The 57,671-nt window shown below is 42.4% G+C and carries 47 protein-coding genes and 2 tRNA genes (1 of these 49 running past the window's edge); 25 read left to right on the top strand and 24 right to left on the bottom strand.

Annotated features, from left to right (window positions below):
* Window positions 1-280, bottom strand: the 5' portion of a protein-coding gene (gene ald, locus V7K53_RS11985; protein ID WP_335197732.1) for an alanine dehydrogenase. The gene continues 812 nt to the left of window position 1, outside the view; 280 of the gene's 1,092 nt are visible here — the first part of the coding sequence; its start codon is at window positions 278-280; its stop codon lies beyond the left edge, outside the window.
* Between the two features lie 480 nt (window positions 281-760).
* Between ald and V7K53_RS11980 the strand changes: the two genes are divergently transcribed.
* The 6 genes from V7K53_RS11980 to V7K53_RS11955 all read left to right on the top strand — a co-directional run bounded on the left by V7K53_RS11980 (window position 761) and on the right by V7K53_RS11955 (window position 6,866).
* Window positions 761-931 carry a hypothetical protein gene (locus tag V7K53_RS11980; RefSeq protein ID WP_099099534.1) on the top strand — a complete coding sequence of 57 codons (171 nt, stop codon included), beginning with the start codon at window positions 761-763 and terminating at the stop codon, window positions 929-931.
* A 365-nt stretch (window positions 932-1,296) separates the two neighbouring features.
* Entirely contained in the window at window positions 1,297-1,590 is a 294-nt protein-coding gene (locus tag V7K53_RS11975) for a hypothetical protein (protein WP_094349593.1), read from the top strand.
* Window positions 1,591-1,727: 137 nt separating this feature from the next.
* Window positions 1,728-2,738, top strand: coding sequence for a WD40 repeat domain-containing protein (locus V7K53_RS11970; protein WP_442940484.1), 1,011 nt, complete (start codon window positions 1,728-1,730; stop codon window positions 2,736-2,738).
* A gap of 682 nt (window positions 2,739-3,420) precedes the next feature.
* Window positions 3,421-4,473 carry a permease gene (locus V7K53_RS11965; RefSeq protein ID WP_334836113.1) on the top strand — a complete coding sequence of 351 codons (1,053 nt, stop codon included), beginning with the start codon at window positions 3,421-3,423 and terminating at the stop codon, window positions 4,471-4,473.
* 70 nt (window positions 4,474-4,543) lie between these two features.
* Window positions 4,544-5,317, top strand: a complete 774-nt coding sequence (locus V7K53_RS11960) for a TIGR03943 family putative permease subunit (RefSeq protein ID WP_335197730.1) — start codon at window positions 4,544-4,546, stop codon at window positions 5,315-5,317.
* Window positions 5,318-5,369: 52 nt separating this feature from the next.
* Entirely contained in the window at window positions 5,370-6,866 is a 1,497-nt protein-coding gene (locus V7K53_RS11955) for an Ig-like domain-containing protein (RefSeq protein WP_335197729.1), read from the top strand.
* 66 nt (window positions 6,867-6,932) lie between these two features.
* Here the strand turns inward: V7K53_RS11955 and V7K53_RS11950 are convergent, their stop codons facing one another.
* The 4 genes from V7K53_RS11950 to V7K53_RS11935 all read right to left on the bottom strand — a co-directional run bounded on the left by V7K53_RS11950 (window position 6,933) and on the right by V7K53_RS11935 (window position 11,902).
* Window positions 6,933-7,925, bottom strand: coding sequence for an RNA ligase (ATP) (locus tag V7K53_RS11950; RefSeq protein WP_335197727.1), 993 nt, complete (start codon window positions 7,923-7,925; stop codon window positions 6,933-6,935).
* Between the two features lie 295 nt (window positions 7,926-8,220).
* Window positions 8,221-9,012: a sulfite exporter TauE/SafE family protein gene (locus V7K53_RS11945; RefSeq protein ID WP_335197726.1), complete on the bottom strand. Its 792-nt coding sequence runs from the start codon at window positions 9,010-9,012 to the stop codon at window positions 8,221-8,223.
* 36 nt (window positions 9,013-9,048) lie between these two features.
* Window positions 9,049-10,335 (bottom strand): sulfite oxidase, encoded by a 1,287-nt coding sequence (locus V7K53_RS11940; protein WP_335197725.1) that lies wholly within the window; start codon window positions 10,333-10,335, stop codon window positions 9,049-9,051.
* Window positions 10,336-10,447: 112 nt separating this feature from the next.
* Window positions 10,448-11,902, bottom strand: a complete 1,455-nt coding sequence (locus tag V7K53_RS11935) for an aminotransferase class V-fold PLP-dependent enzyme (protein WP_335197724.1) — start codon at window positions 11,900-11,902, stop codon at window positions 10,448-10,450.
* A gap of 1,015 nt (window positions 11,903-12,917) precedes the next feature.
* Between V7K53_RS11935 and V7K53_RS11930 the strand changes: the two genes are divergently transcribed.
* Window positions 12,918-14,444: a hypothetical protein gene (locus V7K53_RS11930; RefSeq protein WP_335197734.1), complete on the top strand. Its 1,527-nt coding sequence runs from the start codon at window positions 12,918-12,920 to the stop codon at window positions 14,442-14,444.
* A gap of 140 nt (window positions 14,445-14,584) precedes the next feature.
* Here the strand turns inward: V7K53_RS11930 and V7K53_RS11925 are convergent, their stop codons facing one another.
* The gene (locus V7K53_RS11925; protein WP_335197723.1) at window positions 14,585-16,759 is read right to left on the bottom strand and encodes an NAD(P)/FAD-dependent oxidoreductase; all 2,175 of its coding nucleotides are present in this window, start codon (window positions 16,757-16,759) and stop codon (window positions 14,585-14,587) included.
* Window positions 16,760-16,919: 160 nt separating this feature from the next.
* Between V7K53_RS11925 and V7K53_RS11920 the strand changes: the two genes are divergently transcribed.
* The 6 genes from V7K53_RS11920 (at window position 16,920) to V7K53_RS11895 (ending at window position 20,831) form a co-directional block, all read left to right on the top strand.
* A complete protein-coding gene (locus tag V7K53_RS11920; protein ID WP_335197722.1) occupies window positions 16,920-17,153 on the top strand; it encodes a hypothetical protein in 234 nt (77 codons plus the stop codon).
* 466 nt (window positions 17,154-17,619) lie between these two features.
* Window positions 17,620-18,759 (top strand): alpha-hydroxy acid oxidase, encoded by a 1,140-nt coding sequence (locus tag V7K53_RS11915; protein ID WP_335197721.1) that lies wholly within the window; start codon window positions 17,620-17,622, stop codon window positions 18,757-18,759.
* Between the two features lie 92 nt (window positions 18,760-18,851).
* Window positions 18,852-18,935, top strand: a tRNA-Leu gene (locus tag V7K53_RS11910).
* 33 nt (window positions 18,936-18,968) lie between these two features.
* A complete protein-coding gene (locus tag V7K53_RS11905) occupies window positions 18,969-19,220 on the top strand; it encodes a hypothetical protein (protein ID WP_335197720.1) in 252 nt (83 codons plus the stop codon).
* 493 nt (window positions 19,221-19,713) lie between these two features.
* Window positions 19,714-20,511 carry a WecB/TagA/CpsF family glycosyltransferase gene (locus V7K53_RS11900; RefSeq protein WP_335197718.1) on the top strand — a complete coding sequence of 266 codons (798 nt, stop codon included), beginning with the start codon at window positions 19,714-19,716 and terminating at the stop codon, window positions 20,509-20,511.
* Between the two features lie 248 nt (window positions 20,512-20,759).
* Window positions 20,760-20,831: transfer RNA gene (locus V7K53_RS11895), tRNA-Gln, on the top strand.
* 89 nt (window positions 20,832-20,920) lie between these two features.
* Here V7K53_RS11895 and V7K53_RS11890 read toward each other — a convergent pair.
* The gene (locus tag V7K53_RS11890) at window positions 20,921-21,400 is read right to left on the bottom strand and encodes a hypothetical protein (protein ID WP_335197717.1); all 480 of its coding nucleotides are present in this window, start codon (window positions 21,398-21,400) and stop codon (window positions 20,921-20,923) included.
* A 216-nt stretch (window positions 21,401-21,616) separates the two neighbouring features.
* On the opposite strand from V7K53_RS11890, the gene V7K53_RS11885 reads away from it, so the two are divergent.
* On the top strand, window positions 21,617-22,915 hold the full coding sequence (locus V7K53_RS11885; RefSeq protein WP_335197716.1) for a hypothetical protein: 1,299 nt from the start codon (window positions 21,617-21,619) through the stop codon (window positions 22,913-22,915).
* A gap of 82 nt (window positions 22,916-22,997) precedes the next feature.
* Here the strand turns inward: V7K53_RS11885 and V7K53_RS11880 are convergent, their stop codons facing one another.
* From V7K53_RS11880 to cobU, 5 genes are all read right to left on the bottom strand, one after another.
* Window positions 22,998-24,143 carry a SpoIID/LytB domain-containing protein gene (locus V7K53_RS11880; protein WP_335197715.1) on the bottom strand — a complete coding sequence of 382 codons (1,146 nt, stop codon included), beginning with the start codon at window positions 24,141-24,143 and terminating at the stop codon, window positions 22,998-23,000.
* A gap of 206 nt (window positions 24,144-24,349) precedes the next feature.
* Complete coding sequence (locus V7K53_RS11875; RefSeq protein WP_335197714.1) at window positions 24,350-26,542, bottom strand: GumC family protein; 2,193 nt, start codon at window positions 26,540-26,542, stop codon at window positions 24,350-24,352.
* 634 nt (window positions 26,543-27,176) lie between these two features.
* Window positions 27,177-28,136 (bottom strand): ribonuclease Z, encoded by a 960-nt coding sequence (locus V7K53_RS11870; protein ID WP_335197713.1) that lies wholly within the window; start codon window positions 28,134-28,136, stop codon window positions 27,177-27,179.
* 246 nt (window positions 28,137-28,382) lie between these two features.
* Entirely contained in the window at window positions 28,383-28,802 is a 420-nt protein-coding gene (locus tag V7K53_RS11865; RefSeq protein ID WP_335197712.1) for a hypothetical protein, read from the bottom strand.
* Between the two features lie 52 nt (window positions 28,803-28,854).
* On the bottom strand, window positions 28,855-29,430 hold the full coding sequence (gene cobU / locus V7K53_RS11860; RefSeq protein ID WP_335197711.1) for a bifunctional adenosylcobinamide kinase/adenosylcobinamide-phosphate guanylyltransferase: 576 nt from the start codon (window positions 29,428-29,430) through the stop codon (window positions 28,855-28,857).
* Window positions 29,431-29,973: 543 nt separating this feature from the next.
* Between cobU and V7K53_RS11855 the strand changes: the two genes are divergently transcribed.
* The 5 genes from V7K53_RS11855 (at window position 29,974) to V7K53_RS11830 (ending at window position 34,378) form a co-directional block, all read left to right on the top strand.
* The gene (locus tag V7K53_RS11855) at window positions 29,974-30,801 is read left to right on the top strand and encodes a hypothetical protein (protein ID WP_335197710.1); all 828 of its coding nucleotides are present in this window, start codon (window positions 29,974-29,976) and stop codon (window positions 30,799-30,801) included.
* Window positions 30,802-30,969: 168 nt separating this feature from the next.
* Entirely contained in the window at window positions 30,970-31,902 is a 933-nt protein-coding gene (locus tag V7K53_RS11850) for a glycosyltransferase (RefSeq protein WP_335197708.1), read from the top strand.
* Between the two features lie 24 nt (window positions 31,903-31,926).
* Complete coding sequence (locus V7K53_RS11845) at window positions 31,927-32,883, top strand: glycosyltransferase family 2 protein (protein ID WP_335197707.1); 957 nt, start codon at window positions 31,927-31,929, stop codon at window positions 32,881-32,883.
* A gap of 2 nt (window positions 32,884-32,885) precedes the next feature.
* A complete protein-coding gene (gene hpsU / locus V7K53_RS11840) occupies window positions 32,886-33,467 on the top strand; it encodes a hormogonium polysaccharide biosynthesis acetyltransferase HpsU (RefSeq protein WP_335197705.1) in 582 nt (193 codons plus the stop codon).
* 434 nt (window positions 33,468-33,901) lie between these two features.
* On the top strand, window positions 33,902-34,378 hold the full coding sequence (locus V7K53_RS11830) for a hypothetical protein (protein ID WP_335197704.1): 477 nt from the start codon (window positions 33,902-33,904) through the stop codon (window positions 34,376-34,378).
* Window positions 34,379-34,414: 36 nt separating this feature from the next.
* Here the strand turns inward: V7K53_RS11830 and V7K53_RS11825 are convergent, their stop codons facing one another.
* From V7K53_RS11825 to V7K53_RS11800, 5 genes are all read right to left on the bottom strand, one after another.
* The gene (locus tag V7K53_RS11825; protein WP_099102708.1) at window positions 34,415-34,813 is read right to left on the bottom strand and encodes a nuclear transport factor 2 family protein; all 399 of its coding nucleotides are present in this window, start codon (window positions 34,811-34,813) and stop codon (window positions 34,415-34,417) included.
* Between the two features lie 242 nt (window positions 34,814-35,055).
* On the bottom strand, window positions 35,056-35,355 hold the full coding sequence (locus V7K53_RS11815; protein ID WP_335197703.1) for a protealysin inhibitor emfourin: 300 nt from the start codon (window positions 35,353-35,355) through the stop codon (window positions 35,056-35,058).
* A gap of 175 nt (window positions 35,356-35,530) precedes the next feature.
* Window positions 35,531-36,610: a M4 family metallopeptidase gene (locus V7K53_RS11810; RefSeq protein WP_335197701.1), complete on the bottom strand. Its 1,080-nt coding sequence runs from the start codon at window positions 36,608-36,610 to the stop codon at window positions 35,531-35,533.
* Window positions 36,611-37,022: 412 nt separating this feature from the next.
* The gene (locus V7K53_RS11805; protein ID WP_335197700.1) at window positions 37,023-37,739 is read right to left on the bottom strand and encodes a class I SAM-dependent methyltransferase; all 717 of its coding nucleotides are present in this window, start codon (window positions 37,737-37,739) and stop codon (window positions 37,023-37,025) included.
* Window positions 37,740-38,416: 677 nt separating this feature from the next.
* Window positions 38,417-40,687, bottom strand: coding sequence for a RelA/SpoT family protein (locus tag V7K53_RS11800; RefSeq protein WP_335197699.1), 2,271 nt, complete (start codon window positions 40,685-40,687; stop codon window positions 38,417-38,419).
* 323 nt (window positions 40,688-41,010) lie between these two features.
* Here V7K53_RS11800 and patD point away from each other — a divergent pair, with 323 nt between their 5' ends.
* Window positions 41,011-41,364 carry a heterocyst frequency control protein PatD gene (gene patD, locus V7K53_RS11795; RefSeq protein ID WP_335197698.1) on the top strand — a complete coding sequence of 118 codons (354 nt, stop codon included), beginning with the start codon at window positions 41,011-41,013 and terminating at the stop codon, window positions 41,362-41,364.
* Window positions 41,365-41,569: 205 nt separating this feature from the next.
* On the opposite strand, the gene V7K53_RS11790 is transcribed toward patD, so the two are convergent.
* Complete coding sequence (locus tag V7K53_RS11790) at window positions 41,570-42,172, bottom strand: TetR/AcrR family transcriptional regulator (RefSeq protein WP_335197697.1); 603 nt, start codon at window positions 42,170-42,172, stop codon at window positions 41,570-41,572.
* A 277-nt stretch (window positions 42,173-42,449) separates the two neighbouring features.
* Between V7K53_RS11790 and V7K53_RS11785 the strand changes: the two genes are divergently transcribed.
* From V7K53_RS11785 to V7K53_RS11765, 5 genes are all read left to right on the top strand, one after another.
* Window positions 42,450-44,039, top strand: coding sequence for a DHA2 family efflux MFS transporter permease subunit (locus tag V7K53_RS11785; protein WP_335197696.1), 1,590 nt, complete (start codon window positions 42,450-42,452; stop codon window positions 44,037-44,039).
* Between the two features lie 623 nt (window positions 44,040-44,662).
* Window positions 44,663-45,388 carry a phosphoadenosine phosphosulfate reductase gene (gene cysH / locus V7K53_RS11780; protein WP_335197695.1) on the top strand — a complete coding sequence of 242 codons (726 nt, stop codon included), beginning with the start codon at window positions 44,663-44,665 and terminating at the stop codon, window positions 45,386-45,388.
* On the top strand, window positions 45,370-45,558 hold the full coding sequence (locus tag V7K53_RS11775) for a hypothetical protein (RefSeq protein WP_335197693.1): 189 nt from the start codon (window positions 45,370-45,372) through the stop codon (window positions 45,556-45,558). Before cysH ends, V7K53_RS11775 begins: the two co-directional genes overlap by 19 nt.
* A gap of 15 nt (window positions 45,559-45,573) precedes the next feature.
* Window positions 45,574-46,827, top strand: coding sequence for an exonuclease SbcCD subunit D (locus V7K53_RS11770; protein ID WP_335197692.1), 1,254 nt, complete (start codon window positions 45,574-45,576; stop codon window positions 46,825-46,827).
* A 176-nt stretch (window positions 46,828-47,003) separates the two neighbouring features.
* Entirely contained in the window at window positions 47,004-50,537 is a 3,534-nt protein-coding gene (locus V7K53_RS11765; protein WP_335197690.1) for an NB-ARC domain-containing protein, read from the top strand.
* A 127-nt stretch (window positions 50,538-50,664) separates the two neighbouring features.
* Here V7K53_RS11765 and hemL read toward each other — a convergent pair whose 3' ends face one another.
* The 6 genes from hemL to hemF form a co-directional block, all read right to left on the bottom strand.
* Window positions 50,665-51,963, bottom strand: coding sequence for a glutamate-1-semialdehyde 2,1-aminomutase (gene hemL / locus V7K53_RS11760; protein WP_442940483.1), 1,299 nt, complete (start codon window positions 51,961-51,963; stop codon window positions 50,665-50,667).
* A 198-nt stretch (window positions 51,964-52,161) separates the two neighbouring features.
* Window positions 52,162-52,743: an SOUL family heme-binding protein gene (locus V7K53_RS11755; RefSeq protein ID WP_335197689.1), complete on the bottom strand. Its 582-nt coding sequence runs from the start codon at window positions 52,741-52,743 to the stop codon at window positions 52,162-52,164.
* A gap of 60 nt (window positions 52,744-52,803) precedes the next feature.
* Complete coding sequence (locus V7K53_RS11750) at window positions 52,804-53,559, bottom strand: DevA family ABC transporter ATP-binding protein (RefSeq protein ID WP_335197687.1); 756 nt, start codon at window positions 53,557-53,559, stop codon at window positions 52,804-52,806.
* Window positions 53,560-53,664: 105 nt separating this feature from the next.
* The gene (gene devC / locus V7K53_RS11745) at window positions 53,665-54,852 is read right to left on the bottom strand and encodes an ABC transporter permease DevC (RefSeq protein ID WP_335197686.1); all 1,188 of its coding nucleotides are present in this window, start codon (window positions 54,850-54,852) and stop codon (window positions 53,665-53,667) included.
* Window positions 54,853-55,000: 148 nt separating this feature from the next.
* Window positions 55,001-56,206 (bottom strand): ABC exporter membrane fusion protein, encoded by a 1,206-nt coding sequence (locus V7K53_RS11740; protein ID WP_335197685.1) that lies wholly within the window; start codon window positions 56,204-56,206, stop codon window positions 55,001-55,003.
* A gap of 70 nt (window positions 56,207-56,276) precedes the next feature.
* Window positions 56,277-57,314 (bottom strand): oxygen-dependent coproporphyrinogen oxidase, encoded by a 1,038-nt coding sequence (gene hemF / locus V7K53_RS11735; RefSeq protein WP_099103267.1) that lies wholly within the window; start codon window positions 57,312-57,314, stop codon window positions 56,277-56,279.
* Window positions 57,315-57,671 lie beyond the last annotated feature (357 nt).

Raw genomic sequence — 57,671 nt, 5'->3', positions numbered from 1 at the left:
AATAAGTAAATAATACCTGCCCTTTTTGCAAAAACTTATACTCTGATGTCAGCGGCTCTTTAACTTTAACAACCAATTCCCGATTCCAAGCTTTTTCTGATGTGGGGACAATTTCGGCTCCAGCACTTTTATAGTCATCATCGGAGAATCCAGCACCATTACCTGCTTGCATCTCGACGAAGATGCTATGACCATTTTCTCGCAGCACCCGCACACTAGAAGGACTTAACCCTACCCGAAATTCTTGATCCTTATTTTCCTTGGGAACACCGATTTCCATATATCGCCTCTGATAATTTTTTTGTTTAACTGTAGTCTGGCAATCTTAAGCTTGCTACTTCCGTCTTGCTAGTTCCGTATTAGAGATAGCTGGATTAGAGATACCTCATCTCTGTTCTAACTTTCTTAATTCAATCTGAGTAGCCCAAACTCTTACCCTTGACTATTGCCCCAGTATTTATACAATATATAAAGAATAGTAACAATTTATTAAAAGAGCGATTGTATAGCTCCCTACTAGGAAGCTCTTGCTGAATTTCTCAAGTAATCTTGGCATTCCAGCACTGCAATCAGCTTTTAAGTTAACCTGACTTTTCAACATCATCTGAAAATTTCAAAGTCTCTCTCTTAAAAGGAGAGAGATTTAGAGAGAGGTTTTCCAGATACCATGAAAAGTAAGTAGCGATTATCCCCATTTTCCGCGACTTCTAACAGAAGTCTGATATCAAGTCCCGTTTGCCAAAAAAAGGTTTCTTAAAAAATGACACAAACACAACCAACAATTACACCTAAACTAGAAGAGCCTAAGTTTGGCTTTAACGAATATGCCGAACGCTTGAATGGTCGAGCTGCAATGATTGGCTTTGGTTTGATGCTGGTGATTGAATATGTCACTAATCAAGGGGTGCTATCATGGCTGGGTCTGAAGTAGTGCCATCAACAAGCACAATCTTGAAGTTGTAAGCTAGTAATTAAAAGAGTTTCAACCAGCTGGAACAACCAGTTGGTTTTGACTTCTATAATTAATAGCGGAGTACTTCGCCCTAGATAGATTAATTATACTTATTCATAAATAACTGCCCTAGAATGTAAGCAAGAGAGGAATCGAAATACCTATTAACGATTGAAATATCATAGACTTGCAACTAATATGTGCAAGGCGATTAATGAGTAAATTTCCTCCCCCTACTAAATAAATCATAACTTAGTGTCTGTCTTGAATGAGAAAGACAAATTATGGGTGAGGTATTCTTGGTAAATATACACAAAAGGTGAACTGGAACCAACCAAGCTGTGATGAATGCTGTATTACCTCGTTTTTTGAAGTCAACCTACCGAAAAGAGCCACTAATCAGTGTATTGATGACGATGGGTGTTATGGATGCCCTGATTGGCGGATTGAATGATAGCTGGTCGTTGTTTGCTTTTGGTTTGGGAACGGCAGGGATAGCGCTAGGCTTTAAGTTGTGGCGTTTTCAGCAGCGTCGTCCTTTACCAGAGGAGCCTGTAGTGCAACATTATTTGCCCTCTCGTTCTTCTAGTGCGCCTTTACCAATGTTAAGCGTTTCTAAGAAAAAACCACCTCTTTAGGATGTGCAGAGTTATGACTTAAATAACTCTGCAAAATTTATTGGGTTTAACTGTATCTATAAAAGTGAGGAAAAAGAGTGAGTAGTGAGGGAAGAGGTGGCGGTAATTTTCTGCGGCCGTATATTATCCTGGCATTTATGGCAGCTGTTGCCCTTCCAGTGACTACCTGGCAAGGGTTTTATATTCATCAAGCTCATGCTGCCATTGAAGAAGTAACGCCAAACTCCCCAGCTAAAACTAACTTTGCTAATGCTCAACTAATTTACACACTCAAAGGACATAACGGAACCATTAAATCCCTTGCTTTTAGTCCAGATAGCAGAATTCTTGTGAGTGGAGGTGCAGAAAATGAGGGTGTAATTCGTCTGTGGAATTCAGTAAACGGCAAAAAGTTGGCGACTATTAACAAAGCACACAAAGCCGCCGTAGAATCTTTAGTGATTTCACCAGATGGGCAAACCCTCGCTAGCTGTAGCGATGACAATACGATTAACCTCTGGAGTCTGAAAAATTTAAAATTTACCCGCTCTTTTGTCGGACATACTAGTAACGTCTTATCTTTAGCCGTGTCTCCTGATAGTAAAGTTCTCGTCAGTGGAGCTTTAGATGGGATTCGTATGTGGGATTTGCTACAGCAGCGTCCTCTAGGAACTATAGTACGCTTTGATAATTTGATTTATACTCTCGCTATTAGTCCTGATGGACAGACCTTAGCTAGTGGTGATAATAAGGGTGTAATCAAGCTGTGGGATTTGAGTACTGGTAAATTAATCAGTGAATTGGCAGCTCATTCTAGTGCTGTTAGCGCTGTCATCTTTACACCAGATGGACAAACATTAGTTAGTGCTAGCCACGATCGCACCATAAAATTGTGGAATATTAATACTGGAGAATTAGTCCGCACCTTTACAGGACATAATAACTGGGTAAATGCGATCGCTCTTAATCCCGATGGACAAACCCTTGCTAGTGCCGGTAGAGATGGAATTAAATTGTGGGATTTAACTACAGGTGAGTTAATAAATACACTGAATGGACATACAGACTGGGTAAGTGCGATCGCTTTTAGTCCAAATGGTAAAATTCTTGCCAGTGGTGGATTCGATCGACAAATCAAGATTTGGGGCATTCCAACAAAACGAAAGTAACAGCGATCGGACAAAATAATCGTCAAATAATAAACTATATCCCCGACTTCTTAAAAGAAATCGGGGATATCATTTTGACGCTCCTTTCAAGGCTTTGTGACTTGCCATAGCTCAAATTCTCACTTCATATAGAAAGTCAGGCTATCGCTAACGCCGAAAAATTCCCCAATCATTTCCCGTATCTGCTAAACTTTGGTCTTGCCTTTTTAGAGTTTTTGTAGTAAAAAATCAACCAAAGCTCAGATCGAATTTTGCTATAACTAGTCAAAATCAATGATGGTAACAACCAATAGCGATGTCTACGATGGGCTACGCCTACCAAAATCTTGAAGAACTGTGAATACTTGATGAAAATACAGCCGAACTAATATCTTATCCAGCAAATTACTGTAAGTATAAACATAGGTAATTTCAAATTATCTGTGCAGTTACTTGCCCTCTAGATCGGAACAATTTCTGAAATTAGACAATCTTAGAAATGGTCATCGTCAGTAAATGCACTCAGTTAAAAGTCACGAACTCGTGTGAAGCCAAGGTTTGTAGTGCTTAACCGCTATTTTGAAGATAGGATAACTTGCTACTTAAATGATGTTTAATTTTCCCGAACTGCTTTTGATCCCCATTTCGATAGAATGACTAGGCAGAACCCTAAAACTAAAAACCGCTTTTGACTGCGACGCACATGAATCAACTGAACAATGGTTTTACGCTATTTTTAAGTCTGCTAGTCGAGGCGATGCCTTTTTTGCTTCTTGGGGTTTTATTCTCCAGTTTGCTGCTGTTTTTTGTTGATGAGCGCAAACTAGTAGAAAAAATGCCCAAAAATCCGCTGTTGGGTGCTTTAGTTGGCAGTGCGATCGGCTTTTTGTTTCCGGTGTGTGAGTGCGGGAATGTACCGGTAGCGCGGCGATTCCTGATTCAAGGAGTACCCACACCAGTCGCAATTGGTTTTTTGCTAGCAGCACCAACAATTAACCCAGTTGTAATTTGGGCCACTTGGACAGCATTTCGAGATCAGCCAGAAATAGTAGTCTTACGAGTCGTATTTTCCCTAACAATTGCCACGATTATCGGGTATGTTTTCAGTTTTCAAAAGGACTTAAATCCCATAGTCCAACCTGCGATCGCTCGTTATATGAAGTTTAATCCAGCCGCGCAGCCCGAAACCAAACGCCGTGGTAAGCCTTACCAAGGACAACAGGAAGAAACAGTACCGAATCTGTTGCAATCCGGGACTTATATCTTAGGAGGAAAAGCAGGTATACCTCTAAGGATAGATCCTAATTTAGTATTGCCGACCTCAGTCTCTACTGCTGATAAACCGCTAGCAGCCAAACTGCGCCTAGTTGTGGATAATAGCATCCAAGAATTGCGGGAATTGGGCGGAGTGATGATTTTAGGAAGTGCGATCGCTGCTGCTATTCAAGTCCTAGCTCCCCGTGAATTAGTTCTCAGTTTGGGTGCTGGGCCCATTACCTCAATTGTGGTCATGCTGATATTAGCTGTAATAGTATCAATTTGCTCTACAGTCGATTCTTTCTTCGCTCTATCTTTTGCCTCAACCTTTAGCAGCGGTTCATTGCTGGCATTTCTAGTGTTTGGGCCAATGATTGACATCAAAAGTGTTGGTTTGATGTTATCCATTTTTAAACCCAAGACCATCTTTTACTTATTTGCTTTAGCAGCACAATTGACATTTGTCTTCACTCTTTTCCTGAACTTGCACGTCTTTTAAGAAAATATTTGTCATGAGTCATTTGTCATTTGTTAATGATTAATGACCAATGACTAATTACTAATGACTAATGGCTAACAAAAATCCCAAATCTAAAATCCCAAATCTGTTACTCCCTTGGCTGGATGCTCTAGCAATTACTGCTTGGGGCATTTTGATGTTGAGATATTGGCTAACTAATAAGTTGAATCTGTTGATTCATCCAAATTACTTTTGGTTAGTGATTGTGACTGGTATCAGCTTCATCATTATTGGTTTGTTCAAGATGCAGGAACTTTGGCAACGGCGTCGCCGTGATGTTACGCCAAACACCCAGCATATTAGTTTATTTCCCCCTGGTTGGGGCAGTGGTTTATTGTTGACTACAGCAATTCTAGGTTTTATCGTTACACCGCAAGTTTTTGCTAGTGACAAAGCGCTCCAAAGGGGGGTGACGACTGATTTATTGGGAAGCACACGCGTCAAACCCCAAGCTTTTCGCGCTACTGTTCGTCCAGAGGAGCGATCGCTTGTAGACTGGGTACGCACCGTCAATGTCTATCCTGAACCAGATACATATGCAGGACAAAAAGTCAAGGTGCAGGGATTTGTGATTCACCCGCCCGATATAGGAAAAGAATATTTGTTTTTAGCACGATTTGTCTTAAGTTGTTGTGCAGCAGATGCTTACCCTGTGGGATTGCCCGTCAAGCTACAAAATAATCAAGAGCTTTACTCTGCTGATACATGGCTGGAAGTAGAAGGACAAATGGTGACAGAAAATTTGGCAGGTAAACGCCAACTTACCATTGCCGCTAACTCTCTGAAAAAGATTCCTCAACCTCAGAATCCTTATAGTTATTAGTTATTTGTTGATGACAAATGACAAATGACAAATGACAAATGACAAATAACCAATGACTAAATCTAAAGCATTCCAACCACTGGATCGTATAGCGATCGCACTAATGTTACTGCTGAGTGTGCTGATTGGGTTAATCATCTTGCAAGGTGATGTGGTAACTGCTCGTGTCCGGGAATTTACTTGGCAAAATCAACAAATTGGGGCAGAAGATAATTCCTTCACCCTCACCTTCAGCCGCCCAATGGAAACAAAAAGCGTCGAGGATAACTTGAAAATCGAGCCACCCCTAGCAGGTAAATTCAGTTGGGCAGGGCGGCGGATGGTTTATACACTGGTGACACCAGCACCTTATGGCACAAATTATAAAGTGCAGTTACAAGGAGCTAAAGATAAGTTTGCCCAGCAAGAGGGCAAAAATCGGCTGATACAGCCCTTTACAGGTAGCTTTCGTACACGCGATCGCGTCATCCTTTATATCGGAACCGACAAAGAAGAACAGGGACGGTTAGTTCTTTATAACTTAACCCAAGAGCAAAAAAGGATACTTACCCCCAAAGACTTGATAGTAATCGACTTTGAGTCATTTCCTGATGGGGAGAAAATTTTATTTTCTGCTCGCGCCGCAAACAATCAAGATTTACTTTCAGCCCAACTGTATACAGTAACAACAGGTGTTTCTGCTAAATCTGGACAAAAAGCAGAACCAGAAGGCAAAGTTGACCTGACTTTAGATAGTAAAGATTATCAAAACCTGAAATTTGACTTATCACCTGATGGGCAAACTATTGTCATCCAGCGAGGAAATAAAACTAATCCTGGTGACTTTGGACTATGGTTTATGCCAGCAATCAGTGATGGTTCCGCAGAAAAACCCACCCCGAAACGTCTAAAAAGCCAGCCGGGAGGAGACTTTATGGTGACACCAGATAGTAAAGCCGTAGCGGTTGCTCAAGGACAGGGAGCAGCGATTTTACCACTGCAAGGTGATGCCAGTAAACCTTTGGATTTTCTGCCGCAGTTTGGTTTGGTACAGGCTTTCTCCAAAGACGGCTCTCAAGCAGCGATGGTAAAGTTTAATACAGATTACACGCGGGATTTATTTTTGGTAACAAACCAAGGTGTGCAGAAACAGCTATTAAAAACAACAGGTTCAATTCTCAGTTGCCAATTTGACATTGCCTCACCCACCCTCTATTGCTTGCTAACACAGCTAGTATCCAAGGAACAATACATAGAACAGCCCTATGTGGTGGCAATTGATTTGAAAACCGGGCAACAGAAACCATTGTTAGTACTGCCTCCCGCTCAACGGAATGTGCAAATGAGTTTATCTGCTGACGGTTTGGGCTTGTTATTTGACCAAGTAGTACCGCAGACAAATCCCCCAGCATCATTACCCACAAACACTTTAAAAACTGATGATGGAGATACGATCGCTACCAGTAGCCTGTGGTTAATGCCTCTGTTGCCCATCGCTGATGCTACGACTGTTGAAATTAAACCAGAACAACTCCCCTTAGCCGGATTTCATCCCCGATGGCTACCTTGAGAGAATAATTGCTAAGTCGATTTCGGAAGGTTAGTTAAGGTGTCGCCAACAAAAATCAAGTTGAACCTAATGGAGTTCAGTTCCATCCTTACGGAGCAGATAGCGATCGCTAATCAACTTCAAGACGATTCTACCTATTTCTGGATGCGTTTTCTCAATCACTGGTTGCACAATAACGCCTTCCATAATGCAATTGGGACTGACTACACTATTGGCATTATTGAACTGAGACACCGCTTCCCAAGTGTAAGCACCGATATAAAGTACAGGTACTCTCGGCAAAGCAAATTCCTCGCAAAAAGTGACAAAATCGCTGTAATTGAGAAAATAGCTACCGCGACGCACAGCAAATAGAGCAATTCCAATATTGCCATTATTCAAGCCATATTTGATATCTTGCACGCCGTAGATTTCACCAAAAATCTGAGTTCCTGGCGGAAGTTTCTGGAAAGCTTCGTTTTCGTTGTAAGCACGAACATAAACTAATTTTTTGTTGACTTCGCTGTTTTTCCAGAAATAATTATGGCTGCCAATTTTAGTTGTGCCATCAGCATCAACTAAGACAGTGAAGTTAGTTCCGTGCAACTTTTCTGTGACAACAACTTCTTCACCTTCCATTAGAATGTTTTTGTAACGTTTCAGGTTTTCTGGACTGGGGAATTTGTAATATCCAATAAAACTCTCTACTTCCCCGCTCATTCCTTGAGGAATTGGATATTCGTACTTTGTTACACCAAAATACTCCGTGTAGTCATCTCCGACATTTCCCGTAAAGTTTTGACCAACAGGAATAAGCAAACCCTCAGAAAAAATTCCGCGAAGTTTTGCAGCACGCAGTTTTTTCGAGTAGTAGTTACGAATACCAAACTCATCTAAAAATTTTTCTGGAATAACACTATCAATAGGAAAGTAAAAAGCTAAATCTCCAGGGTTCAAGTTACCTTTGACTATAATTACCTGATACCCCATATCTTCAATAGAGGCAATATCTAGTCGATCGGCATTGGGATGAGGATTAATACTATTGATTTTGACAACTTCAACTTTAAAAATGCTCATAGCTCATCTCTTTTCAAAAAAATCTATTTTAGAAAAACTCTAAATTTATTACAAAGTATGTGCGCGTACCTAGCTGTGCATACTTGTCAAATTAAAGCTGAAACCTTTGAAAACCTAGACTTTGACTCTTTTGTAGTAGTGTGGCAAGGCTAAAATAGTTTTTGAAGCTAAAGGCTCATAGTCGTCTTTAGCTTCAAAAATAAAGCATAAATCTAATGTCTTGCCACGCTACTAGGGTGCATTAGCCTGGGTCTTGGGGTTTAATTAAGTAATCATGCAAACCTGATATTACGAATTATGAATTAGTAATTATTTGTTGATAATTTATCCAAGCTTCCCAAAAAATATAAATTGATAGTATTCCTAAGAAGATGCGAAGTACTAAGCTCACAGTATAATCTGGTAGTTTTGGCAATGTGCGAGTACTCATTTGAACGCCTAAGAGACCTCCACATCCCAAAACCATACCTTGAGCAAACAGAATATTTCCCTCTAATGTATGTCCTGTACAGGCAGCTAAAGCAGTGATGACAATCACACCCAAACTAGTTTGAATTGCTACTTTAATTTCTTCTCCCAGTAATAACATTTGCAGTGGCACCATAATCGTACCGCCACCTAAGCCGAATAAACCTGCTAAAATTCCTGCTGCTCCACCAGTGCCAATTTTAGAAACTAATAGGTTAAATACTGGGGCTGTATCCTGTTTTTCCTGGAAGGATAGTTGCTTGCGAAGCTCAATCAGATAGATATTAGCAAGTAGTATGATGCCAAATGTAAATAGTATTATATAAGATGGAATTTTATTGGCGAAATATACGCCTATTCCAGTAGTTAGAAAAGCTGGAATTCCTAAATAAATTACTCGTTTCAAGTCAAAGTAGCCCATCCACCAGTTTTGCAAACTTCCAGAAATTGAAGTAATTACAATAGCAAGGCTACTAGTAGCGATCGCCTGAACGGGAGTATAACCTAGTGTGACTAAAAGAGGAATCGTAATAATACCGCCACCTATTCCTAAAAGTCCAGCTATAACTCCAGATATTAAACCCCCACTCACTAAAATCAACCAACTAAAATCAATCATAAATAATTCTTTTTCTAGAGAACTGACTTGGTGTGATTAACCTTGTACTGTCACCGGATGGCTAACAACACCTCCGTAGAGCAATCCAGAGTCATTCCACGGAACCGTACTCGGTTGTGTGTTACCTAAATTGTCAGTAGCACGAGCTTGGAGAAAATATTCCCCAGGAATTGGGTTCCATTCAATGTCCCAGCGTACCCATGCAAATGGAAAATTTGGTTCTCTCAGTCGTGCAAATTGCCAAGTTTTACCACCATCCAGGCTGACTTCTACACGGACAATCTTTCCTTTCCCAGACCAAGAACGCCCACGTAGTAAGTGGGTTTTCGCAGAAAGAGTAGCTGGCCAAGCCAACTCAAAAGCGCTCTTAACATTTTGATAGGTAATCAGCTTACCTTTATACGGAGCGATCGCTGGGTAGTCTGCACCAACTAGCACCATTTGCTCCGTTACCCACTGGGTATATATCGGTGTTTCAGAAACCTCAATCCGCTCAATCCATTTAACGTTGGCGTTTCCTCCCCAACCAGGGAATAAGACACGGCATGGCTGACCATGATCTGGAGGTAATGGTTCTCCGTTCATTGCGTAGACGACAAGAGAGTTATCTGCTAATGCTTTGTTAATTGGAACTACACTGCTGAACTTGGATTTATTTGTCTTCTTTGAATCTAGCGAATCTACATCTGCACCCTCAACGAGTACATCTTTTGCTGTGGATTTCAGTCCAGCTCGCTCTAATAACATACCAAGTGGTACACCAGTCCACTCAGCCACACCAATAGCCCCAAGTCTCCACCGTGTTCCAGGGAGTGGTGTGTTGTAAGCTTCTTCAAAGAAGCGCCGACCGTTAGCAGCACACTCAATGGCACAAGTGATTGAGATGGATGGCATGGCGATGATTTCATCGTAGGTAAACTCACAGGGAGCAAAAACGCCAGTTCCATGAATTTGCAAACGCCATATAGATGGGTCAAAGGGAGGTGGTGCGCTGCGGTTGTGAACATAGAACCAATCATTTGGTACTAAATAGCCACGCCCATACATCGCTTCCCAGTTCATCTCTAATGTGCCTTTGCTATGAGAGATATACCCTGGTGGCAATGGCTTAAGTATTTTGCTGCCTTTAGTTTTAATAGCTGCCTGACTCTGAGCAAGCGCAGGTTTAGCTAACCCCTCAATGGCTGTGGCGCCAACCATAGTAGCTAGTATTTTCAGAAAGCGCTGGCGCGAAATACCTGCATCTGTACTTTTTTGCCAGATGCACTGTTCAACCCGTGCCTGTAAATAATCCTCCTGGTCAAAGAGGTTTTCATCGCTCAAGCTGTTACCCCCTTGTAATTTGTAATTCGTAATTAAGAAACAGAGAATGAAGGAGTAGGGGAGAAGTTGCAGTAAGTCTTTCCCCTTTGCTTCTTCCAATGCCCTGAAAAAACTAGCTGTCTATCGCTGTCCAAACACCAGTTATCCGATCTTGTGTGTAGTTGGGCAAATAGTGAGCCAATCCGTTTTTAGCTATTTGAGCGATCGCATGAATAAAGCGATCGCAATCTTCTAATGTATTATATACAGCAAAGCTGGCTCGGATAATACTAGGAATATTACGTGTAATTCCTCTATCTACTTCCTCAGCAATCTCACAGTCTTGCTCGTCTGAAACATTCTTGAGTTTGCGAATGTATTCATAAGTGCAGAAAGCCCCAGCCCGAACTCCAATACCGTATTCTTGTGCCAAAATTTCTGCTACTAAGCGTCCGTCAAATCCATCAATATCAAAGGGAATAACATGGGCTAAATTATCTCCGGGAATATGTATTTTGACACCAGTAATCAGCCCAAGCCGTGTATATGTAAATTCAACTAGAGAGTGTTCATACTGAGCAATGCGATCGCGCCCTACTGCTTCGATAATTTCAATCGCCTTGGCAATAGCGATCGCACCCATTGCGTTTGGTGTTCCGGGGTCATGGGCCCGTTCTGTATAAAAACGCTTAATCTCTAGTTTTCTAGTGATATAAGGCAGGTTTCCACCCCCAATTTGATAAGGGTAGGAGCTATCAAAAAATTCCTTTGGCCCCAGCAAAACCCCGGTTCCATAAGGGGCGTACATCTTGTGTCCAGAGAAAGCCACAAAATCTAAATGACATGGGTCATCATCAGCACGCATATCAACTCGTTCATGCTGAATCAACTGACACACGTCGGCAAATATCTTCGCACCATACCGATGTGCTAAAGCTGCAATTTCGTAAATTGGGGGTCTGTAACCTGTAATTGTGGAAGCACCTGTAATAGTTACTAACTTAATTTGCTCGGCTTCGGGGAGATTTTGATGTGCCTTGAAAATATCTTCAATTTCTGCGACATTTACACTTCCATCCGGCTGCGTTCTGTACTGCACAACTTCGTCTCTAGTAACCCAAGGCAGCAGGTTAGATGAATGCTCGATATCAGAAACTAAGATTTTCCCAGGTTTTTTTGCCCAAAGTGTGGCGGCTCCATTAATTGCTTCTGTTGTATTCTTCGCAAAGATTACATAGTTGTCTGAAGATGAGCCAACAAAATCCCGAATAATGTTCCGACTAGCGTCATATTCTCGTGTAGTGATGATCGATTTTTGCCCAGAACCTCGATGTACGCTGCCATAGGTGTCAAGCATTTCGTCCACGTACTGCTTGAGGGTTGCAAAGGGTGTGGTTGTAGCTCCATTATCCAAGTTGACGTATTTGACATAGTTTCCGTTAAGAGTTTTCACCTTGAAAGATAGAGACTCATCTGTAAATAATGGTCTGATTTCTTTGTCCCAAAAGCTGTCCCAATTTTCTACAAGCAGCGGTGATTTAGCAGTCTCTTGCTTGATATTTGCGCCCATTGCAAGTACATCAGTCATCTTTAGCACCCCGATTTTAAATTTTGATTTTTTTGAAAAAGCCTAACTGCCGCAACACTTTATTTCGCGCTGCAACCAAATTAATTGTCAGTAATTATAGTCTTTATAATTACTTTGTTTCTAATAGAAAACGCGGTCATTACAATTATTCTTTAATAAAAGAATTGAAATTAGTATCCGTACTAATGCCCAAATTTAATATTCTTAATGTAAATTAATATACTATGTAAATAATGTTATTAAGTAGTAAAGTATACTTTAAACGATTTTATTCCAGTCATTAAGCAAACTTGACGTATTGAAGATAAGTCGATCGAAAAGTTTATAACCAATAAAACCTGCAATTCCTTACTGGCAATGTATTTATCGAGAAAAAAGCCCTGACTAAGTTGAGATTACTCTTTAAAAAAGTTTTATATTTTACTTAAACGAATTGTTACGTCTTTATTAAGACTTTATAAGTATTTACTCGTATTAATTGGGATCTCTTAACATTGCAGTGATAGCGAAAGCTCTTAGTTGTTTGCTCACATTAAATAGCGATCGCTTCGGATGAGGGAATTATCATTGAAGAGTAGATACTTGTACGGACATCTATATTTAAGTACTCAATAAGGCATTACAAAATGTATTTCAGGAGACAATCATAATTTATTTCTTAAGACAGATGCGATTCTAAAAAATAAAGTATAATCTGAGGCAGTTTTTTCATATAAAAAACTTCATCAGCCAGCGAATACAGTTTAATTTTTAATGTATCGGGTTTCTCCTCTCTCTCGCCTATCCTCAAAGGCGGCCAGAGTTCCCCTTCCACCTCTTCTTGACGGGGCAGAGCATCATAGTGTTATAACGGCATCAGTCTAGATACAAAATGGGGAACACCAATTGATGATTAATTGCTGGTGCTTGGAGAGAGTTAAACTTAGCTTCTAGAGCAAACCCTGATTAGACACAGTTGATAAGCAATGCTAATGCCAGCACTGCTGAATATTTTTAAGCAGGTGAGTCAAGAGTGATGAATGAAGCTGACACCTCAAACAAGGGGGCTGTGATGGAATCCCTAAATTCTGCTAATTCGCCACAATCAGAGCAGGCGAGTTGTCCCTTTTACTCAGTTGTGCCTAATGACAATATGACAGTTAAAGAACTGCCACTCCTCATGCCAGCTGAAGATACACAATTTTTACAAGATACCACCCAGCAGGACTGGGTTGCAGAGCCTGAAAGCGGCAAACAAGCACTTATTGACTCGGAATTTCAGAACCTGCTGGCATTGAACGAAGAATTACGTGCGGCTAACAATAATTTGTATGCACAAGTGGAGCAGCTAAAAGACAACCTAGCTGAGTCAGAAAAGGTTTTGCAGTGGCAGAAAACGCGTTCTAGCGTTAGTGAGTCGATGCTCAACCAACACACTCAGGAATTAGCTGCGGCTCAAGAACAGATAAAATCTTTATTTCAACAATTAGAAACTGCTGTACAAACCGTTCAACGTCAGGAAATTTTCACTGATACTTATAAAGCACAGCTACAAATTAGCCAACAACGCCTGGCCCAGTTAGAGCGAGAATGTACGTTGCTACACACTAATAACAACGAACAATCTCAGCAGTTATTGCAATCAGAAAATGTTTGTCGGGAGTTACGTACAAGACTGATGCGACAACAACGCCAGACGCTGCAATTCAAAGCAGCTTTGGAAAAATGTCTAGATACATCGGTTCCTAGCTATGACTCCTTAGAGGATGCTGCAAAACATCCTAAAGACATCACTAGTAGCCAAGGAAGATTTTCTAGAAAAGCTCGGTCTTTATTTCCTAATGCACAGCCGATTCAACCTTGGTCAGCAGAAGAAGAATCCCTGAGTAACGATCTAGATAATTCTTGGGGTGAACCCTCAGCACCAATCCCATTCCAAAGAAATGAAGCCTCTGCGACGCCGCCATCATCTCCTTGGAACTGGACAGTTAAGAAAGACACGCCAACACCAACACAATCGGCGCCATCTCCAGAAGTTGATGATTCTCCAGATACCACTGAAGCGGTTTCACCTTCGGGTTCGTCAAATTTAGATCAGCAATTAGATAGTTTAATCCAAATGTTTTTCACCTCCCAGCCTGCATCTACATCACCACCACCTGCTGCGAAAACGGATGTTAGTGATGTTCCTATTTGGGAGACTTTAGCAACAATTTTAGAAGACGATGAGGAACTAGAAAATCCACAGGAGGAAGATTTGGAGGCAGAAATTAATCCTGCTGCAACTACCTCTACTTCTTGGACGACGGATTCTGTGCTTTCACCAGCCAATAACTTACTGCTTTCCTCTAATCCATCTCACACCGAAACGCCTGTTGGAGAAACTGAAGACTACTGGTCAGAAGTTTCACAATTGTCAGCAAGTGATTTGTCCTCAGAGTCATTAGGTGATAACACCAGTGATGACAATTCACCTTCACCAGTAGTTTATCCCCAGCGTCCACCCAAAGGGCGTAAGTCATTGGCATCTGTAGAACTGCCGAATTTTCGCCCCAAGAGTTAGGAATTAGTTGTCATTAGTCATTTTTCTAATAAGCTAATCGTCATTCATTTTTCCAGAATGATTCGCTTCTAGTAAGGGCTTCAGCCCTGCTTTTATGCAAGTTAAATGCCGATTAGCTTACTAATGACCAATGCCAATGACTAATTCAGAATCCTTGCTTCTGACTTCGGAATTATGGCTTCTGGGTTGGATTTTGCCACCTGACTGCGCGATCGCGGTTTGCCTGTGGCGATCGCATAATTAATCGCCAACAGCCACAGCCACAAGCCTGGATTCCGGGGTTCTAGCCAAAAACCTACCCGGTTTAAGAAGCGCCCAAACCACGGACTTAGTAAAGCACTAATCAGGGCATGACGACCGAAGGTGAAATAACTACCAAGCCATCGCCCTAAATCTCTAGGCCCAGCCAGTTCCCAAATCCATAAAAGCAAAGCAGGATTTTTCCTAGCGGCTTTGAGTGCTAAACGGTTAAAGGTTAACCAATCACACCGATCTTTGATAAAGTTATCTGCCACCTCTGGCGGTTCATCTGCTAACAGCCCAAAAAAGGTGTTGAGCATGGAGTTAATCCGCTGCGGTGGTAAAAATTTCCCTGTGGGAACCATCATCCCTTTAGAAAATAGCCAAGTCACAGAAACGTTGCTTTGATAGGCACGAATTTGGTTCAAGTGGCGGAAACTCAACAAGTCATGTTTGAGAGCAGTATCCAACAGCGTTGTTAAGCGCTCTAAGTTGCGAACTAGGGAACCAAAACCGGTGAAAACGAGGGGAGATTGAAGTGATGCTGCATCGCCGATCGCAATCAATCGATCGAAGGCAACTGTGCGATCGCGACTTCCCACACTAAAATGCCCTGGTATATACCCAAATGTCGGCTTCTTCCACACCAATTTGTCCATATCGCATCTGCGATACTCTGGCAAAATCGTGAAAAAGTCCTCGTACATCTCCAGCAAAGAACCGGGATTTTCAGCATTGACTTCGTGGTAATGAAATAAATAAATCGTCAGTTCCTCATCTGCTGCGGGAAACAATTCCCAAATCAACTGCCTTCCCCGCGAAATATCCCCATGACTGTAAAGAACGTCCCCATATTGAGAATCCCATACTCCCGGCTCAAATCCGCTCTCAATTGCCGCTCCCACCGTCGGACACACACTATCAAAGGCACGACCACCGTTTAATTGCCAAGCAATGGGTGAGGCAGTTCCCATTGCATCTATTAGCAGTCGTCCACTTACTTGTTTCTCAATTTGACTGGGCAAGTGCTTGACTTGCAAAACTACCTGTGATATATCAATATCTGCACGGATAAATTCTGTTTCATCCCAAATTTCACCGCCTGCCGCTTGCAGTTTTTGCCCACACATTTGGAGCCATTTTTCGGAATCCAAGCCTAAATTTAGGACTGTGGGTGTGTGGAGGACGGGCGATCGCAGTTTGGCTGGATTATTAGCATCAAAAAACTTATTGAATCCGTCTTTGTATTCCCTGGCAATGATGGTTTCTAACTCAGCGGGGGTGACTAAACCCAAGTTAACCAAGCTTTGAATCTCATCGCGCGAAATATTCCATTCTCGGTTCATCCGCCCAAAGGGCATTCGTTCCACTAGCAAGACTTTATATCCGAGTTTTGCCATCAGTGCTGCATGGATTGCGCCTAATGCACCGCCAATGTAGATGATGTCGTACTGGGCATGGGGTACAAGAGGCAGAGGGGAAAGACTTCCTGCAACTTCTCCTCGGTCACTGAGCGTAGCCGAAGTGCTGCTCCCCTGCTCCCCCGCTCCCCCGCTCCCCTGCGAAAACACTACTTGACGCGGCTGCTGCGGATTCCGCACCCCTTCGCGCCATCGTTTTTCCCACCAATAGGCACGAGTTAGGTCATATTCACCGTTGGGCATTTTCTGAAAATACTTGACGGTAAGGGGGTAAGTAGAGCCTAGTGCGGCAAATATTGATTGCTGGGATAAATCAATTGCTGGCGGTTCTGGGTAATGATGCGGGAAACGGCTTCTGATTTCCTTGGTCAAGCGTTGCAGAATTTTTCTTTCACTGGGAAAAGGTTGTTCTGCCCAGCGAAACACTTTCAGATAGGTAGTTCGTTGCACCGACCAGACAAATACCGAAAGTTCTGTAGGCAAGTTTTCGGAAAGGCTCACTCCAGTATGTGCAGTAGCACTGGGTATTTGAAGGCGAAAGCCTTCCGAGGTAAGCACTTTTTCTCCATTTCCAGGTTCAAAATCTGTTTGTAACCAACTACGCACAGTTTCTGTTTCTGGAGTTGGAACTTCTAAATAAAGGATTTCTTTCATGTTTTCCTGACATCTCCCATCAATCTACTCACTAAGACAGATTTTCTTAGGACACAAAGTAAGGTAAACTCCGCCCTATTAGTTTCATAAAGATTCAGTGAAGAAATTTTAAGAGTTTGTCAAATTTATTGTTCATTTTGTATTTCTGTAAACCCACGCCATGAATTATCCCATTCCAGACAGTCCCCAAGAAATTATTGCTCTGCAACAACAGCCGATTGATGAAGAATTAGTTGCCAGTGCGATCGCTGGAGTAATTAAAATTGTCCGCGCTCAGGGTCAATCTTTGGAAGAGTTAACCGCTCAGTTGTTAGCAGACGATCCACTGCTGGATCGGGAACAACGTCGCTGGTTAAGCCAATTAGTTGCCCAATCCTGGGAAAAGTTCTCCTAAAACCTTGTTTATGATGAAGTTTTGGTCGCAGCATGAGATTTCTAGGTCTGTACCTAAATGTTGGCTTGGCGATGCCTACGGCGGGCTGCGCCTACGCATTTTCAGTATAGGAGTAATAATAATGGTCAGTATGGGATTGGCAATTGGGTTGCTATTTTTGCGTTCATGGCACAGAAGCTACTAAATTAACCATATCAGCGTTTTACATTGCTTATGAATTTTACAACGTTCTGAAACGGAAAGACCTCTGCTTTGCGCCAGAGGTCTTTTTTTGGGAGCAATCTTCATGCTGTTTGAACAACGCCTCGACAGATAATTTTGTTGAGCGATCGCTAACTAAGTAAAAATAAATACATTTGAAAGCCTTGACAATGAATAATCGTAGTCAGCGGCTCTAGCCATTTAAAATCTTATCCAGAGCAATAAATCGCTGACTACGAACAAAAGTTTTATTTTAGATTTAATTATGTCTACCGACTTATCCACTAACGATCGCTTTCAACCCATCAACCTTTTTGAGTACGAAAAGCTAGCAAAAGAATATCTATCTCAAACGACACTTGATTACTACAGTAGTGGTGCTTGGGACGAAATCACATTGCGAGATAATCGTGCTGCCTTTGAGCGAGTCAAACTGCGACCTCGGATATTAGTCGATGTGAGCGATCGCAATCTAAGTACCTCCATTTTAGGACAACCCCTGCAACTACCTTTGTTAATTGCACCGATGGCTTTTCAATGTCTAGCCCATCCAGACGGAGAAGTTGCCACAGCCCTAGCTGCTGCATCAGCTGGTGTGGGTATGGTGTTAAGTACAATGGCAACAAAAAGCATTGAAGAAGTGGCGACTGTATGTAATCAGTTTCCAGATTCTCTGCGGTGGTTCCAGCTTTACATCCATAAAGATCGGGAATTAACTCGTGCTTTGGTAGAAAAAGCCTATAAAGCAGGCTACAAAGCACTTTGTCTAACTGTAGATGCACCAGTTCTCGGACAGCGAGAGAGAGATAGACGTAATGAGTTTGCCTTACCCCAAGACTTACATCTGGCTAATCTTGCTAGTATCTCAGGGCTAGATATTTCCCATGAAAAAGGTGAATCTGGATTATTTACCTACTTTGCTCAACAACTAAACCCAGCAGTCACTTGGGACGATTTGGAATGGTTGCAGTCTTTATCTCCATTACCTTTAGTCATCAAAGGAGTTTTACGCCCAGATGATGCTGTGCGGACTGTAGAATATGGAGCCAAAGCAATTGTTGTTTCTAATCATGGTGGCAGACAACTCGATGGTGCGATCGCTTCTTTAGATGCCCTCGCTGAAATAGTAGCGGCAGTGGATGGTAAAGTAGAAGTGGTATTGGATGGCGGCATTCGTAGAGGCACAGACATTCTCAAAGCTCTGGCATTAGGAGCAAAAGCAGTACTAATCGGACGACCTATTTTGTGGGGACTAGCGGTAGCAGGACAAATCGGCGTATCTCATGTAATCTCACTACTACAAGATGAGTTAAATGTGGCAATGGCACTTAGCGGCTGTGCCAAAATACAGGATATTGAGCCTAGTTTATTGACCCTGCAACGCTTTAAGTCGGAGAACTGTTAGAAATGTGATTCAAACAAAACTTTGAGAAATAATTTTCAGACTCGTTACAAAATCGTTTTAATTAGAGTATACTAGTTAAGGTTAGATACAAAGGGCGGGTGGCGGAATTGGTAGACGCACCACACTCAAAATGTGGCGGCCTTACGGTCATAGGAGTTCGATTCTCCTCCTGCCCACTACCAAACAAGTGCTAAAGAGGTGAAAAATTTATGCGCCTGAAAAGATGGGAATCTCCCCGTAAAGAAGGCAGAAATGATAAAGGTAGAGGCGGTTCTGCTAGGAAGCGTCAACTGAAAAAACAAAGGCAAATGTTACGCCAAAGACTTAAAGAAAGTAACAAGCCAGACAATAACAAAAATGAAAGAACAGGGAAAGATAAATTTATCTTTCCCTTATTTTTTGGGCTTTTATTTCAGAAAAAAATAAAATTTAGAGATTTTTCAATACAGACACTAGATTAAATCTGTAATTCTGTAATAAATTTGGAAATCATAAGAAAAAATTATTAGTCATTAAAATATACTAAATTTTAATCAACCTCTTAAGCGCATATTGACGTATAAAACCCGCAGATTAAGTAGTTAGCATTTTACATTTATACTTAAGTGATTAAGTAGTATATACTACTTAATATACAGCTTCTCTCTAGGAATTTATCGCAATTATAATGCTTGGATGAACTAACCAAAAATTAATTATGAAGGAAGTATGAATTTTGTCAAGCAGTGTCTAAAATCCTTAACATAAAACAGTAAGCTAGGACACAGCAGTAAATAATTCTAGTATTACCGATTAAGCCAAAAGTATACTAAAAAGGCAATTGCACCTCCACGTGTTAACTTCCAACAATCACACAAGCCTACAAAAAGTCAGGAGTCATCCAATCCGAATATTAAATCATTGGGATTGGTCTAGGTAATCTATGAATTGTTTTCTTGGATACAGGAGTTATTGATGGTGGCGAGAGTGCTTCTACCTACTAAAAAAGTGCTTGATTTTCCTATTACTGCTTTACGGTTTGACGACCAGATACAAACAATAGTGAAGTGGGCAAGTAGGCGTGAGAGTAAAACTGTATATGTAGCCAATGTACACATGCTCATTGAAGCCCATTGGAATCCAGAGTTTGCCACCATATTGCGAAATGCAGATATAGTTACTCCTGACGGTATGCCTCTGGTATGGATGATGCGAAAAATGGGAGCGCTTTACCAAGACCGTGTGGCAGGGATGGATATTTTTCTCGCATTATGTCAGCTAACTCAAACACAAAATCTGAGCATTTTCTTTGTAGGTTCCCAAACAGAAATTCTGTCTAGGATGCAAAACAGGTTAGAGAAGGAATTTCCGCAGATAAAGATTGCGGCAATGGAACCTCTACCCTTTCGTCCCCTAACTGACATTGAAGACGAAGCTTTGGTTCAAAAGATTAACTCTAGTGGTGCTAGCGCTGTCTTAGTGTCTTTGGGATGTCCCAAACAAGAAAATTGGATAGCTCAACATAAGGGCAAAATACAAGCTGTAATGATTGGACTGGGTGGAGTTTTCCCAGTTTATGCCGGAATTCATAAGCGTGCACCCCGCATAGTTCGAGACTTAGGACTTGAATGGCTGTATCGATGGATTCAAGAACCGCGCCGACTTTGCGGCCGCTATGCTAAAACTATTCCACTATTTATATGGTTGGCTACTAAGCAACTACTATCATCAAGTCGGATTGCAGGGGTCTTTCTTCACGAGACTGGGGATTAAAGAAAAAGAAATAAGGTAAGACAGACTCTAAGCGGTTCATCATCAAGAGAACCAGACTTTAGATGCTAAGGAAAGAATTTTCTGCCTGAAGCACGAAGATTCAAGGGTTCACCTGAAAGTGATGAAAGAAGTCAAGTACAAGGATTTCCATCAATCTCCTGCTGTGAAAACCCATTATCTGAAATCAACTATTAAAGTACTTGACATTGACCCAGGACTAAGTGTTATATTAACCATAGTGAAATTGTTGGGGCGTCGCCAAGTGGTAAGGCAGCGGGTTTTGGTCTCGCCATCCCTGGGTTCGAATCCTAGCGCCCCAGTTAATCTCAAGACAGGCTATTATGCCTGTCTTTTAGAGTATTTAATTGTATTTTTAAGATGTGTCTCAATGCATCTAATTCTGTAAATGTCACTTATCAGGGGATTTAAGAGCTTGATCTAGAGTCTGCCTAGCTAGTTCTGCTTTAGACCGAGCTTCTTGGTAACGCACATTAGCTTGAGCAAAATTTTTGAGAACTTTAAAGCCTTCCTTGAGTCGAGTAATTTCTTCTTCAGTTACTGACTCATCGGTGAACAGAATATCAACAGCTTTGCGAATTTCCAACGCTTCAGATCGTGACTCCTGAACTTTCAGCTTGAGCGTGGCCAGGTTACTCAGAATCTGGACAGCTTGTGTAATACTATCCTCACCACTAGCAGTATCAATAGTTGACTCTTTTACCTCAATTAATTGTTGAGGGCCAAATCCTTCTTCCAGTTCCGTGGGTAGCTTACCTGCATCCATCAGTTCCATTAGCTGATCCATTGCTTTATCACGGGCTTTGGCTGAATCTTTTCCAGAAACAGTAAGGATAATTTCTGGGCTTTGAGCGAGAGTGTATTGAACCATATTTGAGTAGAAAATTTGCTGATTTAACCAAGCTGAGGCAAGTAATTATATCATTTTGCGTGTCCGATCATTTGTTGATTGTCTAGTCAATTAAAGAGTTGAAGACCGAACGTCAACACTTTGAATTTTGAATTGTTACCTCTACCCCTGCTAAGTCGCTCAAAATAAAACTTTATACTTAAGAAAAGGAATAATTTTCAATAGGAGGGGAGAGCAATGGCTCCCAATCCCACCATCATGCAGGCTGTGGAACAACTGGGCTACCGTGTCACCGTTGGTGATGTGGCAATTCAGGCAGGATTGAACGTCGCTGAAGCTAATCAAAGCTTGTTAGCCCTGGCATCTGATGCTGGCGGACATTTACAGGTAGCGGATTCAGGTGATATAGTTTTCCTTTTTCCACAAAATTTTCGAGCAATTTTGCGTAATAAATACTTCCGGCTACGATTGCAGGAATGGTGGAAAAAAGTCTGGAGTGTTCTGTTTTACCTGATTCGCATTTCTTTTGGAATTTTCTTAACTGTTTCCATCGCCCTGATCGCTGTTACCATCTTCATAATCATTACTGCTGCCAATTCAGACCGTAACGGGGACAATCGGGGCAGTAATTCCGGCGGTGGTGGCTTCTTCTATTTTCCAAATTTATTTTGGTATCTTAGCCCAAATTATGACACCCACTACCAGGAACCGCGACGTGGAAGCCAGGAAGAAAGCAATCTGAATTTCTTTGAAGCTGTGTTTTCGTTTTTGTTTGGCGATGGTAATCCGAACGCCAACTTAGAAGAACGTCGTTGGCAAGAAATTGCTACGGTGATTCGGAGTAACCGTGGTGCAGTAGTAGCAGAACAAATTGCCCCATATTTGGATGACATTGGCGAGGGATACACAAGAGAATACGAAGATTATATGCTGCCCGTTCTGACGCGATTTAATGGGCAACCAGGGGTAAGTCCAGAAGGTCAAATTGTTTATTACTTCCCAGAGTTGCAGGTGAGTGCAGTTAAAAAGCGCCGTTATGCAATATCAGATCGCTTGGAAGAATTTCCCTGGCGTTTTAGTGCCGCAAGTTCTGGGCAGATTATGCTGAGTGCTGGGTTAGGGATACTCAATTTTGTTGGTGCTTTAGTACTGGGAAGTTTGTTGAGAGATGGAACTGTTGCCATCCAGTTAGGCGGACTGGTAGCTTTTGTACAAGGCATTTATTGGCTGCTATTGGCTTACGGAGCAGGTTTTTTAGGCATACCGTTATTGCGTTATTTCTGGATTCAGTGGCGTAATCGCAAAATAGGCGATCGCAACCGCGATCGCCTTTCCAGAGCAAGGGTATTGGCAAGCCCTGATGCACTTTTGCAACAAAAAATCAAATATGCTCAACAATTTGCAACAGAAAAAGTCATTGGCAACGAAGATTTAGTGTATTCTAGCGAAACTGACTTACTCGACCAAGAAGTTGAACGTTCTGCAAAAATTGACGCTGAATGGCAGCGGCGCTTAGAACGTGGGAGTGGGGAATAGGGAGCAGAGGGGCAGAGGGGCAGAGGGGCAGGGGGAGAAGAATTTAATAATCAGTCTCCAATGCCCAATGCCCAATCCCTGATTACTTCGCCTGAATTGGTGTTAGAGCTACACCTTGATAATAATGTCCCAAAATTTGCAGGTGGTTTACTCCTTGCCGAGCCAGATTGTACGCCCCCCACTGACTCATACCTAAAGCATGACCGTAGCCAAGCCCTTGCAATACAAAACTACCATCAGCCCCCTTGGTGACGCTAAATTTGGTACTTTTTAACTTGAGGGCTGTTCGCACTTCTTCGCCCTGTAGCACCTTCGTGCCCTTGTTACCAACAATTTTTAAAACTTTAACACTGCGGAAAGGTGAGTATGTCTCTGGAATTATCGCCGTCACACTGCCCACCTCAGGAAATTTAGCGCTAATTTCACTGGGCGAGAAGGTTTTCACCCAATTACACTCGCGGATATTTTGATCGTAGTCTTGAACAGCACGTAGGTAAGGCAGAGTATTTCCCCAAACATCTTCTACGTTTTCAGTGTGTCCCCCAGAACAAGCGTGGAAGACTGAGAGAATAATCCGGTTTTTATAAGTTAGTACCTGCCCTAAAGTAGAATCCACTGCGGTGTAAGTAGCAGGAGATTCACTAATGACACCTTTGTAAATTTGCCAGCGATCGGGGGTATTCCCTAAATCGTAAACGGGATTATTTCGTTGTTTTTCTCGTTCGTAGAGGGCATAAGTGCGGGCTGCGATCGCTTGGGCTTTTAAAGCTTCTTGGGGCCAGCTAGCATCCATTTCCCCACCGAGAACGCTGTAGAGATATTCTTGGTCATCCACCCAGTTAACAGCCGTTAAGCCTTTTTCTGTGGGAACAACCAGAGTTCTGCCTCGATACCAGCGATCGCCAATATAAACAAATCCTTTACCAGTTGGCTCAATCCAAAATAAACCAGACTGCCACTTATCTAAGGCAACTCCGCCAGGAACGGCTTGGGCATAATATGCACTCATCGCTGGTAACTGTCCGAGAGTCCGGCCAGTACTATCCTTAACGATGCCAGTGGTGGAACTACCCACTTTTACCTGATTAACGCCCCTCTCAATTGCCACGCGTAGGATTACAGACGCTTGGGCAGGAGCAACCAAAGCTATCCACAAAAAGATACTTACCCACCAATAACGTACTTTAATCTGAGAAAATAAAGAGCCTAAGTAAAGTTGGAATTTCATACCGATCATCTAATCACACTAGTATCTAATTGACGCTCTGGATTATGGCGTCTACTACTTTAAGATGAGACAGTTCTCCAACGCGGGAGGTTGCCACCTCCTACTAATTATGCATTTTGCTTTAACTATAAGGTAGAAATCAGACATTAGGGAAAGTGAATCGTCCAAATCTGACTGCTGTGGAAGATAAACTTTTATTCTTCGATTTATGATGCCAATACCTTTTGAGAATTGCTCGCTTCATTAGCGATAATTCCAATTAAATTCAACTTACTCAAAATTTCTATTGCTTGAGTCAGTTCAGTTCGAGTCACTTTCCCCATCCGCTCTACCATGACAATACCACTGCAAAAAGATGCCACAATCCTGGCATCAACCGTGCCTAAAATAGATGGAGCATCTATTAGTACTAGGTCATAATTTTGCTCAAACGCCTCTATTAGTTCTTTCATCCGTTGAGAACTGAGCAACTTCACTGTGTCTTCTGGTTCTGGCCCAGCAGTTAAAATATCAATGGAGGGGTGAATGGGCTGGATATAATCTTGAAAATGAGTAGTTGTCTCATCAACTAATAACAGAGAGAGTCCCCAATCATTGGATAGTTCCAGGATTTTGTGCAAGCTAGGATTATGTAAATTAGCGTCAATTACCAATACCCGTCTATGCATTCGGGCAGCGCTAGCTACAAGCCCTAATACTAAGGTTGTCTTTCCTTCCCCTGGTAGTGCTGAAGTAAACATCAGCGATTTGAACGGCAAGGGATATTTTAATATCTGAATATTTTGGTAGATCATGTCCAAAGTTTCATGGACGGGCAATTTATTACTGGCTTCTATTACAGAATAATCTGAGCTTCTTCGGACATTCCAAGGCAGGCCAAGCCGCCGTTTTTTGACACCACGTGACGGTAGTTTTGGTACCGATCCCAATACACGTAGGTTAGTCAGTTTCTTTAAATCTCCGGCACAATAAATAGCGTCATTAAACTTTTCCAAAATCAGGGCTGCTAAAATACCTAAAATCGGCCCAATTACTGCTCCTCCAACCAAAAGTAATAATCTGTTGTTACCCATATAAATACCAGGAGAAGGTTCTGCCAAAACTTGCCAGTTATATCCTTCCTGAGCAATTTTCAGTCCTAATGACTGTTGCGCCTGGATTAGTTGTTCAAGGTTTTTGCGACTAGTTTCTAGCTTTGGCAGCAGACGATTATATTCTGCTATTAAACTTGGATATTTGTTTAGATCGGAGCGTATTTGCTGTTCTGACTCGACTAAATTTTTTTCATTGGCAGTTAGTCCTAAAACACTTGTCTGTACTAAAACAAACTCATCTACTAGGGTTGGATCGACCCCTAATATTTGTCCTTTGAATAAAGGCTTTTCTTTACTAGTATTAGTAATAGTTTTTACCTCTTCTCGTAAGAGAGAAAGTTGACTTTGGCGTTGCTGTTTTAATTTTTGTACCGATGGATAATCATCTGTATAACGGAGCCGCTCCTTAGCCAATGCTAGTTCAGTCTTTTGAATTTCACTTAATAATGCTTGATAGCGGCTTGACTGATTTAAACGAGAAGAAAGTAGTGTATTCTGCTGAGACGAAGATGCTATTAGTTGCTCTAGATTATCATAGCGAGCGTTTACATCTTGAAGGTTGGCACGAGTGGTTTGTAATTGTTGTTGAATATCGGCTAGAGATTCTAGCAGAATTTTGCTTTGGACTTCGGGATCGAGTAATTTATGTTTTTTGCGAAACTGTTCTAAGTTTTTCTCAGCTTGACTTACCTCTTTTTTAATCTCAGGTAGACGAGTATTTACAAAAGCTAATCCCTGATTCAAACGTTCTTTTTGCTGCTGTTTGTTGTAGTTTTGATAGACTTTCTGTAGAGCTTGAAGTACTCTTTGTGCTTTTACTGGATCGTCGTCATGAAAAGAAACTTTAAATGCCTGATTAAAAACTTTATTTGCTCCCATGCCTCCCGCTTCTGGAGTTACTTCTAAAGGTGCTTGTCTGTTATGTTCTTTTTGACCATTGATGTCTTGTAAGGTAATATCAGGATAATCAGAATGTAGTAAATCTACAGCTTTCTGAAGCAACTTAGAACTCAGCATGAGTTTCATCTGAGTAGTGGAATCAACAACTTGAGAATTTGAATCATTAACCTGAGTATTTGACTGTGCCCCTTCAGATAAATTGGAATTCACCAATATCTGCATATTGCTTTGGTAAGTAGATTTGGCATTGATAGCCAAGAGGCTAGCAACTGACATAACTACACAGGAAACCCCAAAGATCAGAAAGCGTCGGCGAAGCAAAATAGTAGATAGTTGTCTGATGTCAACTGCGCCTTGTGCTGAAGTAGTAACCTGTTGCTCTTGATTCAGACTAGTCTTAGCCACTATTAAACTCCTCTAATATCGAAACGCTATATTTATTTGGAAGATTTATGATAAATATGAAATGATTTTTTTACACCTAATAGCTGCGATCGCATACTTAATTCTTCTTCCAACAATGACAAGCTAATTTGGCACAATATTATGCCAACTGGCGCTTTCATGTTCATCAATTCATGCATATAAATTCTTAATCAGTGTTGGAAGGATAAATTTTTAATAAATATTTTATTTAAGGAATAAAAATCTTGACGAAAAATTAATTATTTTTTCTAAGTATTTGAGTATCAAATTATCCGACTCACAATATTACTATATATATTAAAGTTATTTTGATAACTTGTAATATAAAAAACACATTGATAAAAATATTTAAACCATACTATTTGTATATTATTGATACATCTAGTTAACCGTAAATTGTTGGTTAAATAGTTGACTTACTCGGAAAATGAAGCTACTGTTTATTTGCTTGATCTTATGATTGAGACTATTAAAATCTAAGATAGAACCTGGTTAATTTTAGATTAGAAGCATTCAATAGGAAATCTAAAATCTAAAAATCGTTCAACTGAGCGTAGCCGTACTCCTTCCCTACAGTACGCTACGTGTAGCGTACTGTAGGGAAGTCCAAAATTTAAACGCCTACCTTGGTTAACTCTATTTCCCGTCGTCTGGGTACTTCATGAATCATAAAATCGTAAGCCATATCAGTACGGGGAAAAATAGCACGAGCTTCTTTGAGAAGATCCTTTAACTCCAAAGTATTTCCGGGAGCATAGCGGGGACTGAAATGACTCATAATCAGCCGACGTGCCCCAGCAGCTAAAGCTGTTTGCGCTGCCATTGTGGTAGTCGAATGTAACCGCTGAAAAGCCATATCTGCATCTTGATGGGCAAAGGTTGCTTCATGAATTAATACATCTGCATCATGAGCTAATTGCACTGCACCATCACAATAAATTGTGTCTGTACAATAGGCAATCTTTCGACCAATTTCTGTAGGGCCGCACAATTGGGTGCCATCAATTACCCTTCCATCAGCAAGGGTAACTGTTTCACCGCGCTTGAGTTGACCGTAAACCCGACCAGGAGGAATTTGCAACGCCTTGGCTTTTTCCACATCAAAGCGTCCTGCTCGGTCTTTTTCGGCTATGCGGTAGCCGAAAGCTGTAATCCGATGATGCAAATTACCGCAGCTAACGGTGAAGTCATCGTCTTCATAAATTACCCCTGGACGGATGGCGTGAACTTTTATCGGGTAAGAAAAGTGTGTGTAAGAGTAACGCGAAGCGGATTGAATGTAATCATTTAATCCAGGTGGCCCATAGATATCAATTCGTTCCACATTGCCAGCCAAGCCGCAAGTAGCAAGAAGTCCCATCAAGCCAAAGATGTGGTCGCCGTGCATGTGGGTGATAAAAATTCGGGAGAGTTGACTCATTTTGAGTTCACTCCGCATAATTTGATGCTGAGTACCTTCGCCACAGTCAAATAACCAGAGTTCTGCCCTTTGGGGTAATCTCAGAGCGACACTGGAAACATTGCGCGATCGCGTTGGTACACCGGAACTCGTCCCTAAGAATGTTATCTGCACAGTGTTCTTTAGTCTTCCTATTGCTCAATTTGCAGCTCTATTTTCTATAGTGGCACGGTTAATGAGTAAAATATTTAGGATTTTGGGGATTGGGCATAGTTAAGAACCAATAGTTATTTTTCCCTAGCTAGTACAGGTATACAAAAATTCCGTAGTTAGACTCAAGGGCACTACAGGATAAATTAAAATAATCAAATAATTAGAAAATTAGAAAAAAGTTCTCAGATTTCCAAATTTGTTGTTTGTTTATGTAATATTCTTTACAAGCCGATCGCGAATTGTTTGGAGTTGGTCTTGAGTTTTAATTGGCTCTCGCGGTGCTGGCAATTCAGTATTTGGCCAGTTAGGTAAATCATTACAGGGACATAACAACGCCGGCATCCCGACGTTTCGCGCGGCTACTGGCATACTGCATCGGCCACAAGGCAGCATATCCCATGCTGGTGTCAACAATTCAGCAATAGTTTCATATGTACCCTCAAGGTAACAATCACCCGATTCCGGTGAAATAATTCTTTGCCAGCACTCTTCGAATTCTTGACTATAGCGATCGCCATCTAGCACCGATTCAGGCAAAAAGCTTGCCTCGCCGTTGCCCGTAATCACTTTCTTACCCAACTGAAACCAGTAGGCAAGGTATTTTCTAACTTCTTGTTTGGTTGCCATATTACAATTTTAGATTTTAGATTTTAGATTTGGGATTGATTTGAATCAAGAGTTAAGAATCTTGACTTCTGAATGTTCCAGCATCTCCTTTATTTGGCAATGGCGAACCAAGGATGCTGAGATTGAGAACATGGCCGCCAGTCACTAAATAAACAGTTTCGCTAAGTGTTGCTAGCTGGCGTACTAAAGAACCGAGGCGATCGCGGAACGCCCTCCCAAGGGGATAAGCTGGTATCACACCCCAACCCACCTCTTCTGCTACGAACAGCATATCAGCAGCAACTAGTTCCACCGTGTCCAAAAACTCTGCAAGGGTATTTTCCCAGCTAGATTCGTCTTGTTCTAGGAGATTAGCAACCCAAGTTCCTAAAGAATCAACTAAAAGACAGGTATAGGGTTTGGCATCAGCAAGGGTAGCAGACAGTTCCACAGGTACAGATAAAGTTACCCAGTCTTGGGGACGACGTTGTTGGTGTTCTAAAATGCGTTGGTGCCACTCTTGGTCATTTGGGTTATCGGTAGCTGTTGCTATATAAACAACTGCTTTTCCTGACTGCATAGCTAAAGTTTCTGCCCATTCACTTTTACCAGATCGTGCTGGCCCTGTTACTAAGATGATTTTACCCAAAGTTTTTTACTGAGTATTTTAACAAAAGAGGCAGGAGGCAGTGTTTCGACTACGCGGCAGTTGAGCGTAGTCGAAACTCAACAACCGGACAGGAGGCAGAAAGAATATTGCCATAGCCTCCTGCGGTTATTATTACAAGTGAGCTTGCGGTTTCTAGTCCTCCACCAAAATCTACGATTTCGTGACTGTGAATTAAATGGGGTTGAGAGCAACAGATAAATTTTAACTTCCAATCTCCTGCCTCCTGACTTGAAAGTGGTGAGTGATGTTAGCGATAGCGGTGCGTTTAGCCCGTGCTGAGTAATTAGTTAGGAATTATTATTTTCCCTCTGCTCCCCTGCCTCCTCCATAAGTTACAATTCATCACCACATTTTTTTACTTTATGGGTGTTATGGGTGAGATTTTTGGTTTCAAATAACTTTTAAGGGATAAAATTAGCACCAGCATCATTAGATGTTACAACTGGCAAAAGCCAAAAATCCCAACTACCCCATTCTCAAATATTTAATACTATTGGGGACAGCAAACTTTAGGATGTCTTTATGAACGCAGGCTTAAAACGCATTGAAGCAACTCTACACGATTTAGGGAATCGCGGCACTGACTCTACTGCCGAAACGACTGATTCGACAACAAAACGGCCTTTCTCTTTTAGAATCAGCGTCGGAGCTAACGAACCTACAGAAAGTACACAAGTTCCATCCTCTCAGAATGGGGAAGTAAAGTCACAAGGAAAAACAGTTGATTTGAGTGTAAATACTGAGATTGATTATTCTTCTGACCAAAATTTCTTTCCTCATCATGAATCTGTGCAGACCTTTCAAGCAGAAGAGAATGGTAACAGAACACCCAGCCTACCTAAATTGAAAACTCCGACCTTTAGTAGCCATCGCCACGGTGCGAATCCAGCATTGGCGATGAATCTATTGCAAGAAATTCAGGAAACTGTCGGCGGTTGGCAAACAGAATTGCAAAATATTTTGAAACAAATTCAGGATATTTACTTAGAAGGGCCAATTGTGAATGGCTGGTTAGAATCCAATCCCACCGAACCAGAACCAGGAGGAACTGCGACACTGCGCCATGCAGAAGTTGACCGCCTGATGAACTACGTAGAAGAAATTTGTGCCACTGGTGGAAAAGTATCTTATCAATCATCTATTACTGGCTATCGTCTCTGTGGTGTAGACGATACTGGTAAAGTTTGGTCGCGTCCATGTCCACCGGATCAGGTTCCCAATGTTAGTATGGCGATCGCTCGTTATCAAAAGTTACGTCAACTGTTAGGGCGCAAGCAATCTTTGGAAACCCGCCTTAGTCAACTGGCGCAAACTCTTGTAGTTTTACACAGTCATATTCAACAAACGTAAAGTTTTAAAGATTATTTCCGAAGAAACTCGGTTGGTAGGTCGGTAACTTTTGGTTTAGATTAACTCTCAGCAGTTATAGCGTTGGATTTAAGATTTTAATCTAAAATCGTTCGACTGAGCGTAGCGTTCCGTAGGAAAGCCCCAAATCTCAAATCCAAAATTAAATCTATGCCAGACACTCAAATCTCTGCCATTATCTGTACTCACAATCGAGATACCTATTTAGGGGCTGCAATTGATAGTCTTTTAGCGCAGGATTTTGCTGCGGACTTTGAAATTGTGGTAGTTGATAATGGATCTAGCGATCGCACTCGTGAGGTTGTAGAAGAAAGGGCCCACAATCCGCGCCTGAAGTATGTTTTTGAACCCACCATTGGTTTATCTGTCGCCCGCAACACGGGTGCAAAGGTAGCCAGTGGTGATATTCTTGCTTATCTAGATGACGATGCTGTTGCCAGTCAGGGCTGGCTACAAGTTTTATATTCTGCCTATTACAATAATTCTAAGCTAGCGATCGCAGGTGGCAAAGTCACTCTCCTGTGGCCCCCAGGAATTCAACAACCACGGTGGCTATCTCCGGGGCTAGCTGCAAATCTGGGTGCATACGACTTAGGTGACAGTAACATTTACATTGAACAACCTGGCTCAACACCCAGAGGCTTAAATTATTCCATCCGCCGCAGTTTCCTAGAAGAAATTGGCGGTTTCGATCCTCATCTCGGTCGAGTGGGGAAAAATTTATTATCTAACGAAGAACTGCAAATGACCGAATTCGCCCTACAGCGTGGTTGGCAAGTCGCTTATCTTCCCGAAGCACTCGTCGCTCACAATGTAGCCCCAGAGCGCCTCCAACGCTCTTGGTTTTTAAACCGAGGCTGGTGGCAAGGTATCAGTGAATGCTATCGAGAACAACTCGCTGGTAAAGCTGGGATCGCTCAATTACAGCGAGGTGGCGAACGTTTTGTGCGAGGCTTGTATAAAGCATTACAATATTTCTCCGATCCAGCAGAACGGTTTGACAAACTGGTGTATGCTTACGGTCAGATTGGTTACTTAAATGCTGCTATTCAAGGTCTTTTATCTACATCAAATAAGAAATAACCAGTAACATAATTTTTACTCAATATGTCATCTAAAATACCAGTTTCAGTACTAATTCCGGCAAAAAACGAACAAGCTAACTTGCCTGCTTGCCTTACTAGCCTCAGCAGAGCAGATGAAATATTTGTAGTAGATTCTCAAAGTACCGACAACAGCATTGAGATTGCTAAAAGTTACGGTGCAAATGTCGTACAATTCAACTTCAATGGACGCTGGCCTAAAAAGAAAAATTGGTCTTTAGATAATTTGCCTTTTCGTAATGAATGGGTGCTAATTGTAGATTGTGATGAGCGCATCACCCCTGAGCTTTGGGAAGAAATTGAGCAAGCAATTAAAAATGATGAATATACAGGTTATTATCTCAACCGCCGCGTATTTTTCTTAGGAAAATGGATTCGTTATGGTGGGAAGTATCCTGATTGGAATCTACGTTTATTTCAACATAAAAAAGGTCGCTACGAAAATCTAAATACAGAAGATATTCCTAACACTGGTGATAATGAAGTTCACGAACACGTGATTTTGCAAGGGAAAGTTGGGTATCTCAAAAATGATATGCTCCACGAAGACTTCCGCGACCTTTACCACTGGTTAGAACGCCACAACCGCTATTCAAACTGGGAAGCCAGTGTTTATTTTAATATTCTTACAGGTAAAGATGATAGCGGAACTATCGGCGCTAATCTATTTGGTGATGCCGTGCAACGCAAACGATTTTTGAAAAAAGTGTGGGTACACCTACCATTTAAACCGATTTTGCGATTTGTTTTGTTTTATATTATTCAACGCGGTTTTTTAGATGGCAAAGCAGGATATATCTATGCACGTTTGCTGAGTCAATATGAATATCAAATCGGCGTTAAACTTTACGAATTACGCAACTATGGTGGTCACTTAAATACTGCAACTACCCCGAAGGAGGGAGCAGGGGAGCAGGAGAGTAGAGAAGCAGAAGCAAAGCTATTGACCATTGATTCCTGATAATGACTAATGACCAACCTTTCGTAGATTTACGCAAATATGACCAATCTTGGTTTGACCGGGGGCGTCCAAGTTGGTATGTTTTATTGTGGTGGTTTGTACAAGCGATCGCCTTTCCCCTCACTCCTCAACCGTTAAATATTCTGCGTTGTGCTTTGCTACGATTATTTGGCGCTCGTATCGGCAAAGGTGTATTAATTCGACCTACAGCCCGATTTACCTACCCCTGGAAAGTCACCATTGGCAACTACAGTTGGATTGGAGATAACGTAGTTTTATATAGCCTCGATCAGATCCATATCGGTGAACATTGCGTAATTTCCCAAAAAAGTTACCTGTGTACTGGTACTCACGATCTCCAAGATCCTGCCTTTGGGTTGAAAACAGCGAGTATTACCATTGAAAATGGTGTATGGGTAGCAGCAGATTGTTTTGTTGGGCCAGGAGTGCGAATCGGGGCTAATGCTGTGATTGGCGCTCGTAGTAGTGTTTTTACTAATATGCCTTCTGGGCAGGTTTGTTGGGGAAGCCCTTGTCGCCCCAAAACGGCTCGGATAAAACTCGATCCCTCCACAACCCCGTGATTTTATAGATTAAACGTAGTAAGGGCGTGCAGCTAGCTGTGCGCCCTTAACTGTCGGTTAGAGATCGCGAACAAGTGTAGTCAGACGAAAATCAGTAGAGGCTTTAGTTTAATAATTGACGATTCAGACTAAGTGAAAAAGTGGTAATTTTACTGCTGGAGTGGGAAGGCAGTATATCGGATAAATTGGCAAGACAGATAATGGAATAGTAGTAGTAACAACGCATTGATGTGATGGTGTTAAAACCCTTTTGTCTAAGCCCTACAGCTCAAACGACTTGTTAATAAATTTACACATAGTGAGTAGCACAAAGTAGAGTTTGTCATTAGTTATTAGTCATTTGTCATTAGTGAATAACCAATGCCCAATGCCTAAGCAAAATGGTAAGTCGCAGTGGTAATATGTTTTCATGGCTGCTCTAATCCTTGCTATTGATGAACAAACTATTGGATGAAACGCTGTCAATCAAAATTGCTGAACAGATAAACAGCAGAGCTAGCACTCCGTTTGATAATGCTTATAAAGCAGCATTATTTACTGAGGGAGCAAAGTATATTCAGGGATTTTTAGCTTTTGCTGGGAAGCCATATAGACCGATTGAACACAGTTGGATTGAGCTAGACGACGCCTCTGATGTTCGGATTATCGATCCCACATTACCTCACCTGAACAAAAATCCCCAAGAAATCTGGTATTTTGCAGCACATAGTCTGACTGTTAAAAAACTGAAAGCTATTATTGAAGAATCAAAAGAAGATTATCCAGAAGACGATCCATTGCCAATTTATGGCGATCCACCTTATGAATATTACGGTGATGTAATGTTGGGTGGTCAAGACTATCTGGCAGCATATCAAGCCGCAGAGGTTAAGTGCAGAGAAATCAACGAACTCAACCCTGAGAGTAACTAATAAAAATCAATTAAATAATTCATAATTACGACTTATTTAATACGATTTACCATCGCTGCCAAAGTATTCCCTATAGCCACAAATTTTGTCTTCACGCACATCAAAAGAAACCGCTACCCGATTTCTGTAAGGCTGTCCGAATAAAAGGCCCTCGTCCCGAAACTCAAAGACAGCAGTTGTTTCATTACTGGTAACACGGTCTAGACCAGTCAGCTTCAACCCAGGACTAAAAGATTCAGAAACGTACTCGAAAAATTCTCTAGCTCGCTCTTTTCCCACATTTAAACCGTGGAATTTTGCCATTGGAAACCAAAGGGTGAAATCTTCTGTGAGCATATCTAACAATGCTTCCCACTCTCCTGTTGCCATACCATGCGTCAGACCCTCAAATGCCTGTTGAGCAACTTTTAAAGTATTTTCTGAATTTTGTGTCATTTTTACCTTCGCCTGGATATAAAGTAATACCATGTTGCTTAAAATCTCACTACCACTTTGCCACAATTCTGAGTACTGAGGATATCTTCTACAGCGTTAGGTATAGATTTTATGCCTTGAAACTGTGTTGGTTCAACAGATCGCATCGGTAAATTTGCAACACAGGTATCAAATACCGCTTTACTTACACACTCAAAAATTAAATTAATCCCATTGAAATAGAGACTTATAAGTAATTATTTTTACTTTTTCTGTGCTAATGTCTGTAGCCATTCAATCAGTGGTCTTAAAGTTCCTGGCAATGCTGACTCACTTACGGTAACAGTATGCTGCTTGCCATTATCTTCTACTGTTAATTTATATTGAAAGCGATCGCTCTGGGGATTTGGCGAAGTAATTAGTTCCGGTAGCCTAAATAAATCAGCAACTTCTACCAGTCGAGGAAGTGTGGCTGCTTCATGTGGCGGAAGAGTGTCTGTATCAACGGTTGTCTTCTTGCTAATTCCGGCAAAGCCACCTGTGCGTTCAAATGATACTCGCATTTTTTGCTCTCCGTTGTGTTATTTAGTTGGGATAAATACTAAGACTGGGAGATGATATTTTTCACCTCCCAGTTTAACAGCAACAAACAACAGATTAATCAGTCTTGAGTACTGAGTGAGGGAGTGGAAGGTGTTGAACATTTATTCCTAACTCCTCACTCATCACTCCTAACTCCTAGATAACTCCTACTTTTTGCCAAGCATTCTGCACAGCTTTTTGCTCATTACTATCATTACCGTAAAGTTCGCCAGCAACTTGAATGGTGACGTTGGCAGCTTTTTTAAAATCTGCTTTGGCACGCAAGCGATCGCGTAAAGCTATGTACCATATTTTGCCAGCTTTTTCCCAAGCATATCCACCAATTTCAACAGCCGCTAGATAAAAGGCATGGTTAGGGATTCCTGAGTTTATATGCACTCCAGCGTTATCTTCAACACCAGTATATTTATCTTTCATGTGGGCTGGTTGGGGATCTTTACCCAATACCGAATCATCATAAGCTGTTCCCGGTAATTTCATTGACCGGAGGGCAATACCTTTGACAGTCGGTACTAAAAGCCCTTCACCAATCAGCCAGTCTGCCTCTTGTGCAGTCTGATTTTTGGACTTTTGTTTCACCAAGGAACCAAAAACATCAGAAAACGATTCATTTAGTGCCCCTGGTTCGCCATAATACTGTAAACCCGCTTCATACTGAGTTATCCCATGAGCTAACTCATGCCCAATCACATCGATGGATTTTGTGAAGCGCTGAAACATTTCTCCGTCGCCATCACCATAAACCATTTGGTCGCCGTTCCAAAAGGCGTTGTCATATTTAACGCCATAATGCACGGTGGAGTCTAAACGTAGTCCTTTGTCGTCAATGGAATTGCGATCGAATATTTCATGAAATAAGTCATAAGTAGCACCAGCACCATCGTAGGCTTCATTCACTGCTACATCACTGCTTGGTGGATCTCCTTCACCACGCACCAATGTGCCAGGTAGTTGCTGGTCATTTTTGGCATCGTAGATGGTGCGGCGCTTCTCACCCGGAGAAGGTGCAAAGGAGACAGTACCTATGACATCTCTGCGTCCGCGAAGTTGTGCTGAAACATTTAATGTACGAAAAGCCCAACTCCGCTGCTGAGGATTGCCATTCACCACGACATTTTCCAACATGTGGGGCGGGACAATACAACAAATAGGGCATCTAGAGACAAGTGGATGCTCATACTTAAACCCAGCTGATTTCTTTTTATTTCGAGCCATCCAAGATATTCTCCTTTTGAAACTAAGTGATGGCAAACAGTGGCTTTAACTCCACTGGAGAAAGGAGCAGAAAAACGAATTCAAATCGCGTGTCCCCGGTTTTTATGAAGGAAATTTTCTACTCTGTATTTTCGGATAGGTCTGTAGAGGATTGATAGTATCCTTACAGGTACTTTTGATGTGGAAATATTGTATAAAAACACAAAGCTAGCTTAATGACCGCAAATTTCAGCCAAAATCCTTGTGTGAGTTAGCAAGACCTCCTTTACAGACCCAATGCGTTTATATATTAGTTCTTATCAACAGAAATAATATTATTTATTGCTGTTTTGTTACTATCAAGTTGTTAATGCTATAAATGCCTATTGGAGACAGGCGAATCTCAAATCTAGGCATCCAAAACCGAAAATTTTCACAAACAGCCACCAAACACCGCCAGACCATAATATTTCCAAGGTACTGCAACTGTCTTATATCCAGCTTTGCTCAACATTTGTAAATGAGCATCTAAGCTAGCTAACTGGTCTTGATTGGAGTAACCTTGAGTGCTGGTTGTGCCAAGCTTTGCACGAATCTCTGTCAAACTAGTTCCTTGTTCAACTGCCCATTCCTCTCGTGCCGCTTTGTAAACTTCCGCTAAGGCTGGTGATTCTGGTAAGGTAGGGTCTGCATTCCAAAACCAGCTGTCTTGAGTGAGGCTAGCAGCAATTCGCTCAAATAACTTTAACTTCATCTCATCTTGGAGATGGTGAATTGCCAAAGATGAGACACAGGCATCAAATTCGCTACCAATATCTAACTTCTCTGGATTATTTGCCCAGTCGCCAAAATCTGCTTGTATACCAGTCCAGCGTTGTTGATATCCAGCTGCTGTGATTTTATCTTGGGCAAATTGCAACATTCTAGGTGAGTAATCTAGGGCAATTACTTGGGCATCTGGAAAGCGGTTGAGTATCTTGAGACTAAGTTCGCTCGTACCACAACCTAGTTCTAAAATACGCCGACTTGTGGAAGGTAGACAACGGGTAATTACCTCCAACATCTCATCGTATCGCGGTAAAAGTTGGCGAATACCAGTGTCAAAATCAGCAGTGTTGGCGAATACCTCTCCGGGAAATAATTGTTGCATGGGGATCGGAACTAATATATACACTAATCAATATTCACAAGCAATTTTGGGGACACCTTCTAAAGATGTAACATCATCTAAAATTAAGAATCTATTACACCTCAATTGATAACTACCATAGTTAAGTTGCTGTGCTTCAATTAAAAATTAAAAATTATTAATTAACAATTAAATTTAGTAGGGGCTTGTATGCAAAATTAATTAAAAATTATTATTCCTAATTTTAGTTTTTAACTTTTAATTAAAAAAGTTTACGAAAGAACTGTTTTTTCTCTAACCCAAGCAATTAAGTTTTTAACTTTTCCTTTTAAACTGTATTTAGAAGTATCAATTATATTATCTTCTGGGATATCATAAATCAACTTTGCGACTACACCAAAAGTAGAAGTCTTGTCGTAATTAGATAATTACATTTGCTTAATAAAACCATTTTTAATTGATCCTAACAATTTTAAAATCAAAAAATCGTTGACGAACCCGCCAGGGAAGATTTTATTCATTATTGTCTAGATCGCAAGAATAATATCACTCATGATAGTTCAAATCAATAGTTGACGAACCTGCCAGGGAAGATTTTATCTCTTTAGACGCAGTTTATAGCCGCAATATTGAGTTCCCAGACAGGCTGCTAGGTAAGCAAGAGAAGGTTTTTGGTTATGGGGATACTAATACCCCTGTTACTCGTCAATTTGACCGACGCGGCGGATATTCAAAATGTCGCTCATTTTCTTAATTTGGACGAAGACTTGCTCTAGTTGAGAGCGATCGCGTATATCTATTCCTAAGTCGATCAATGCTGGTTGACCACTAGAGGTTTTCACCTGGGCATGACGGACGTTGATCCCTTGATCGCTTAACCGTGACAAAATATCTTTTAGCACTCCTACGCGATCCAGAGCTTCAATTTGAACATCTACTGGGTATGTATGCGGACGACCACTACTTTCGGCGGCTGGGTTCCACCTAACTGGTACTAAGCGTTCATACTCCACAGTTTCGAGATTATGGCAGCCTTGGCGATGTATTGAAATCCCCCTACCTCGCGTCACCACACCAATAATTGGTTCGCCAGGAATCGGGGTACAACACCCAGCTAAATAATATACCAAACCTTCCACTCCAAAAATTGGCGAATCAGTGGAACGTGAGGTAGTCGGAGGTGCATCTCGCAAAGCTTTTGATGTCGCTGCTTCTTTGGGGATAAATGGTGACACAGTGGCAACTGGTTGTTGTCCCTTTGCTACTTCTCGCCAGCGATTTAGCACTAGGTTCAACGTAATTTCTCCATAACCCAAACCAGCGAGTAAATCTTCCACGCTGTGGTAGTTACACTTTTCGGCGACAATCTGCATCGCATCCGACTTCAGTAAACTATCAAAACCAGTTTTACCAAGTTCTTTTTCTAACAATTCCCGTCCACGGGCGACATTTTCTTCCCGGCGCGATCGCTTGTACCATTGTTTAATCCGATATTTCGCCGCCGAAGTTCTGACAAAGTTCAACCAATCCAAACTCGGATGGCAGTTCTTTTGGGTGAGAACTTCTACAATATCGCCATTGTGCAACCGCGTTGACAGTGGCACCATTCGCCCATTCACCCGCGCCCCTGAACAGTGGTTTCCGACTTCTGTATGAATGCGATAAGCAAAATCTACAGTGGTAGCACCAGGACTTAAAGGAACAACATCCCCCTTAGGGGTGAAGACATAGACATCATCTTCAAATAGATTATCTTTGACGCTATCAAGATATTCTTGGGCATCCTTAAGATCGGTTTGCCATTCCAGCAGTTGCCGCAGCCAAGTAAACTTGTCATCTGTGCCTGTCAAATGGCTAATGCTAGAACCACCTGTTTCTTTATACTTCCAATGGGCGGCAATCCCATACTCGGCAATATGATGCATTTCGATTGTCCGAATTTGCACTTCCAAAGGACGGCCAGTTAATCCAATCACCCCAGTATGCAATGACTGGTAACGGTTAGGCTTTGGCAGTCCAATATAGTCCTTAAATCTCCCAGGAATTGGGCGAAAAGCATCATGAACCACCGCCAACGCCCGATAGCACTCTTCATTGGTTTGAACAATAATCCGCAGCGCTGCCAAATCGTAAATTTCATGAAATTCCTTTTGCTGGCGGTGCATTTTTTGATAAATGCTATAAAGATGTTTGGGACGACCGCTAATATCCTGAAAGTGGATTCCGGCTTGCTGCAAACGTTCTCGCAAAATATCTGTAGCTTTGGCCAACTTCTCTTCTCGCGCCGTCCGTTTTTCGGAAACATGCTCTTGCATTTGGCGAAAAGCTTCTGGTTCCAAATACTTAAAAGCCAAATCTTCCAGTTCCCATTTAATTCGCCAAATCCCCAAGCGATTGGCTAAAGGTGCGAATATATCTCGTGTTTCCTGGGCACTGCGGCGGCGGCTGGCCTCTGACATATATTGTAAAGTTCGCATATTATGCAAACGATCTGCCAATTTCACCACAATTACCCGAATATCTTGCGCCATTGCCAAAAACATCCGCCGGAAATTTTCAGCTTGACTTTCGGTTTTGCTGGTGAAATTGATTTTAGAAAGCTTGGTGACGCCTTCAACCAATTGCCGCACTTCTGCGCCAAAGCGTTCTTCTATTTCTTGACTTGTAACTTCTGTATCTTCAACGACATCATGGAGAAATCCAGCTGCTATCATAGCAGCACTGCCTCCCAAGTCACGCAGCAATTCAGCCACAGCAATGGGATGGGCGATGTATGGTTCTCCCGATTTGCGGTATTGACCTTGATGCAGCTGGTAAGCAAATTCAAATGCTCGACCAATTAAGACGGCATCATTATGCCTTCGGTCATCTTCCCCTGCGCCGCTAGTTGTCGATGACTCCTTCAAACATTTTTTTAACCATTCGGGAATGGCAAGGTCAACTGATGAATTTATCGCTATACTGCTCATACAATTTGGGTTTGAATGGATCGGTAGATAAGTGAATGATAAATAAAACTAGCAGCATCACCCTGAAAAGATGCTGTTGCCCAAAAACGGGTGAAAAAAGCAGTGTAAGGATTTCTCCAATTGCAATAGCACAGCGTTAGCTAGGCAGAAGCGTCTGGTAGTCATCCAGTTTGAGTTTCAAGGATCGTTAAAGAAAGAAAATCCATTGATGGCAAACAAAGCCCCAAATCAAGATTTGAGGCTTTTAGTGCTGATAAGTGTTTAAGAAAGTTTATTGTAGAAGAAAAATTACTTGACATTAATACTATCTTAACTAGCACTGGATGTCTTTAAACCGTGAGAAATATCTGGCATTCGTAACTTTATTAGAGCAATTACGCTCCGATGCCACAACTACCCAAATCGTTGCGCCAGAACTGCGGCAGCGTGTAGCCACGTTGCAGCAATTTTTTGGGCAACAGATTGTGCCTTTGGCTGATGAAAACTGGCGAGTGCAGTCTTATCAAACGGAGATGAGCAAGCAATTGCGCCTTTTGGCAATAGATGTGATGTTTTTGCAAGGAGCGCGGCAAGCATCTACTGTACAAACGAGACTTAAAACGATTAGCGATCGCTTGACAACTCTCATTGAATACTGTGATGCCATTCTGAAACCAGAAGCGGAAGGAGAAAAATAACAATTGTTCACCTTTTTCTCTAATGCCTCCATCATCTCATTTATGACCTATGATGGAAAGTTATTTTGCTAACAAGTTGAATGGGGCATTGGGCATTGGGCATTGAGCATTGGTTATTCTCGTTGTCCCTGTAAAGTTCTGATCTAAGGAAGCTTATCTTAGTCTTGTTCGCATTCCCCATGCCCTGTTCCCCATTCCCCATACCCTATGCCCCATTCCCAATACCTATACCTTTGAGGAGAAGATTCATAGTGCGGCGCATGTATGCTTCTACTGGCTCAGTTGTGGGTTTGAAAATCAGTGCATAATATAGTGAACCGCTTACAAGGTCGATAATTAATTCTACGTCTGCGTCCTTGTGAATTTCGCCTCTAGACTTGGCACGCTCAAGTATTTTAGAAAAAGCTTCACGTCGGAGTTTTGTATACTTTGTCCAGTAAACCTCGGCAAATTGAGGATTGCTAGACGCTGTACTAACAATCAGTGCAAGTGTCTGGCGACCAAGGGGACTATCTATTTTTTTAGCGGCATTATTAATCAGGATATCCATGTCTCCCCAAAAGCTGTCGGTATCGGGGATCGCCAAATCATCTCTGAGACTTTCTATCGCGTCTGCAACTAGTTCTTCTTTGGAAGTGTAACGCCGATAGATGGTTGTTTTACCAACTCCAGCACGAGAAGCGATCGCTTCTATACTCATGCTTTCATATCCTACCTCTGCAAGCAAATCCAAAGTTGCTTGCAAAATCGCTTGGTCGGCATGGATGCTGCGTGGGCGTCCAGAGGTGCTGTTGATTTGCTTACTCATAAAATATCATCCCCAAGCAATATCTTTTTGGACATTGGCTTCTACTTTTGGGCATAGAACATAGCTTCTGAGAAAGAAAATAAGCCTCATAACCCAATTCTCATGCACTAAAACAGCAGCAATGACTATCCATCTTTAGCATAGGTATTTCTGCCGCTTTTCAGGAAAAACTCTCTTGACCGTTTTTATATGATACGCTACCGTAGCGTATATATACAATACTTAATTTTAGCTTTGGCATTGCTTGACATCTCCCAAATATTATTTTTGCTAAATAATGGCTACCAACATTAAAGGTTCTAGTTTTGACGAATTTGGTTATGTCCACGGCCCATTGAAGTGGGCGATCGCTTTTACGGCTTCTCTGGGTGCGATACTAGAAGTAATTGATACTAGTATTGTTAACGTTGCCCTGACAGATATACAGGCCAGTTTGGGTGCAACTGTTAGTGAAGTAGGTTGGGTGGTAACTGGATATGCGATCGCAAATGTCGTCTTAATTCCCTTATCTGCATGGCTGGGAGATTACTTTGGACGCAAAACCTACTTTATTTTCTCGTTGATTGGTTTCACCCTGGCCTCGGTTTTATGCGGTTTGGCATTTAATCTGCCGATGCTAGTTTTTTCTCGAATTCTTCAAGGTTTGTGTGGTGGCGGATTGCTAGCTAAAGCCCAAGCGATTTTGTTCGAGACTTTTCCACCTGCTGAACAAGGTTTAGCACAGGCAGTTTTTGGTGTAGGTGTAATTGCTGGCCCAGCCATCGGCCCAACTTTAGGGGGATTTTTGGTAGATGGTTTAGGCTGGCGGTGGATTTTCTTTGTTAATATTCCCTTCGGGATCGTTGCAGTGGCGATGTCAGTGGTATTTTTGCCCAAAGACAAAGACAAAAGCAAGACACAAAGCCAAGCTGTCGATTGGTTTGGGATTGGGTTTTTGGTGATTGCTATTGGCTGTATGCAAACTTTGTTAGAGGAAGGAGAGAAAGAGGATTGGTTTTCTTCCAGTTTCATCACCACATTAGCGATCGCCAGTATTATCGGCTTGGGATTGTTTATTTGGCAAGAAGTGAAAACAGATCACCCTGCTGTGGATTTAAGAGTTTTGCGCCACCGTTCTTTAGCTGCGGGAAGCGTTCTCTCAGCAGTGGTGGGTATGGGGCTTTATGGCACACTCTTTGCTGTGCCGATATTTGCTCAGAGTGTGCTGCACTTTACGGCGACGCAGACAGGACTATTGTTAGCGCCTGGTGCTTTAGCGTCTGCGATCGTTATGGTTTTATTAGGCAAACTGTCTAGTAAAATTGATGCCCGATTTTTAATTGCAATGGGCGCTGTGGGATCGTCTGGAGTCATGTTTCAACTCGCAGCAATTACCCCGCAAACTGGCATAGATGATTTATTTTGGCCATTGGTATGGCGTGGGGCTTTTACTGTGTTGATGTTTCTGCCTTTGAGTTTGGCAGTTTTAGGCCCGCTACCTAAACAAGATGTTTCTGCCGGTTCTGGTTTCTACAACCTTACCCGACAACTAGGTGGCAGTATCGGCATTGCCCTACTTACTACTCTGCTTGACCGACGACAGGTTTTTCATCGAGCCATGCTGTTAACAAAACTTAGCCCTTATGACCCAGAAACCAGTCAGCGTCTCGACTTACTCAACGGGGCACTCCAAGGTCAAGGTATGGATGCGGCAACAGCACAACAACAAGCACTAGCTTTATTGAGTCAAACAGTAGATATTCAAGCTGCGGTTTTATCTTACGCAGATTGCTTTCGAGTGGTAGGGATAGGGTTTCTTTGCTCATTACCTCTGTTGTTATTTCTGGGTAAAGGCGGTGCAGGAGCGAAAGCGCCAGTCGGTCACTAGGAGTAAGGTAAATAGCGATCGCATCCCTATTCTAAATTCTCTGACTGCAAAACTGCGTAATAACACGGCTTCAGAATTATTCTCTGCCGAAAGTCACAGGCGAAAATTCATACACACTGATTGATCTGGATGAAAAAAGCAAAAGTCCCACTCAGTTTTGAGCGGGACTATATGAAGTCTTATTGCTAAAATGAGAAATCTTGATCTTAGAAAAAGTTCATTATTGTAATAACCCCAACGCTGGTTAACATCATTAAAGCGCCCATAATTATAGACTGGCCTAATGGATTGCTGAATTTTGCGTTGTTCATTTAAGTAAAATCCCTTTTATTAATAGTTCCTTAACCATATCAAAATCAGTATAAATATCTATAAAAGTATTATAAAACTTAAATTACCTTAAACTTTCTTAGTAAATACTTCATTTATGCTTATGTAATAATTTTTACTGGGCATCGTACATGGTTATTTTTCTTATCCCCTTGTGCCCATTCCCTATTCCCCATTTCCAAAATGTAGTAATTTCCGCACAAAATAATTACCTTATCTCCGAGCGGAATACGCGTCTTAATACAGTAAGATCGATCTTAGTCAAGGTAGAAATATTTGAATAGAAGATTATCATGACAGTCTCCACGGCATCTAGAAACCAAGCGATCGCTTTTGACTTAGACAAATTAAACGAGCAATTTGAAAGTGCCACTCCCAAAGACATACTGGCATGGTCTATTGAAAATATCCCAACGGGACTGGTGCAAACAAGCGCCTTTAACGTGGATGACATGATAATTACTCATATTCTGTACACTGAACTGAAGCATCCCGTTCCTGTAATCTTTCTGGACACCTTGCACCACTTCCCTGAAAGCCTAGAATTGGTAGCCAAAGCCAAACAAATCTATAACCTAGATTTGCAAACTTTCAAAACTCCAGACGTAGAAACCCGCGAAGCCTTTGAAGCCAAATACGGCGATAAACTCTGGGACAAGGATATTGCCAAATTCCACCACATTACAAAAATTGAACCACTGCTACGGGGTTTAGACGAACTCAACAGCGTCGCTTGGATTACCGGACGCCGCCGGGATCAAGCAGTAACCCGTGCAAATATGCCCATATTTGAATTAGACGGTAAAGGTCGGCTGAAAGTAAATCCCATAGCTACTTGGACACGTCAAGACAGCTGGGTTTATGTGGCTGAACATGGAGTCATCTACAACCCCCTCCACGACCAAGGTTATCCCAGCATCGGCGACCAACCCATCACCACCAAAGTAGGCGAAGGCGAAGACGAACGCGCCGGACGCTGGCGGGGAAGTGATAAAACAGAATGCGGAATTCATATTTAGTCATTGGTCAGTGGTCATTTGTCACTTGTACTGAGTTTCGACTGCGCGGTAATCGAGCGAAGTCGAGATTCAACTACCGCGTTCGCGTAGTGTCTCGTAGAGAAGCCGTTAGCGTAGCCTCTCGTAGAGAAGTATTAGTCATTAGTATTAGACAAAGGACAAATGACTAAGAACAAAGGACAAATATGATTAAAATCCTTCATCTCTCTGACATCCACATGGGAAGCGGCTTCTCCCACGGACGAATTAATCCCGCGACTGGATTAAACACACGGTTGGAGGATTTTGTCAATACTCTCTCTATATGTATTGACCGAGCGCTGACAGATACCGTCGATATGGTGATATTTGGTGGCGATGCTTTCCCAGATGCTACACCACCGCCTTATGTACAGCAAGCTTTTGCTAGCCAGTTTCGCCGTCTCATGGATGCCAATATTCCCACAGTGTTGTTGGTAGGCAACCATGACCAACACTCTCAAGGGCAGGGAGGGGCGAGTTTAAATATTTACCGCACTTTGGGAGTGCCAGGGTTTGTTGTCGGTGACACAGTAACTACTCACTGCATCGAAACCCGTAATGGCAAAGTGCAAGTAATTACTCTGCCTTGGCTGACTCGTTCGACTTTGATGACTCGCCAAGAGACTGAAGGTTTGTCTTTGGCGGAAGTCAACCAACTATTAACGGAACGTCTGCGAGTTGTGCTAGAGGGGGAAGTTCGCCGTCTTGACCCCAATGTGCCTACTATCCTTTTGGCTCACTTGATGGCTGACAATGCAACCTTGGGCGCAGAACGCTTTTTGGCGGTGGGTAAAGGCTTTACTCTGCCCCTATCTTTGCTGACACGACCTTGTTTTGATTATGTAGCGTTGGGACACGTCCACCGCCATCAAAATTTGAATAAATCTAACAACCCACCGGTGATTTATCCAGGGAGTATTGAACGGGTAGATTTTAGCGAAGAAAAGGAAGACAAAGGCTATGTGATGCTGGAACTGGAGCGGGGAAGCGCTGAGTGGGAATTTTGTGCCTTAACAGTTCGGACTTTCCAAACCATTGAGGTGGATATCTCGAAAGCAGATGAGCCGCAAGTGATGTTAATGAAAGCGATCGCCAAGTATGATATTCAAGATGCTGTAGTGCGGCTAATTTACAAACTCCGCTCTGAACAGATGGATTTAATTGACAGTTCCTCTCTACATACTGCTTTAAGTCCTGCTCACACCTACACTATTCAAGCAGAATTAGTGAGTCAATTAGCTAGGCCCCGGATTCCTGAATTGAGTGCGAGTAGCAGCATCGACCCAATGGAAGCGTTGAAAACTTACTTGAATAATCGCGAAGACCTGAAAGATATCGCAACCTCAATGATGGATGCAGCGCAGAAGTTGCTAGCAGATGAAGTGGAAGTTTGGCTGGAAGCAGCAACTAATGAGTAGGATAAAGCCAATTAATTGACTATACTCCACAGTTAATAGATATCTTTGCTGAAATTGACCAGCAACGTCAGATTTACACGTGGATTATAAGCGGGTAAGTAATCTAAAATAACATTGGGTGAAAAAGTACTTAAGTTCTGTGCTAAATCTATCTTTGTCTGTAGAGGAATTTGAGTATGCTAAGACGCAAGCGCGGAGTTATACTCACTTCTGTTGGTTTACAGAAGTTTGAGGAAGCAAGGCACAAGTTTGAGTTTCGAGATAATTTTGGCAAGAGATTCACTCTTGAAGAGTTAAGCTACCGCACTAACTTAGACCCTCTAACAATTAGAAAAGTTTTGAACCGTAGGAAGGGAGTTGACAAGCGAACACTTGAGGCTCTCTTTCTTGGTTTTGATAGCCGCCTATGCGAAGGCTACTATTCGACCTCAGACCCCAATTGCCGTCAAGATTGGGGGGAAGCTGTTTCTGTCTTAGCATTTTACGGACGTACAGAAGAACTCAGTACTCTGGATGAGTGGTTGCTGAAGGATAGCTGTCGATTAGTGACCATTCTCGGAATGGGTGGAGTCGGGAAAACTAGTCTGTCGATCAAATTGGCAGAACTAATGCAGGACAAATTTGATTGTATTGTCTGGCGATCGCTGTATGACGCTCCACCCATTGATACATTCTTGGGTAGCATCATTCAGTTTCTGTCTGACGAGCAAGAAACTGAGGCAGAATTGCCGGAAAGCGTTAATGATAAGATTTCCCTGCTGCTTAACTACTTTAAGGAAATGCGCTGCTTGGTCGTGTTCGATAATGTAGATGCTGTGTTACGTGGTGGAAGTCGAGCAGGACAATATAACCTTGGATATGAGCAGTATGGCGAACTCCTCAAACGAGTAGGTAAATCAGACCACCAGAGTTGCTTGCTACTCACAACGCGAGAAAAACCTAAAGAGGTTGCCTCTCTAGAAGGAGAAGCTTTGCCAGTGCGAACTTTGAGATTGGGTGGACTCAAAGAAGGAGAGGGAGAGGAAATTCTTAAGAGTAAGAGGCTCAAGGGTTCAGAAACTCAATTTAACGCACTGGTCAAACGCTATGGGGGCAATGCCTTAGCCTTAAAAATTGTGGCAACTACGATTCAAGATTTATTTGATGGTTATATTTCTGAGTTTTTAAAAGAAGAAACCACCGTATTTGGCGATCTTCGCGATCTATTAGAGCAGCAATTTGAGCGTTTATCTGATGAGGGAAAAGATGTAATGTACTGGCTAGCGATTAATCGGGAACCAGTAACCCTCTCCAAATTACGAGAAGATTTAGTATCGCCTTTTCCCCAACTCAATTTAATTGAAACGCTGGAATCTTTGGGACGGCGATCGCTCATCGAACGAGATACAGCCTGCTTCACCCTACAGCCAGTCGTGATGGAGTATGTGACAAGTCGCTTGGTTGAGCAAGTTTGTGAGGAGATTGTTAAGCAGGAGTTTTCGCTTTTTAGAAGCCATGCTCTGATCAAAGCCACTGCCAAAGACTATATCAGAGAGACTCAAATTCGTCTCATTCTCTATGCCGTAATCAACCGATTAATTCCACTGTTGCAAGGTAAAAAAAACTTGGAATATGAACTGACTCAAATCTTACTTAAACAGCGAGAGAAATCACCCTTGGAGCCGGGATATGTAGCAGGTAATATTCTTAACTTACTCAATCAGCTAGGAACTAATTTAACAGGCTATGATTTCTCTGGCCTCAGCATTTGGCAGGCTGACCTACGAGATGTAAATTTGCAAAATACGAATTTTGCTTACACCCATCTAGCGAAGTGTACGTTTACTGAAACCTTTGGTGCTATTCATGCGGTAGCCTTTAGTCCTGATGGAGAACTTCTGGCGGTAGGTGACAGTAATGGAGAAATTCATCTTTACCAAGTTAGCGATGTGCAACCAGTCTTCATCTGCACGCGACATAAAAGTTGGGTAACATCACTGACGTTCAGCCCTGATGGTAAGATTCTCGCTAGCGGTAGCACAGATTACACAATAAAGCTATGGGATGTTAGTACTGGTCAGTGCCTTCGCACCTTAGAAGGGCATACAAATGAGGTTTGGTCGGTTGCATTTAGCCAAGATAATTGCACATTAGCAAGTGGCAGCGATGACTGCACCGTGAAGCTATGGAATAGCAGCACTGGAGAATGCTTCAAAACACTCCAGGGACATCATCTTAGTTGGGTACTATCTGTTGTCTTTAGGGGAGATACTCAACTGTTGAGTGGTAGTGACGATCGCACTGTTAAAGTGTGGGATATCAACACTGGAAAGTGTATGCAAACGTTTGAAAAACATCATAATAGTGGAATACGGTCAATAACCCTCAGTCCAGATGGTGAAATACTGGCAAGTGGCAGCGAGGATCACACTATTAGGCTATGGAAAACTCAAACGGGTGAATGTCTTAAAACACTTCTGGGGCATTCAAATCGAGTTTTTTCAGTGGACTTCAGTCCGCAAGGCGATCTTTTAGCTAGCGGTGGGCACGATCATACCGTGAAGTTATGGGATGTCGATACGGGTGAATGTTTCAAAACACTTCAAGGACATTTCAGTTGGGTGTTTGCAGTTGCCTTCAGTCCCCAAGGCAAGCTTTTGGCTAGCGGTGGACACGATCAAACCGTGAAGCTATGGAGTGTCGATACAGGTGAATGCCTCAAGACCCTACAAGGATATACCAATCAAATACTCTCTGTTACCTTTAGTCCTGTTGGTGCTAGTTTACCAAGCATTGGTCAAATGTTTGCTAGTAGCAGCCGCGATCGCACTGTGAGGTTATGGGATACCGCGACTGGTGAATGCCTCCAAGTGTTAAAAGGACATTCCAACTCGGTTCATTCAGTTATCTTTAATCATGAAGGAAATATCCTAGTCAGCAGTAGTGTAGATAAAACACTAAAAATATGGGATGTTCCTTCAGGTAAAACCTTAAGAACTTTACAAGGACATCGCGCAGCAGTTTTGTCGATTGCCTTTAGTCCAGATAGCCAGACGATCGCAAGTGGCAGTGAGGACTGTACTATAAAATTATGGGACGTTCGTTCAGGTCGAACCTTAAGAACCTTACAGGGACATAATGCTGCGGTTTGGTCAGTTGCCTTCATCTCTCAAGGAGAAATATTGGCGAGTGGCTCCTGGGATCAAACGATCAAGTTATGGGATATTACCACGGGTAACTGCCTCAGAACGTTGGCAGGACACACGAGTTGGATTTGGGCAATTGCGATCGCCCCTGATGGTAATATCCTGGCAAGTGCTAGTCCAGATCGAACAATCAGGCTGTGGAATCCGCACACGGGTGAGTGCCTCAATGTTTTGCAAGCAGACACAAACTGGTTGCAATCGATCGCCTTTAGCCCTGATGGCAAGATACTGGCTAGCACGAGTCACGATCTGACAATTAAGTTGTGGGATGTGTGTACGGGTGAGTGTTTGAAAGTTTTGCACGGACATACAGGCTTGGTTTGGTCAGTTGCCTTTAGTCCAGATAACCAAACCTTGGTTAGTGGCGGTGACGATGAAACGATTAAACTTTGGGATATCGTAGCAGGCAAATGCTTAAAAACCATGAGAGCGAGTAAGCCCTATGAGCAAATGAATATTGTCGGAGTTAAAGGTTTAACTGAGGCGGCAACTGCCACGTTGACCTCTTTAGGAGCAGTTATCTAAGCTCAAACCATTAGCCTAGTAGTTCGCCAAGTTCACCTGGCGGGGAAAGGGTAAAGGTTAAAGGGAAAAGATTGTGAGTTTTTTTCCCCTTTACCCCTTCCCCTTTACCCCGACTTTTGCAAGAAGTTCACTGAGACATGACTGTTCGGGCTGCTTCGAGGGTGCGATCGATGTCTGCTTCGGTATGAGCTAAAGAAGTAAATCCGGCTTCAAATTGAGATGGAGCTAAATAAACTCCATGCTCTAACATCCCGCGATGGAAACGAGCAAATTTACTTAAGTCAGACTTCTTAGCATCCTCATAATTGCGAACCGGGCTTTCGTTAAAGAAGAAACCAAACATCCCGCTAATCTGACCACCGCAGGCAGCATGACCTGTTTCTTTAGCAATCTCCAGCATCCCCTCTGTAAGTCGCTTTGTAATGCGATCGAGATGCTCGTAAGTTCCAGGTCGTTGTAACAACTCTAACGTCTTGATCCCTGCCGTCATTGCCAGTGGATTGCCCGAAAGCGTTCCGGCTTGATACACGTTTCCGGCTGGAGCAACCATCGACATAATTTCTTGGCGACCACCATAAGCGCCGACTGGCAGACCGCCGCCGATCACCTTACCTAAGGTAGTTAAGTCAGGAATAACACCAAATTTCTCCTGCGCTCCACCGTAAGCGATCCGAAAGCCTGTCATCACTTCATCAAATACCAGCAGCGCTCCATGTTCTTGCGTCAGTTTTCGCAAACCTTCAAGAAAACCCGCATCAGGTGGAATAAAACCTGCATTGCCAACAACAGGTTCAAGAATTACACCAGCAATTTCACCGGGATTTTGCTCGAACAATACTTTTACTGCTTCTAAATCGTTGAAAGGAGCGGTCAGCGTGTTGCTAGTCACGGATTTGGGTACACCAGGAGAATCGGGCAAGCCGAGAGTGGCAATACCAGAGCCAGCTTTAACGAGAAACATATCGGCGTGTCCGTGGTAGCAGCCTTCAAACTTGATTGCTTTCTCCCGCCCCGTAAAAGCTCGCATCAGACGAAGAACAGCCATACAAGCTTCCGTGCCGGAGTTGACAAAACGCACCATCTCGATACTGGGAACAGCATCGATTACCATCTGTGCCAGTACATTTTCTAGATAGCAGGGCGCACCGAAGCTAGTTCCTTTATGCAGGGCATCGTGCAGAGCAGCAATGACTTCAGGATGAGTGTGACCGCAGATAGCTGGCCCCCAACTGCCAACATAATCGATATATTGATTGCCATCTACATCCCAGATGTAAGCGCCAAGGACGCGATCGAATACGATTGGCTGTCCACCAACAGATTTGAAAGCCCGCACAGGGGAACTAACTCCTCCTGGCATTAATTTTTGGGCAGCAGCAAAGATTTCCTCTGATTGGGTGGTTTTTAAGCGAGTCGTTGCAATCATAATTTTTTCTCCTGAGATATTTGATCTGATGCGATCGCGAAGAGCGAGAATCTAGTTATTAAGAGTGACAAGCAAAAGGTGCAGATATTAGACCTCTTGCAAAAATATGTTTTTGCGCTCTTAGGGAAAAGGGTAAAGGTTAAAGGGAAAGGATTTTGAGTTTCTTTACCCTTTCCCCCGACTTTTGCAAGAAGTCTATTATTTCAATTCGAGCATGACTTCATTGCGTCTGAATGCGGGCAAGATGAACGGAGAGTCATAGAAAGCATAAATCGCTTTACCTTTTGTCTCGATACCTTGCCGAGCCAGAAAAGCAGATAATTTGGCTTCGTTTTCCTGCAATTGTTCATCCCCAGCTAGACCAGAAAAATGGATTGCCGCTACTTTGTTGCTGGGAATTTCTTTGATAGTAATGCGAGAGTCTTTTGGTTTTGGCAGCGTTGCCAGCGTATATTGTGAGGGCATCGCGAACTGTACCGCCCAAGTAGCCCGATCGCTTGTGGCAAGATTTTCTCCCGCTTCTTGTTGAATGACAGGCGCAGTCATAGCGATTTTTTCATTTGGCTGGGATTGCGTGACAGGTGCAGTCATGGCAATTTTTGTTACAGACGTGTTTTCACCAAATATGTAAGCGGCAAGAATCGAAAATGCAGCCTTGTTTGCTCGATCTCTTTCAGCTTGAATGACTGTTTCAGCAACAATTTTTGGCTCGTATTGCCGGATTTCAATATCATCATAAGATTGCAATACGCAATATTTTGGTTCTTCAGTTTGACTCATAAGACTTTCACAAATAGCTAAAATTAATGCCAATAAAAAATCACGTTCTCACTAGCCAAATTAGATAGTTCCTTGTTTTCCCACTTCTTGTACTAACCGTCCATCTTCCATGTGGATGATGCGATCGGCAATATCGAGAATTCGATTATCGTGAGTGACGAGTAAAATAGTGCAACCCTGCTCTTTAGCTAGACGCTGCATGATATCTACAACATCGCGACCTGACTTTTTATCGAGAGCAGCAGTAGGTTCGTCGGCAAGAACAATTTTAGGACGACTGACAAGGGCACGAGCGATCGCAACTCGCTGCTTTTGCCCTCCAGAAAGACTGTCTGCATAATAATCGATGCGATCGCCTAAACCAACACTTTTCAGAGTATCCGTTGCCAGCCGATCGATATCTTGCTTTAGGTACTCATCATGTAGTTCCAAAGACATTCGGACATTCTGCTTTGCTGTTAAGAAAGTCAACAAATTGTGTGCTTGAAAAATATAACCAATCTGCCGCCGCACTTGCATCAGTTGCCGCTTATTAGCCCCAGATATTTCCTGTCCCAAAACTTTAAGGTTGCCTTCTTGAGCGGATCTCAATCCACCTATTAATGTTAGTAAGGTGGTTTTACCAGAACCGGATGGCCCAGTCATAATCACAATCTCTCCAGAATAAATGTCGAGATTAATATCAAACAAGACTTGCTTGCAGAGTTCTCCCCGACCGAAGTAGTAATCGAGATGGCAAACTGAAATAACGGGTTTTTGGGAAGTGTTTTGAGTTTTGAGTTTTGAACTTTGATCGAGACTAATTTCTTGCAACATGAGAGTTAAACCGTAAGTTTGGACTAGGTTCTAGAAAACTATGAGTTTTGAAATGCGATATTTTTCTAAACTTCAACTCAAAATTCATCACTCATTGCTCAAAACTTAGAAGATATCAGCCGGATCGGCTGCTCGTAACTTTTGCATAGCGATCGCTCCGGCTCCAATACACATGACGAAAGTCAAAATTAGCACAGTTCCCGCACGAGCTAGTTTCATCGTAGTCGGTAAAAACGTCACGGATTGAAAAAAGATGTAAAATCCACTCGATAGCAAAAAACCTGGAAGAAAGCCTAAAACCGCTAAAATAAAAGCCTCTTGAGCGATAACTCCAATCAGATATATATCGCTGTAACCCATTGCTTTTAACGTTGCGTATTCGGGCAAATGATCGGAGACATCAGTATAGAGAATTTGATAAACGATAACTGCTCCGACTAAAAAACCAATTGCAACACCAAGGTTAAAAGTCGGGCCAATAGAGGAGCCTGTAGACCAATATGCACTTTCACGAGCAGTGAATTCATCTAGGTTTAGTACCAGTAAATCATCCGGTAGCTTGGCTCGCAAATCAGCCTGGATCTGCTCGATCGAGGCATTTGGTTCTACGTCAACAATACCCAGATCGATTTCGTTTGCTTGGCGTTGGGGAAAGAGCCGTAAAAAGGTAGAATCGCTGACGATCAGATTGCCATCAGCAGAAAAAGAAGAACCGAGCTTAAATAATCCAACTATTTGAATTTGATAATCGTTAGCTTGAACAGAAAGCGGATTCTGTTTTTTCAGTAAACTAGGAACGTCCCCAAGCTGAGGAACCAATCCGGCTCTGTCAAACAATGCTCTATTTAATAACTTCAGTTTATTCAATTGTCGATCGAGTTCTGGTAAGTCAAATGCTGGCTGATTCGGATCGATTCCGTAGACGAAAATTTTACGGCTAGCTCGATTTTCAGGATTTCGCCACGATGCTTGACCCACATATAGCGTCGCCAAGGATTTTACACCGTTAACACCTGCTATTTTATAGAGCTTATTTCTGGAAAAACTTTTGATAGATTGCAAGTTATCAGACAGTTTATTGACTAAAAATAAATCTCCTTTAAGTGTGGTATAGGGGGTAACTTGCGAATCAAAGAGTGCATCTCTAACTCCCAGTTGAAAAAACATCAGAAAATCAGCAAAGGCAATTCCTGCTATTGCAACTAATAAACGAGTTTTTTGACGGCTCATTTGCCGCCAAGCAAGTGGGGTTTTACGAAATAATTTACCGAATATAAATGCTTGGATAGTCAAGTCGCTTCGCTCCAATTCAAAATTATAAATTCAAAATTTAAGAAACACATCCTTGGGTGAAGTGAAGACGCGATTCATCGCGTCTCTACAAAATGGTCTATTTGTCGCATTATTTTTGAGAATTAGTATTAATTTTGCCTGTTGCCTCTTATTGGTTGATATTGTTATTTGGCTGAATGGCAACCTGTACTTGCAAATTAGTTAAGTTCGCAACTCGTTTGCTATCTTGGGGATCGAGTGCAATTCTCACTTCAATGACTTTGCGATCGAGGTTTTCTCCAGGTTCGCCGCTAGTTACTTCTTGTTGGATCACCTGTAGCCCAATGAGCCGAACGGTTCCGCGCAACTCTGGGGAAAAAGACTCACTCGAAATCGTTACCTGTTGACCTTCACGAACTTTGCCAATATCAGTTTGATATATCTCTGCGATCGCTTGCATCGAGCTAGTTTGTCCGAGTTCGGCAATGCCTTTCTCACCAACAACTTCTCCGGGTTTGGCCTTAATATCGAGAATGCGACCTGCTATAGGGGCGCGAATATAAACTTCTGCGAGATCGGCTTCAGCCTTTTTGACTGCGGCGATCGCTTTATTAACTTCGGCATCTGCTGCTTGCACGTCTACCGGACGTACCTCAGCAATCTTATTTAGGGTTGCCTTAGCTTGCTCGATCTGCTGCCGTAGAGTATCTACACTCTTATTTTGGTTAGCTCTCGCTTCGGTAAGCTGTGCTTGCGCTGTTTCCAGAGCAAGTTGTTTTCGATCTACTTCCACAGCAGAAATCGCTCCGTTTTGGTAAAGCGAGGAATAGCGATTGTACTCACTATTGGCAGTTTTGACTTCGGCTTGCCAGCGAGAGATAGTGGCATCTCTAGTAGCTGTTTCGCCCTTTAACTCTTCTTCAAGGCGATCGATTTCAGCTTTTTGGGCGGCAATCTCTCCAGATTTTGCGCCAGCTTGCACCTTGGCTAACTCTGCCTGGGATACTTTAACTTGTGCTTGTGCTTCGAGTAGAGCATTTTGCAGCCGATCGCGCGAATCCATAATGGCGATCGCTTGACCTGCTTTAACACTACCGCCACGCTGTACGAGTAGTTGGGCTACGCGATCGTTGCTTAAGGTAGCAGGTACGGATACTTTGATGACTTCCGTTGCTGGTTCTATCCGTCCTAAAGCGGTAATTTCCTCAATCTTTGGTCTGGTTTGCACAACTTCAACGGGTTTGCTGGTTGGTTTTGATTGAGAATTTGATTGAGAAATACCATAGAAAGCGATAATTCCTGTAAGGGCGGTACCACCGACAACTACAGCCAGTGTCCATTGCTTTGAAGGTTTCGAGAGCAATTGTAAATTCATGTCAATCCTTCAAATTTCAGTGAGGACTTGAGTAACGTAAAGCAGGCAAGCAACGGTTTGACGGCAAAAGTTAAACCAGAAGCGATGTCAGGCTTGCCCAATCTTGAGGCTTTAAGAATACTTGGTATAACTCGGCTTCTGGGGTGTTTGGTTCGGGTTGATAGCCGTACTCCCAACGCACTAATGGAGGTAAAGACATCAAAATTGACTCGGTGCGCCCGTTAGTTTGCAGACCGAAAATCGTGCCGCGATCGTAAACTAAATTGAATTCAACGTAGCGTCCGCGCCGATATAATTGAAAATTACGTTCGCGATCGCCATACTCCATTGACTGCCGCCGCTTGACAATTGGCGTGTAAGCAGGTAAAAAAGCTTTACCACAATCCTGCACGAATGCAAATAATTCTTCCCAATTGCGGGATGCTGGTATGCCAACGCGATCGCTGGTGATTGCTGCTGCTCCTTTGGGATCGGGGCCTCGATAAAGCTGACCTTGACCGTCCTGATAGTCAAAAAAGATCCCGCCAATGCCCCGCATTTCTTGACGATGTTTCAGATAAAAATACTCGTCGCACCAAGGTTTAAAGACTGAATAATATTCGGGATCGTGCGCGTCACAAGCCTGCTTTAATGTGTAATGAAAATGGGCTGCATCTTCAGCAAACGGATAGTAAGGCGTTAGATCGATGCCGCCGCCAAACCACCAAACCGGGCCAGCTTCAAAGTAGCGGTAGTTGAGATGAACAGTTGGCACGTAAGGATTGCGCGGATGCAATACCATTGAAGTTCCGGTGGCATAAAACTGATGTCCCTCGGCTTCGGGGCGTTGTGCCAAGATTGAAGGCGGAAGGTGAGAACCCCAAACTTCAGAGAAATTAACTCCACCTTGCTCGAATACTGCACCGTCTCGGATAACGCGGGATCTGCCACCGCCCCCTTCAGGTCGTTCCCATGTATCTTCCTGAAACGTGCCTCCGCCATCTAGCTGTTGCAAACCCTGAGAGATTTCGTCTTGCAACTGTCGCATCAATTGACTGACTCTAGTCTTGGCATCAACTGGGGGTAGAGATTTGGATTGAGTTGCTTGAGGAGTTAAAGTAGTCTTCATAAGATCAACCTATTTTTCCTATTTCCTAATAACGAACATTTGAACCAAGAAAGGCAGAGGGCAGGAGGCAGGAGGCTCCAAGGAAATTCTGATTCCTGACCTCTGCCCGTGACCGTAGGGAACAAGGTGTTTCTGTGCAGGAGTACCGAAATAATCTAAAATCTAAAATTCTTAGTCGATGCATTAAAGGTGCAGGTCGATGCATTAAAGGTGCAGGTCGATGCATTAAAGGTGCAGGTCAATGCATTAAAGGTACAAGTCAATGCATTAAAGGTGCAGGTCGATGCATTAAAGGTGCAGGTCGATGCATTAAAGGTGCAGGTCAATGCATTAAAGGTACAAGTCAATGCATTAAAG

This window comes from Nostoc sp. (assembly GCF_036917355.1).
Classification (GTDB): Bacteria; Cyanobacteriota; Cyanobacteriia; order Cyanobacteriales; family Nostocaceae; genus Nostoc.
Note: the sequence above shows the minus strand (reverse complement) of the source record. Positions and strands in the feature narration are given on the sequence as shown.

What these genes read in the sequence shown, in the direction of transcription:
- V7K53_RS11765 (WP_335197690.1), top strand. Translation starts at nt 47,004, where the DNA reads ATGCTAAGACGCAAGCGCGGAGTTATACTCACTTCTGTTGGTTTACAG.
- V7K53_RS11800 (WP_335197699.1), bottom strand. Translation starts at nt 40,687, where the DNA reads ATGAGCAGTATAGCGATAAATTCATCAGTTGACCTTGCCATTCCCGAA.
- V7K53_RS11805 (WP_335197700.1), bottom strand. Translation starts at nt 37,739, where the DNA reads ATGCAACAATTATTTCCCGGAGAGGTATTCGCCAACACTGCTGATTTT.
- V7K53_RS11890 (WP_335197717.1), bottom strand. Translation starts at nt 21,400, where the DNA reads ATGGTTCAATACACTCTCGCTCAAAGCCCAGAAATTATCCTTACTGTT.
- hemL (WP_442940483.1), bottom strand. Translation starts at nt 51,963, where the DNA reads ATGATTGCAACGACTCGCTTAAAAACCACCCAATCAGAGGAAATCTTT.
- V7K53_RS11965 (WP_334836113.1), top strand. Translation starts at nt 3,421, where the DNA reads ATGAATCAACTGAACAATGGTTTTACGCTATTTTTAAGTCTGCTAGTC.
- V7K53_RS11815 (WP_335197703.1), bottom strand. Translation starts at nt 35,355, where the DNA reads ATGCGAGTATCATTTGAACGCACAGGTGGCTTTGCCGGAATTAGCAAG.
- V7K53_RS11755 (WP_335197689.1), bottom strand. Translation starts at nt 52,743, where the DNA reads ATGAGTCAAACTGAAGAACCAAAATATTGCGTATTGCAATCTTATGAT.
- V7K53_RS11865 (WP_335197712.1), bottom strand. Translation starts at nt 28,802, where the DNA reads ATGGCAACCAAACAAGAAGTTAGAAAATACCTTGCCTACTGGTTTCAG.
- V7K53_RS11960 (WP_335197730.1), top strand. Translation starts at nt 4,544, where the DNA reads ATGGCTAACAAAAATCCCAAATCTAAAATCCCAAATCTGTTACTCCCT.
- V7K53_RS11900 (WP_335197718.1), top strand. Translation starts at nt 19,714, where the DNA reads ATGGTGGCGAGAGTGCTTCTACCTACTAAAAAAGTGCTTGATTTTCCT.
- cysH (WP_335197695.1), top strand. Translation starts at nt 44,663, where the DNA reads ATGACAGTCTCCACGGCATCTAGAAACCAAGCGATCGCTTTTGACTTA.
- V7K53_RS11750 (WP_335197687.1), bottom strand. Translation starts at nt 53,559, where the DNA reads ATGTTGCAAGAAATTAGTCTCGATCAAAGTTCAAAACTCAAAACTCAA.
- V7K53_RS11950 (WP_335197727.1), bottom strand. Translation starts at nt 7,925, where the DNA reads ATGAGCATTTTTAAAGTTGAAGTTGTCAAAATCAATAGTATTAATCCT.
- patD (WP_335197698.1), top strand. Translation starts at nt 41,011, where the DNA reads ATGTCTTTAAACCGTGAGAAATATCTGGCATTCGTAACTTTATTAGAG.
- hpsU (WP_335197705.1), top strand. Translation starts at nt 32,886, where the DNA reads ATGACTAATGACCAACCTTTCGTAGATTTACGCAAATATGACCAATCT.
- V7K53_RS11885 (WP_335197716.1), top strand. Translation starts at nt 21,617, where the DNA reads ATGGCTCCCAATCCCACCATCATGCAGGCTGTGGAACAACTGGGCTAC.
- V7K53_RS11915 (WP_335197721.1), top strand. Translation starts at nt 17,620, where the DNA reads ATGTCTACCGACTTATCCACTAACGATCGCTTTCAACCCATCAACCTT.
- V7K53_RS11830 (WP_335197704.1), top strand. Translation starts at nt 33,902, where the DNA reads ATGAACAAACTATTGGATGAAACGCTGTCAATCAAAATTGCTGAACAG.
- V7K53_RS11880 (WP_335197715.1), bottom strand. Translation starts at nt 24,143, where the DNA reads ATGAAATTCCAACTTTACTTAGGCTCTTTATTTTCTCAGATTAAAGTA.
- V7K53_RS11850 (WP_335197708.1), top strand. Translation starts at nt 30,970, where the DNA reads ATGCCAGACACTCAAATCTCTGCCATTATCTGTACTCACAATCGAGAT.
- V7K53_RS11775 (WP_335197693.1), top strand. Translation starts at nt 45,370, where the DNA reads ATGCGGAATTCATATTTAGTCATTGGTCAGTGGTCATTTGTCACTTGT.
- V7K53_RS11980 (WP_099099534.1), top strand. Translation starts at nt 761, where the DNA reads ATGACACAAACACAACCAACAATTACACCTAAACTAGAAGAGCCTAAG.
- hemF (WP_099103267.1), bottom strand. Translation starts at nt 57,314, where the DNA reads ATGAAGACTACTTTAACTCCTCAAGCAACTCAATCCAAATCTCTACCC.
- V7K53_RS11825 (WP_099102708.1), bottom strand. Translation starts at nt 34,813, where the DNA reads ATGACACAAAATTCAGAAAATACTTTAAAAGTTGCTCAACAGGCATTT.
- V7K53_RS11790 (WP_335197697.1), bottom strand. Translation starts at nt 42,172, where the DNA reads ATGAGTAAGCAAATCAACAGCACCTCTGGACGCCCACGCAGCATCCAT.
- V7K53_RS11770 (WP_335197692.1), top strand. Translation starts at nt 45,574, where the DNA reads ATGATTAAAATCCTTCATCTCTCTGACATCCACATGGGAAGCGGCTTC.
- V7K53_RS11935 (WP_335197724.1), bottom strand. Translation starts at nt 11,902, where the DNA reads ATGACTGATGTACTTGCAATGGGCGCAAATATCAAGCAAGAGACTGCT.
- V7K53_RS11740 (WP_335197685.1), bottom strand. Translation starts at nt 56,206, where the DNA reads ATGAATTTACAATTGCTCTCGAAACCTTCAAAGCAATGGACACTGGCT.
- V7K53_RS11930 (WP_335197734.1), top strand. Translation starts at nt 12,918, where the DNA reads ATGAATGAAGCTGACACCTCAAACAAGGGGGCTGTGATGGAATCCCTA.
- V7K53_RS11810 (WP_335197701.1), bottom strand. Translation starts at nt 36,610, where the DNA reads ATGGCTCGAAATAAAAAGAAATCAGCTGGGTTTAAGTATGAGCATCCA.
- V7K53_RS11955 (WP_335197729.1), top strand. Translation starts at nt 5,370, where the DNA reads ATGACTAAATCTAAAGCATTCCAACCACTGGATCGTATAGCGATCGCA.
- V7K53_RS11970 (WP_442940484.1), top strand. Translation starts at nt 1,728, where the DNA reads ATGGCAGCTGTTGCCCTTCCAGTGACTACCTGGCAAGGGTTTTATATT.
- V7K53_RS11945 (WP_335197726.1), bottom strand. Translation starts at nt 9,012, where the DNA reads ATGATTGATTTTAGTTGGTTGATTTTAGTGAGTGGGGGTTTAATATCT.
- V7K53_RS11855 (WP_335197710.1), top strand. Translation starts at nt 29,974, where the DNA reads ATGAACGCAGGCTTAAAACGCATTGAAGCAACTCTACACGATTTAGGG.
- V7K53_RS11845 (WP_335197707.1), top strand. Translation starts at nt 31,927, where the DNA reads ATGTCATCTAAAATACCAGTTTCAGTACTAATTCCGGCAAAAAACGAA.
- V7K53_RS11785 (WP_335197696.1), top strand. Translation starts at nt 42,450, where the DNA reads ATGGCTACCAACATTAAAGGTTCTAGTTTTGACGAATTTGGTTATGTC.
- V7K53_RS11920 (WP_335197722.1), top strand. Translation starts at nt 16,920, where the DNA reads ATGAATTATCCCATTCCAGACAGTCCCCAAGAAATTATTGCTCTGCAA.
- V7K53_RS11925 (WP_335197723.1), bottom strand. Translation starts at nt 16,759, where the DNA reads ATGAAAGAAATCCTTTATTTAGAAGTTCCAACTCCAGAAACAGAAACT.
- V7K53_RS11975 (WP_094349593.1), top strand. Translation starts at nt 1,297, where the DNA reads ATGAATGCTGTATTACCTCGTTTTTTGAAGTCAACCTACCGAAAAGAG.
- V7K53_RS11905 (WP_335197720.1), top strand. Translation starts at nt 18,969, where the DNA reads ATGCGCCTGAAAAGATGGGAATCTCCCCGTAAAGAAGGCAGAAATGAT.